Source organism: Streptomyces sp. YIM S03343 (assembly GCF_054729195.1).
Map to the genome: position 1 here is coordinate 288,358 of NZ_JBPUKX010000003.1, position 44,605 is coordinate 332,962.

At 72.4% G+C, this 44,605-nt stretch carries 34 protein-coding genes (1 of these 34 cut by a window edge); 21 read left to right on the forward strand and 13 right to left on the reverse strand.

Annotated elements, in window-relative coordinates; translation table 11 throughout:
* The 16 genes from ACSYGN_RS41435 to ACSYGN_RS41510 form a co-directional block, all read left to right on the forward strand.
* Positions 1–189: the 3' portion of an isochorismatase family protein gene (locus tag ACSYGN_RS41435; protein WP_460406180.1), read on the forward strand. It extends 435 nt beyond the left edge of the window; only the last 189 of its 624 coding nucleotides appear in the window; its start codon lies off the left edge, out of view; its stop codon occupies positions 187–189.
* Positions 186–2,126: an anthranilate synthase family protein gene (locus ACSYGN_RS41440; protein WP_460406182.1), complete on the forward strand. Its 1,941-nt coding sequence runs from the start codon at positions 186–188 to the stop codon at positions 2,124–2,126. The genes ACSYGN_RS41435 and ACSYGN_RS41440 overlap by 4 nt, the downstream gene beginning before the upstream one ends.
* Before the next feature lie 267 nt (positions 2,127–2,393).
* The gene (locus ACSYGN_RS41445; protein ID WP_460406184.1) at positions 2,394–3,446 is read left to right on the forward strand and encodes a 3-oxoacyl-ACP synthase III family protein; all 1,053 of its coding nucleotides are present in this window, start codon (positions 2,394–2,396) and stop codon (positions 3,444–3,446) included.
* Positions 3,447–3,534: 88 nt separating this feature from the next.
* Entirely contained in the window at positions 3,535–4,338 is an 804-nt protein-coding gene (locus tag ACSYGN_RS41450; RefSeq protein WP_460406186.1) for an arylamine N-acetyltransferase family protein, read from the forward strand.
* Between the two features lie 5 nt (positions 4,339–4,343).
* Complete coding sequence (locus tag ACSYGN_RS41455; RefSeq protein WP_460406188.1) at positions 4,344–5,957, forward strand: FAD-dependent oxidoreductase; 1,614 nt, start codon at positions 4,344–4,346, stop codon at positions 5,955–5,957.
* 50 nt (positions 5,958–6,007) lie between these two features.
* Positions 6,008–6,493, forward strand: coding sequence for an RrF2 family transcriptional regulator (locus ACSYGN_RS41460; protein WP_460406190.1), 486 nt, complete (start codon positions 6,008–6,010; stop codon positions 6,491–6,493).
* A 151-nt stretch (positions 6,494–6,644) separates the two neighbouring features.
* Entirely contained in the window at positions 6,645–8,123 is a 1,479-nt protein-coding gene (locus ACSYGN_RS41465) for an MFS transporter (RefSeq protein ID WP_460406192.1), read from the forward strand.
* A gap of 223 nt (positions 8,124–8,346) precedes the next feature.
* Positions 8,347–9,537 carry an MFS transporter gene (locus tag ACSYGN_RS41470; RefSeq protein WP_460406194.1) on the forward strand — a complete coding sequence of 397 codons (1,191 nt, stop codon included), beginning with the start codon at positions 8,347–8,349 and terminating at the stop codon, positions 9,535–9,537.
* A gap of 256 nt (positions 9,538–9,793) precedes the next feature.
* Entirely contained in the window at positions 9,794–10,408 is a 615-nt protein-coding gene (locus ACSYGN_RS41475; RefSeq protein ID WP_460406196.1) for an NAD(P)H-dependent oxidoreductase, read from the forward strand.
* A 62-nt stretch (positions 10,409–10,470) separates the two neighbouring features.
* Positions 10,471–10,851 carry a YybH family protein gene (locus tag ACSYGN_RS41480; RefSeq protein ID WP_460406198.1) on the forward strand — a complete coding sequence of 127 codons (381 nt, stop codon included), beginning with the start codon at positions 10,471–10,473 and terminating at the stop codon, positions 10,849–10,851.
* Between the two features lie 143 nt (positions 10,852–10,994).
* Positions 10,995–11,642 carry an NAD(P)H-dependent oxidoreductase gene (locus ACSYGN_RS41485; protein WP_460406200.1) on the forward strand — a complete coding sequence of 216 codons (648 nt, stop codon included), beginning with the start codon at positions 10,995–10,997 and terminating at the stop codon, positions 11,640–11,642.
* Positions 11,643–11,923: 281 nt separating this feature from the next.
* Entirely contained in the window at positions 11,924–13,519 is a 1,596-nt protein-coding gene (locus ACSYGN_RS41490; protein ID WP_460406202.1) for a class I adenylate-forming enzyme family protein, read from the forward strand.
* A 42-nt stretch (positions 13,520–13,561) separates the two neighbouring features.
* Entirely contained in the window at positions 13,562–13,753 is a 192-nt protein-coding gene (locus ACSYGN_RS41495) for a hypothetical protein (RefSeq protein ID WP_460406204.1), read from the forward strand.
* A gap of 692 nt (positions 13,754–14,445) precedes the next feature.
* A complete protein-coding gene (locus tag ACSYGN_RS41500) occupies positions 14,446–15,111 on the forward strand; it encodes an ABC transporter ATP-binding protein (RefSeq protein ID WP_460406250.1) in 666 nt (221 codons plus the stop codon).
* Positions 15,108–17,393, forward strand: coding sequence for an ABC transporter permease (locus tag ACSYGN_RS41505; RefSeq protein WP_460406206.1), 2,286 nt, complete (start codon positions 15,108–15,110; stop codon positions 17,391–17,393). The genes ACSYGN_RS41500 and ACSYGN_RS41505 overlap by 4 nt, the downstream gene beginning before the upstream one ends.
* Positions 17,394–17,641: 248 nt before the next feature.
* Entirely contained in the window at positions 17,642–18,226 is a 585-nt protein-coding gene (locus ACSYGN_RS41510) for an NADPH-dependent FMN reductase (protein ID WP_460406208.1), read from the forward strand.
* Between the two features lie 375 nt (positions 18,227–18,601).
* Here ACSYGN_RS41510 and ACSYGN_RS41515 read toward each other — a convergent pair whose 3' ends face one another.
* The 9 genes from ACSYGN_RS41515 to ACSYGN_RS41555 all read right to left on the reverse strand — a co-directional run bounded on the left by ACSYGN_RS41515 (position 18,602) and on the right by ACSYGN_RS41555 (position 32,441).
* Positions 18,602–19,813 carry an FAD-dependent oxidoreductase gene (locus tag ACSYGN_RS41515; protein ID WP_460406210.1) on the reverse strand — a complete coding sequence of 404 codons (1,212 nt, stop codon included), beginning with the start codon at positions 19,811–19,813 and terminating at the stop codon, positions 18,602–18,604.
* Positions 19,810–21,252 (reverse strand): FAD-dependent oxidoreductase, encoded by a 1,443-nt coding sequence (locus tag ACSYGN_RS41520; RefSeq protein WP_460406212.1) that lies wholly within the window; start codon positions 21,250–21,252, stop codon positions 19,810–19,812. Before ACSYGN_RS41520 ends, ACSYGN_RS41515 begins: the two co-directional genes overlap by 4 nt.
* Positions 21,249–23,594 (reverse strand): molybdopterin oxidoreductase family protein, encoded by a 2,346-nt coding sequence (locus ACSYGN_RS41525; RefSeq protein ID WP_460406214.1) that lies wholly within the window; start codon positions 23,592–23,594, stop codon positions 21,249–21,251. Before ACSYGN_RS41525 ends, ACSYGN_RS41520 begins: the two co-directional genes overlap by 4 nt.
* Positions 23,584–24,963, reverse strand: coding sequence for a nitrate/nitrite transporter (locus ACSYGN_RS41530; protein ID WP_460406216.1), 1,380 nt, complete (start codon positions 24,961–24,963; stop codon positions 23,584–23,586). The genes ACSYGN_RS41525 and ACSYGN_RS41530 overlap by 11 nt, the downstream gene beginning before the upstream one ends.
* A gap of 207 nt (positions 24,964–25,170) precedes the next feature.
* A complete protein-coding gene (locus ACSYGN_RS41535; RefSeq protein ID WP_460406218.1) occupies positions 25,171–26,592 on the reverse strand; it encodes a nitrosuccinate lyase in 1,422 nt (473 codons plus the stop codon).
* Positions 26,589–28,565 (reverse strand): FAD/NAD(P)-binding protein, encoded by a 1,977-nt coding sequence (locus ACSYGN_RS41540; RefSeq protein WP_460406220.1) that lies wholly within the window; start codon positions 28,563–28,565, stop codon positions 26,589–26,591. Before ACSYGN_RS41540 ends, ACSYGN_RS41535 begins: the two co-directional genes overlap by 4 nt.
* Before the next feature lie 331 nt (positions 28,566–28,896).
* Entirely contained in the window at positions 28,897–30,471 is a 1,575-nt protein-coding gene (locus ACSYGN_RS41545; protein ID WP_460406222.1) for a class I adenylate-forming enzyme family protein, read from the reverse strand.
* A 103-nt stretch (positions 30,472–30,574) separates the two neighbouring features.
* Positions 30,575–31,174, reverse strand: coding sequence for an SRPBCC family protein (locus tag ACSYGN_RS41550; protein ID WP_460406224.1), 600 nt, complete (start codon positions 31,172–31,174; stop codon positions 30,575–30,577).
* 289 nt (positions 31,175–31,463) lie between these two features.
* Positions 31,464–32,441, reverse strand: coding sequence for an NADPH:quinone reductase (locus ACSYGN_RS41555; RefSeq protein WP_460406226.1), 978 nt, complete (start codon positions 32,439–32,441; stop codon positions 31,464–31,466).
* Between the two features lie 249 nt (positions 32,442–32,690).
* Here ACSYGN_RS41555 and ACSYGN_RS41560 point away from each other — a divergent pair, with 249 nt between their 5' ends.
* Complete coding sequence (locus ACSYGN_RS41560; protein ID WP_460406228.1) at positions 32,691–33,326, forward strand: mycothiol-dependent nitroreductase Rv2466c family protein; 636 nt, start codon at positions 32,691–32,693, stop codon at positions 33,324–33,326.
* Positions 33,327–33,539: 213 nt separating this feature from the next.
* Here the strand turns inward: ACSYGN_RS41560 and ACSYGN_RS41565 are convergent, their stop codons facing one another.
* From ACSYGN_RS41565 to ACSYGN_RS41575, 3 genes are all read right to left on the reverse strand, one after another.
* The gene (locus ACSYGN_RS41565; protein WP_460406230.1) at positions 33,540–34,832 is read right to left on the reverse strand and encodes an ATP-grasp domain-containing protein; all 1,293 of its coding nucleotides are present in this window, start codon (positions 34,830–34,832) and stop codon (positions 33,540–33,542) included.
* A gap of 166 nt (positions 34,833–34,998) precedes the next feature.
* Entirely contained in the window at positions 34,999–35,298 is a 300-nt protein-coding gene (locus ACSYGN_RS41570; RefSeq protein ID WP_460406232.1) for a hypothetical protein, read from the reverse strand.
* Positions 35,295–38,837, reverse strand: coding sequence for a hypothetical protein (locus ACSYGN_RS41575; protein ID WP_460406234.1), 3,543 nt, complete (start codon positions 38,835–38,837; stop codon positions 35,295–35,297). Before ACSYGN_RS41575 ends, ACSYGN_RS41570 begins: the two co-directional genes overlap by 4 nt.
* 634 nt (positions 38,838–39,471) lie before the next feature.
* Here ACSYGN_RS41575 and ACSYGN_RS41580 point away from each other — a divergent pair.
* From ACSYGN_RS41580 to ACSYGN_RS41590, 3 genes are all read left to right on the forward strand, one after another.
* Positions 39,472–40,413, forward strand: a complete 942-nt coding sequence (locus ACSYGN_RS41580) for a 2-oxoglutarate and iron-dependent oxygenase domain-containing protein (protein WP_460406236.1) — start codon at positions 39,472–39,474, stop codon at positions 40,411–40,413.
* 259 nt (positions 40,414–40,672) lie between these two features.
* A complete protein-coding gene (locus tag ACSYGN_RS41585; RefSeq protein WP_460406238.1) occupies positions 40,673–42,196 on the forward strand; it encodes an FAD-binding oxidoreductase in 1,524 nt (507 codons plus the stop codon).
* A 144-nt stretch (positions 42,197–42,340) separates the two neighbouring features.
* Entirely contained in the window at positions 42,341–43,216 is an 876-nt protein-coding gene (locus ACSYGN_RS41590; RefSeq protein ID WP_460406240.1) for a PhzF family phenazine biosynthesis protein, read from the forward strand.
* Between the two features lie 19 nt (positions 43,217–43,235).
* Here the strand turns inward: ACSYGN_RS41590 and ACSYGN_RS41595 are convergent, their stop codons facing one another.
* A complete protein-coding gene (locus ACSYGN_RS41595) occupies positions 43,236–44,138 on the reverse strand; it encodes a LysR family transcriptional regulator (protein WP_460406242.1) in 903 nt (300 codons plus the stop codon).
* A gap of 102 nt (positions 44,139–44,240) precedes the next feature.
* On the opposite strand from ACSYGN_RS41595, the gene ACSYGN_RS41600 reads away from it, so the two are divergent.
* Positions 44,241–44,543: a YciI family protein gene (locus tag ACSYGN_RS41600; RefSeq protein ID WP_460404009.1), complete on the forward strand. Its 303-nt coding sequence runs from the start codon at positions 44,241–44,243 to the stop codon at positions 44,541–44,543.
* Positions 44,544–44,605 lie beyond the last annotated feature (62 nt).

Here is a 44,605-nt window from a genome sequence, read left to right on the forward strand (position 1 = left end):
ATCGTGTGCGGTGTCTACGCCCACGTCGGTGTGCTGATCACCGCTGTCGAGGCGTTCAGCCACGACATCGAGACGTTCCTGGTCGCCGACGCCGTCGCCGACTTCACCGCGGAACAGCACCGTATGGCCGTCGAGTACGCCGCCGCACGCTGTGCCGTGGTCACCACCGCCAAGGAGGTCCTCGCATGACCGGCACACCGCCCGGCCGACCCCGTGACGACGGAAGCCTGCTGGATCTGATCCTCAGCCCCGAACCCCCGCCGTTCGCCCTGCTGCACCGCCCCGAGGCGGCCGGACCGGGAGTGATCGACGTCCTGGTCGGCACGGCGGCCGAGGCCGGGACCCTGGCCGACATCCCGCTGCCCGCACCCGAAGGCGCCACCGGAGCCCCGCAGCACGAGGTGCTCGCCCTCGTCCCGTACCGCCAGGTCGCCGAGCGGGGCTACGCCGGCCACGACGACGGCACCCCGCTGATCGCGCTCACCGTCACCGCCCAGCAGACCCTCGACCTGGCCGGCGTACTCCAGCGGCTGCCCGAGGAACCGATCCGCACCCACGGCGCGCACTTCGACGTGGACGACGATGCCTACGCCGAGACCGTCCGGCGGATCATCGCCGACGAGATCGGCACCGGCGAGGGCGCCAACTTCGTCATCAAGCGCACCTTCACCGTCGACATAGGCGACTACGGCCCGCGCAGCGCCCTGACCTTCTTCAAGCGGCTCCTGGAACGGGAGAAGGGCGCGTACTGGACGTTCGTCGTGCACACCGGCGAGCGCACCCTGGTGGGCGCCACCCCCGAACGGCACATCAGCGTCCATGGCGGCAGGGCCGTGATGAACCCCATCAGCGGCACCTACCGCTACCCGGCCTCGGGCCCGACGCTGCCGGAGGTCATGGACTTCCTCGCCGACCGCAAGGAGGCCGACGAGCTCTACATGGTGGTGGACGAGGAACTGAAGATGATGGCCCGGATCTGCCCCGGCGGCGGCCGGGTGACGGGCCCCTTCCTCAAGGAGATGGCCCGCCTGGCCCACACCGAGTACTTCATCGAGGGCCGCACCGACCGAGACCCGCGCGAGGTGCTGCGCGAGACCCTGTTCGCACCGACCGTCACCGGATCCCCGCTCCAGAGCGCCTGCCGGGTCATCGAACGCTACGAGCAGGAGGGCCGCGGCTACTACAGCGGTGTGCTCGCCCTGATCGGCCGCGACGCACAGGGCGACACCGCGCTGGACTCCGCGATCTGCATCCGCACCGCCGAGATCGACCCCTGTGGCCGGGTGCGCATCGGGGTCGGCGCCACCCTGGTGCGCCATTCCGACCCGCTCTCGGAGGTGGCCGAGACCCGCGCCAAGGCCGCAGGGCTGCTGGCCGCGCTGGAGGGCGGCGGTACGACGCGGTTCGCCGCACATCCCGAGGTGCGCAGGGCGCTCGAGCGGCGCAACGAGACCATCGCCGGGTTCTGGCTCGCCGACGGCGCGGCACCCTCGGCCGGTGCCTTCGCGCCGGCCGGCCGCCGGGTCCTGGTGGTGGACGCCGAGGACACCTTCACCTCGATGATCGGGCACCAACTGCGCTGCCTGGGCCTGGAAGTGACGGTCCGGCGGTTCGACGAGCCGTACGACCTCGCCGACCACGATCTTGTCGTGATGGGCCCCGGCCCCGGCGATCCGCGCGACATGTCCCACCCCAAGATCGCCCACCTGGACGGCGCGATCGAAAGGCTGCTGCGCGAACGGCGGCCGTTCCTGGCGATCTGCCTGAGCCACCAGGTGCTCAGCCGCCGCCTCGGACTGGACCTCAGGCGCCGGGACGTGCCCAACCAGGGCGTGCAGCGCGACATCGACCTGTTCGGACGGCGGGAACGCGTCGGCTTCTACAACACGTTCGCCGCCGTCGCCGACGAGGAGAAGACGGAGGTGGACGGCATCGGCGTGGTCGAGGCCGCCCGGGACGCCGCCGGCGAGGTCCACGCCCTGCGCGGCCCGCGCTTCGCGTCGATGCAGTTCCACCCCGAGTCCGTGCTCACCCAGAACGGGGTGCGCATCACCGGCGACCTGGTCCGCGGCCTGCTCGAGGACGCCTCCCCGGCACTGGACGCCTCCCTGGCACTGGCGGAGTGACACCTGCCCGGCCGGGACCGACACCGGGACCGACTACCGGGACCGACACCGGGACCGACTACCGGGACCGACTACCGGGACCGGCACCGGGGCCACCAACCGGCACCAACACCTGTAAGGGCACCGGCCCCGACACCACCGCCGACCGCCATCTGACGTACTGCCCGCAGACCTGACGGGTTCACCGGCCGGGCTTTGCCGCCCGGCCGGGCCGCACTGGAGCATCGCTTGCGCGGAAGGCCCGAATCACCGAAGAAGGGTCACACAATGATCACCACGGGTACCGCCCGGTCCGGCCGCAGGGCTGCGGGCATCGCCATCCTGGGCACGGGATCCTGTCTGCCCTCCCACGTCGTCGGCAACGACGAGGTCGCCGCCGCAGCCGGGGTCACCGAGGAGTGGATCCACCGCAAGACCGGCATACGCACCAGGCGCCGGGCCAAACCGGACGAGGCCACCTCGGACCTGGCGGTCGCCGCGGGCCGGGCGGCGATGGAGGCCGCCGGGATCACCGCGGCGGACCTGTCGCTGATCGTCGTCGCCACCTCCACCCCCGACCAGCCGCAGCCCCCGACCGCCAGCGCGGTCGCCGACGGACTCGGCGCGGGCCGCGGCACCGCGGCCTTCGACGTCAACGCCGTCTGCAGCGGTTTCGTGTTCGCGCTGAACACCGCCGCGCATGTGCTCGCGGCGGCCGACTCGCCGTACGCCCTGGTCATCGGCGCGGACGTCTACTCCCGCATCCTCGACCCCGCCGACCGGCGCACCGCCATCCTCTTCGGGGACGGCGCCGGAGCGGTGGTCCTCGGCCCGGCCCGCCCCGGCCGCGGTCTGCTGGCGTCCCGGCTGGCCGGCTTCGGCGCCGACCGCGACCTGATCGAGGTGCCGGCCGGAGGCAGCCGCCTGCCGGCCAGCGAGCAGACCCTCGCCGACGGCCTGCACTTCTTCACCATGAACGGACGCGGGGTGCGCGACTTCGTCGACGCCACGGTCACCCCGGCCATCGGAGCCTTCGTACGGGACGCGGGCTACGACCCCGGCGCCGTCGACCACTTCGTGCCCCACCAGGCCAACGGACGGATGCTGGAGGACCTTCCGGCCCGGCTCGGCATCCCCGCCGGCCATATGCGCGTCACCTACGAGGACTTCGGCAACACCGGAGCCGCGTCGGTCCCCGTCACCCTCGACCGGGCCGCGCGCCGGGGCGAGCTCACCGACGGGGACCTCGTCCTGCTGACCGCCTTCGGCGGCGGCATGGCCATGGGCCTCTCGCTGCTGCGCTGGCAGCACCCCCACCCCGCACACCTCGACCCCGCATAACTCGACCTCGTACAGCCCGACCCCGCACACCCCGACCCCGCACAGCCCAATCCCGCACAGCCCACCACGCACGCCTAAGGAGACGGTGATGTCGGACGGCATCATGGAGGACTACCTGCGCCGCATCGAAGCGGTCCGGCCCGAACGACCGGACCTCGCGGGACTGCGCCATCTGATGGAGCGTCACCTGCTGTCGGTGCCCTTCGAGAACCTCGACTACCACCTGGACGAGGAGATCTTCATGGACGAACGCGTCCTGGAGAAGATCGTCCGCAAGAACCGCGGAGGCGGCTGCTACGAGGTCAACCCGGCCCTGTCGTTCCTGCTCACCTCGCTCGGCTACAAGGTGGACATCCTGCCGGGCTGGGTGCACCGCCCGGGCGGAGTCCTCGGCCCCTTCCTCGGCCACCTGGCGCTGCGCGTGACGGCCGACGGCGAGGACTGGCTGGTCGACGTCGGCTTCGGCCGCAACAGCCGCTTCCCGCTGCGACTGGCCTCGCGCGACGTCCAGCAGGACCCGCACGGTGAGTACCAGCTCCACGACGTGTCCGACGGCGTCGTCGACGTGTACCTCAACGGCAACCCGCTCTACCGGGTGGCGGACCGGCCGGTGACCGTCGAGGACTTCGCCCCGACCCTGTGGTGGTACCGCACCTCCCCCGACTCCTCGTTCCTGCAGGGCCTGTTCTGCTCCGTCCGCACGGCCGACGGCCTGGTCACGCTCAAGGGCAACACCCAGGTCAGCATGGTCGCCGGCGCGGAGCGCAGCAAACGGACGCTGGGCAGCGAGGCGGAGGCGTTCGAGGCGTACAAGACGTACTTCGGCGTGGACCTGGAGCGGCTGCCCAAGGAACCCGGCCTCGGCGTCACCGCCGGTGTGCGGACGGACTGACGGCGATGAGTGAGAACACCACCGGCACGGCACCCGACGTCGACGTGCTCGTAGTCGGGGCCGGCCCGACCGGCCTGCTGACGGCCGTCGAACTGCTGCGCCGCGGCATCCGGGTGCGCGTCATCGACCGCGCCGACGCTCCCTCGACCATGCCGAAGGCGCTGTCCGTATGGCCCCGGGCACTGGACATCCTCGAAGACGCCGGACTGGCCGAGGGCGTCTGGCGCGAGTCCGTCCACATCAGCCGGCTCAGCTACTTCTCCGAGCGCAGGCCGCTGGCCTCCTTCGCGCTGAACGAGGACACCGCCTGCCGGGTGCTGCCGCAGCACGTCACCGAGCGGCTGCTGGCCGAACGCCTCACCGAACTCGGCGGCAAGGTGGAGCGCGGGGTCCGGCTGCTTGCCCTCGAAGGGGTCGACCGCTCCGCGGACATCACCGCCTCCGACGGTGTCACCGCCGTGGTCGAACTGGCCGACGGCAGCGTCGACCGCATCCGGGCACCTTTCGTGGTCGGTGCCGACGGCGCCGGCAGCGCCGTACGCGGACAGCTCGGCATCGGCTTCGACGGAAGCACCTACGAGATGGCCTTCGCGCTCGTCGACGCGCGCTTCGAGGGCGAACTGCCGCCGGACGAGTGCCTGTTCTTCCAGACGCCGAGCGGTGCCGTGGTCATCGTGCCGATGCCCGACGGCGTGTACCGGTTCCTGTCCGTGATGCCCAAGGGGCGGCACGAGGTCTCCCTGGAGATGATGCAGGAGATCCTCGACGAACGCGGCCCGCGCGGGGTGCGGCTGACCGAGGCGGTGTGGCAGGCGGTGTTCCGCGTGCACGCCCGCCGCGCCACCGACTTCCGCGCCGGACGGGTGTTCCTCGCGGGCGACGCCGCGCATGTGCACAGCCCGGCCGGCGGCCAGGGCATGAACAACGGGCTGCAGGACGCCCAGAACCTGGCCTGGAAACTGGCCGCGGTCATCCAGGGCACCTCGCCCGCCTCGCTGCTCGACAGCTACGGCACCGAGCGCTCGGAGGCCACCCGCCAGATCCTGCGCGACACCGATCTGCAGACCCGTGCCTGGGTGGCGGACACCCGGACCAAGGTACTCGCCCGGGATGCCGCCTTCCGGTTCCTGGACCGCACCGGCGTCGTGTCCCGGTACTACACCCCGGTGATGGCCGGGCGGAGGCTGGCGTATCCGCCGGTGCGCGAGACCCAGCGGCCCTCGGGGCCGGCGGGCTGCAGGCTCCGGGGGAGGATCCCCGGCGGTCTGAAGGACGGCGCGGTCTTCCCGAGGCGCCACGCGCTCGCCCACGGCATCAGCGGCCCCGGTACCGACCCGCACGCCTGGACGCTGGTCCTCGCGCCGTCGTCGCAGGCGTGGCGCACCGAGGCCGGGCACGTGGCGGCCCGCCACCCGCAGCTGCGCACCGTCGTGCTGCGGCGGCGCGAGAGCGCCTTCGCCACCGGCTGCCACCGCGCCGGCTACTGGCTGGTGCGGCCGGACGGGCATGTGGCCGCACATGGTCACAAGACCGATCTCGCCCGTCTGGAGACCGAACTGAAGACGGTCCTGACCAGCACTGACCAGCCAGGACAGCACGCTCAGGGCTACCTGACATAAAAAACGGCCGGCCCTTCTGGTGGACATCGCCGATGCGTAATGTCCAGGACATGAAGCTGAGAGAGGGCGTGGAGTGGGCAGTGCACTGCTGCATCAACCTGTCGTGGATCTCCCACGACAGGGCGGTGCCGGCGGCGCGGCTGGCCGAGTTCCACGACCTGCCCACGGCTTATCTCAACAAGCAGTTGAACGCCCTGGGACGGGCAGGCATCGTCTCGTCCCGGTCCGGCCCCCGCGGCGGATTCCGTCTCGGCCGTGCGCCCGAGGAGATCAGCCTGATGGATGTGGCGGTCGCCGTCGACGGCTCGGCACGTGCCTTCCTGTGCACGGGCATCCGCCACCACGGCCCGGCCGGCCGGATGACCGGGCCGGACGGCCGCAACTCCACCTGCACCGTGGCGCAGGCCTTCTCCACCGCGGAACTGGCCTGGCGGCACCGGCTCGCGGAGCAGACGATCGCCGATCTGGCGGCCGCGGTGCGCCGGGCCGATCCCGCCGCACCCGACCGCGTACGCCGCTGGTTCGACCAGACCTGAAGCAGAACCTGGGCCAGACCTGAACCAGAACCGACAGCTCAGAACCGACAGCTCACCGCGCACCCCTGTAAACGCCGGGCCATCCCCCCCCGGCCCCCCGGCGGGACGCCCTCGCGCGCCCCGATCCCGACTCCGTAGGAAAGGCACAGTCATGCCGTCTTCGGCCACAGGCGCCGTCACCGAAGCACCGCGCCGGCGCCCTGGACTCCTCCTGGCGCTGCTGGCGTTCGCGCAGCTGATCATCTCCATCGACTACAACATCGTCTACGTGGCGCTCCCCGAGATCGGTTCCGGTCTCGGCTTCAGCTCCCAGACCCTGCAGTGGGTGATCAGCGCCTACGCGGTCGCCTTCGGCGGGTTCCTGCTCCTCGGCGGCCGTGCCTGCGACCTCTGGGGTCCGCGCCGCATCTTCATCCTCGGCCTCTCCCTGTACGGGGTGTCCTCGCTGCTCGGCGGCCTGGCCACCGAGCCGGGAGTGCTGATCGCCGCCCGTGCGGTGCAGGGCATCGGCGGTGCGTTCCTCTTCCCCGCCACGCTCACCCTGGTCTCCACCAAGTTCGCCGAGGGCAAGGAACGCAACCGTGCCTTCGCCGTGTGGGGCACGGCCGGCGGCTCGGGCATGATCCTCGGGTCCCTGCTCGGCGGTGTGCTCACCCAGGCGTTCGGCTGGGAGTCCGTCTTCTTCGTGAACGTCCCGCTGGCCGCGCTGGCCATTGTGTTCGCCATGCCGCTGATCGCCCGTGACCAGCTCGGCGGCTCGCGCCGCTCCTTCGACCTGGTCGGCGCGCTGACCGCCACCGTCGGCACCACCTCCGTCGTCTTCGCCCTGGTGCAGGGCCCGGAGTCGGGCTGGGGCTCGGACATCATCGTCGGCGCCCTGGTCCTGGGTGTGGCACTGCTGGCGTCCTTCCTGGTCATCGAGAAGCGCAGCAGCGACCCGCTGATGCCGCTGCGCCTGTTCCGCAACCGCAACCTGAGCACCGGCGCCGCAGTCACCTTCTTCTACATGGCGACCTTCGGCACCCTGCTCTACTTCCTGACCGTCTACTTCCAGGGCGTGCACGGCTACAGCGCGCTGGAGACCGGTCTGGCCTTCCTGGTCCCGATGGCCGCCATCTCCGTCGGCGCCCAGACGGCCGGCCGCCTGGCCACGAAGTTCGGCCTGCGCGCCATCATGATCGCCAGCCTCCTCGTGGGCCTGGTGGGCACCGTGATCGTGGGCCTGACGCTGACGACCGACGGCTCCTACCTCTCGCTGGTCCCCGGCATGATCGTCCTCGGCCTCGGCCAGGGCGCCGGCTACACCCTGATGTTCGGCGCCGCCACGGTCGGTGTGGACCCGATGGAGCAGGGCATCGCCTCTGGCTGGGCCTCGACCACGCAGCAGGTCGGCGGCGCCGTCGGCCTCGCCGTCCTGGTCGCCGTCGCCAACTCCGGCCTTGACGGACTGCACGGCGCGGCGCTGCGCTCGGCCACCAACGACGGTCTGCGCACCGCGGTGTTCATCGCCGCGGCCGGTATCGCGGTGACCGCGCTGGTCGCCCTCGGGCTGCAGAAGCCGGACCGGCAGCGAACCGTCGCCGAGGCCCCGGCGGCCTCCGCGGAGGAGCCGCAGGCCGTCCAGGTCTGACCCGAGACCCGGCGCACCCCGACAGGGTGCGCCGGACCCCGGACGCCGGACCCCCGTTGGTGACGTTCCCCCGCGACCCGCGGGGGTTCGGCCTTTTCCGGCGCTGTCCCCGCACCCGGTCCCGTCCCGCACTATGCGTCAAGTCCCCCGCCGCGGCAGGGGACTTGACGCATAGTGCGGGTGCGGATTGCCGGTCGGCGACGCCCGTCGCAACGATCGGTGCATGTCGAAAACAACGGTTGCCGAGGTGCCTTCGGCGACATCGCGTACGGCACCGATGGCGGCCACCGTGACGACCGTGTCCGTCATGGGCGTGCTCGTGGTGGGCCAGATGTACGTGACCATCCCGCTGATGCCGGACCTCGCCCGCGCCTGGGGCGTGCCGACCCAGTCGGCCGCGCTGTCGACCACCGCGTTCGCCTTCGCCCATGCGGCCGGCTCGCTGATCAGCGGCCCGCTGTCGAACCGGTTCGGGCGGCGCACGGTGATGGTCGCCAACGTCCTGGCCATGGCCGTGGTCACCGCCCTGCTGCCGCTGGCGGCCGGCCTGACGACAGGTGTGGTCCTGCGCGCCGTCCAGGGGCTCTTCGCGGGCTCGTTCATCCCCATGTCGTACGCCTACCTGCACGCACGTATCGCCCCGCACCGGGTGGCACCGGCGCTGACGGTGGTGTCCGCGTGCATGGGAGCCACCGTCGTCGTCGGGCAGTTGGAGGCCCAGCTGGTGGCATCGGCGGTCGGCTGGGTGTGGGTGTTCTGGGGGACGGTGCCGCTGCTGCTGGCCGGGGCCGCCGTGTCCTGGCGGGTCCTGCTGCCCGAGCCGCGGCAGACCCCGCCGCCCGGGGCCGACCGCCGCCGCCCGTCGGACCTGCGGGCCGCACTCGGCGGCCGACTCGTCCCGCTGTATCTGGTCATCCTCGTCGCCGCGGGCAGCCTGACCGCCGTCTACACCGGCGTCCAGCTCTACGGCCCCGAGGGCGTCGCCGACGAGGGCGCGCTGCTGGCACTGCGCGCCAGCGCCCTGCCGGCGCTGCTCGGCGCCGTACTGCTCGCCCCCGCCCTGGCCCGCGTCCCCGCACCGCGCAGGGCGGCCGGCGCGCTGGCGGTCACCGTGGCGGCCATGCTGGCCGCGGCCCTCGGCGGGAACGGCGCCGTGGCCCTGGGAGCCGCCTTGTTCGTCTTCATGGCGGGCTTCGCCACGCTCGGCCCCGCGCTCATCCAGTCCGTCGGCGCACGGGCCTCGGCGGCCCAGACCACGGCCATCGCGCTGTACGGCTTCACCCTCAACGTGGGGGCCGGCGCGGGAGCTCAACTGGCCGCTCTCTTCTCCCACTTCACAGCGCTGGCGCTGTTCCTGGCGCTAGCCCTGACACTGGCCGCCGCAGCCCTGCGGTACGCCGGCCGACCGACCTGACGCACTCGCCCGGCGGCCGTTGCCGCACCGGCGCCGCACGTCCCACGATGCGCACGTCCCACGATTGCGCGCGTCCCCAACGCGGAAGTCCCGTACGCGCATGTCCCCCGCCCGACACCACCACTCGTCCCCCCCCCCCGCCCGACACCCCCGCCCGACACCCCCGCCCGTCCCCCCGGCCCGACACCCCCGCCCGTCCCCCCGACCCGACACCACCACCCGACGCCACTACCCGCACGCCAGGGAGCGCACGACCATGACCAACGTCGCAGTCATCTACTACTCGTCGACCGGCTCCACCCATCAGCTCGCGCTGGCCGCCGCCGAGACCGCCACCGCGCTGGGCGCCGAGGTGCGGCTGCGCAGGGTGCCCGAGACCGCCGCCACCGGGCGCCCCGGTTCCGAGGAGCACGCCGCCACCGCCGCCGGCATCGCCGAGGCGACCAACGACGACCTGGACTGGGCGGACGCCGTCCTGCTCGGCACACCTGTCCACTTCGGGCTCGCCGCGCCGCAGCTCATGCAGTTCATCAATGGCACCTCGTCGCTGTCGATCAACGGCAGGCTGCTGCACAAGGCCGTCTCCGCCTTCGCCTCCGGCTCCGCCGAGCACGGCGGCCAGGTGACCGCGATCCTGGCCCTGCACAACGCCGTCTGCCACTGGGGTTCGGTCATCGTCGCCACCGGCTCCGCGGACCCGGTGCTGTACGAGAAGAACAACGGCAACCCCTACGGCGCCTCCACGGTCACCGGCCCCCGCGTCGGCTTCATGCACCCGGAGAACGCCGGGGCGATCGCCTACCAGACGCGCCGCACCATCGAGGTCGCCGCCGCGCTCAAGGCCGCCCAGACCGCCCAGGCCGCCGTCTGACCACTGGCCGCGGGGACCACCCGGCCTCTCCGCACGCCGAGGCACCGCAACGAGGAGAACCCATGGCAGTCAGCGACCCGGCCCGGTTGCCCGAGACGTTCGTCGAGGCCTTCAACGCCAAGGACCTCGCCGCCATCGACCGGCTCTTCGAGCCGGAGGCGGTACGGGTGCTGCGCCCCGGCGTGGTGGTGACCGGAGACGGACGCCGCCGGGCAACCAGCAGCTTCCTGGCGCTCGGCGTCCCCATCCGGATCACCGTGCGCCACACCTACGTCTACGACGACACGGCTCTGATCATCGGCGACTTCGTCATCGACGGCACCGCACAGGACGGCGAGCGCATCCATCTGACGGGCACCGCGACGGACGTGGCCCGGCGCGGCCCTGACGGGCTGTGGCGCTACATCATCGACAACCCGCCCGGCGTGGAGGCGGGCGACTGAGGCCGGCCCCTGGGGCCCGAACGGGTGCGACTTGACGGACTGTCGGGTGAACAGTGGCCGTCCCGGCACGGCCGGGACACCATGGGCGCGACCCAGCAGCCGGAAACGGCGAGCGCACCATTCACTGAGGGAGCAGTACGGCCATGACCAATGTCGCCATCATCTACTACTCGGCCACCGGGAACATCCACAAGCTGGCTGTCGCCGCCGCCGAGGCGGCGGAGAAGGCCGGCGCAGAGGTGCGGCTGCGCCGGGTCGCGGAGATCAGCGACGAGCCGCTCGCGCCCAACTACACGGAATGGACCGAGGCGAACAACGAGCACCTGACCACGAGCCGGGACGTACCGGTGGCCGCCATCGACGACCTCGACTGGGCCGACGCCGTCGTCTGGGGCACCCCGGGCCGCTACGGCCTGCTGGCCGGTCCGCTCAAGCACTTCATCGACCAGACCTTCGAACTGCACGCCCGGCGCGGTCTGATGAACAAGGCGATGTCCGCATTCACCTCGACGGGCACCCCGCACGGCGGGCAGGAGTCGACGATTCTCTCCCTGAGCAACGTCTTCTACCACTGGGGTGCCATCATCGTGCCGCCCGGCGTGACCGACGACATCCTGCTCACGCCGAGCAACGGAAATCCCTACGGGGTCAGCGCCACGTCCGGCCTGCAGGCCATCCCCGGGCACCTCGCGCAGAACGTCACCGACGACAACCTGGCCGCCGTCGGCTACCAGACCGTACGCACCCTCAAGATGGCCGAGGCCATCAAGAAGGGGCTGCAGCAGGCCTGAGACCGACCGTTCCCCATTGGCCGGACCGCGCACCACGCGGTCCGGCCTCCCGCATGTCAGCGGGCAATTCTCCGGCAGGTCGAAAGGCACGTCGAAAAGGCACATAGAAAAGGTACGTCGAAAACAATGAACTGACAATGAGCTGACAGTGAGATGACGTGAGATGACGTGAGATGACGCATTAAGAGGTCCCTTCTTCTCTCCCGGCGGCAATGTGTGGAACGGTTTTTCCACGGGATTTCTCTCATTCAGTTTGCCGGTTACCGTGAGGAAGAGGCCTGATGTACAAGGTTCCCAGAAGCAAGAAGATCCTCTACCTCGGGGTCGTCTCCGAGCGGGCCGCCGAGAAGTACGGCAGCACCCCGATCACACTGGACCACGACATGGAGGCCTTCCCCGAGGCGGGTCGGACGCTGACCGTGGCGGAGTTCGCCGGGTACGTGGCCGACACCGCTGACCGGCTGTGGGAGGCCGGTGTACGCCCGAGCGAGCACGTGGCCGTCCACAAGGCGTCGAACTTCGACATCACGGTGCTGGCCTGCGGCGTGGCGCGGATCGGCGCGGTGCCGGTGATGCTGTCGCCGCACCTGGACGGCGACAGCATCGGCAAGCTGCTGGAGCGGCTGCAGCGCCCCACCCTGCTGACCGACCAGGCGAAGCTGACCGGTTCGCTGGCCGAACTGCCGCTGTCCGAGCTGACCCAGCGGGTCGTCACGGCCACCGGATACCACCCGGGCGCGGTGTCCTTCGCTGACCTCGCCGGTGCTCCGCGGCGCCGCCCGGTGCTCCTGGGCCCCGACGAGCCGGCCCTGATGACGCACACCTCCGGCACCACGGGCATCCCCAAGCTGGTGGTGCACTCGGCGCGTTCCCTCGGCGCGCGGGGCAACTGGCAGGACAAGGTGGTGTCCTTCATCCGCAAGCGCGAGACGGTCGCCATGCACGTGTCGTACGTGCACTCACGGATGTACCTGGGCCTCGCAGTGCTGCAGACCCGCGGCATGCCGATGGTCTTCATGAACGACGGCAGCCCCGAGCACGTCGCGGACATGCTGGTCCGGCACCGCCCGGGCGTGCTGGAGACCCACCCCAATTCCTTCCTGGAGTGGGAGCAGATGCTGGACGACCCGCGCCGGCCGATCTCCAACGTCAAGTACTTCAACAGCACCTTCGACGCGATCCATCCGAGCACGATGCACAAGTTCCTGCACGCCACCGACCGCAGGAGCCCGGTGTTCCTCCAGGTGTACGGCCAGAGCGAGTGCGGTCCGCTGGCCGGCCGCACCTACCGGCGCCGCAACGCCCTGAGGGCGGACGGCCGCTGCCAGGGCTATCCCACGCCGTTCATGACCAAGTACCGGCTGGTCCCGCGCAACGGGCAGAAGCCGTCCAAGGAGACGCCCGGCTACATCGATGTGGCCACCGCCGGCCGTGCGCTGAGCTACCACGGTGAGCAGGACCGGTTCGACAAGCAGGTCATCGGCGAGTGGTGGCGGGGCGGCGACGTCGGCTACCGCACCAAGTGGGGCTGTCTGCACCTGCTGGACCGCGAGGTCGACGTCATCCCGGGCATCGAGTCCACCCTGGAGATCGAGGACGAGGTGCTCCACAAGCTCGAGGAGCTGACCGAACTGGTCATCGTGCCGGGCCCCGACAAGCAGCCGGTCCCGGTGGTCTGCACCCGGGGCGACCAGCCCCTCGACGCCCGGCGCTGGCAGGAGGCCGTAGCCGCCCACCCGGCTCTGGTGCAGCCCGTACAACGCCGCCTCGCCGACCTCCCGCGCACCGCCACGATGAAGATCCGCCGCCTGGAGCTGGCCCGGCAACTGGCCGAGGAACTTGCCCCGCAGCCCACCGAACCGGCCGCCGCCCGCTGACAGGTCCCGGCGAATAGCCGGCCGCAGGAGAGGAGAGCACGGTTGACAGCGCATCAGACGCCCGTACAGGCGCCGCCGCAGGCCCGCCAGAACGAGAGGGCCGAGAAGGCGGACTTCCTCGCGACGGCCGAGAACCCGGGCTTCCTGGACTTCTGGGCCCACTCCGCTCCGATCCGCCTGGCCGGCTACGAGGACGACCTCGCCGAACCGCACATCCTGCAGGGCATCGACTGACGGCCACGTCACCACGCTCCCACGCAGCCCCGCACAGGGCGGCGGAGCTGTGTGGGAGGCGGCGGGGCCGGCCGGGTCCTGAAGCCAGGCAGCTCCTGCTCCAGGGCGTGTTTCGAAAGTCCCGCCTGCCCTGCGACGCCTGGCACGCACTCCCCCAAGCTCTGACGAGCAGGGGGTGCCCCCGGCTGTGTTGTCGGGATCGCCCACGTACGCCCAGTACGAGGGCGACCCTCCGCCTTGCGATCGCACGCACCAGACGCCGCAGGGCCCGCCCTTCGGGCGGCCGGCGCTACTTTCGAAACACGCCCTAGGGCCTGTCCGGCGGATCATGCCGGAGACGCGGGGGCCGGCACGCACATCTGCGGCGTTGTCGTCGGTCGCCGACTCCCCCGAGTTCTCGGCTGCGCTCGAACAGGGGGGACCCCCGTCGCGTCGACTCCCTCCTCCGCCTTGCAGCTGCACGCACCAGCCCCCGCTCACCTGGCTCGGCGGGTGCCGTCGGTTTCCTCCGACTTGATCCGCCGGACAGGCCCTAGGGCATCCAAGCTCAGAAAAGGCTCAGGAGAGCGCAAATTCCTCACAAAGAGATCACGTTCGAAAGTGTGCGGAAGCTCCGAAACCCCCTGAAGCGCTCCGATCTTGCTTGTTAGCTTCACCAGTCGAATCCTGGGGGAGCCATCAGTACGTCAGAAATCCTTTCCGCCACGGGAGTCGACCTCTCCTACGGCAGCAACCGGGCCGTCTGCGACGCCCATCTCTCGGTCTCCCGAGGGGAGATCGTGGCCATCACCGGGCAGAGCGGTTCGGGCAAGTCCTCGCTGCTGTACTGCCTGGCCGGAGTGCTGCCCGCGACCCGTGGGCAGGTGCGGTTCGAGGGGCGGGCGCACAGCGACCTCGATGACGAGGAGATGAGCACGCTGCGCCGCGAACGCTTCGGATTCGTCTTCCAGTACGGCGAGCTGCTGCCCGAGCTGACCATCGAGGAGAACGCGGCGCTGCCGCTGCGGCTGGCCGGGCGGCGCAAGAAGCCCGCGCTGGCCGCCGCAGGCGAGGTGCTGGACCGGCTCGGGCTCGGGGAGCTGCGCGAGCGCCGGCCGTCGCAGGTGTCGGGCGGCCAGAGCCAGCGCGTCGCCGTCGCACGCGCCCTGGTGCACCGCCCGGCCGTCGTCTTCGCGGACGAACCGACCGGCTCCCTGGACAGCGCCAACGCCACCGCCGTGCTGAAGGAGTTCCTGGGCCTGGCCCGCTCCCAGGGCACCGCCGTCGTCCTGGTGACGCACGACCCGGCCGTCGCCGCGCAGGCAGACACCCGCTACACGATGTCCGACGGAGTCCTCGTCCCGCGGGGGGCGGCGTGAGGGAGTTCCTGCTCGGCCTGCGCCTGCTGTTCGGCGCCGGACGCGGCAACCGCATCCGTTTCTTCCTGATGGCGGCGGGCGGTTCGATCGGGGTGTGCTGTCTCGCCCTGGTCCTCGCCATCCCGCAGATCCTCGACGCGCACGACGGGCGCGCCGCCGCCCGGGAGCCGCGGACGACGTCCGCGACGGTGAGGGGCGCCACGCTGGTCCTTCAGCGTTCGGACCCGTACGGCTCAGTGCCGTTCACCCGGGTCTTCGTCGCCAAGGGCGCCAAGGGCACGAAGACGCCCCCACCCGGTCTGCGCGAACTACCGGAACCGGGCGAGGTGTTCGTCTCCCCCCGTATCCACGACCTGCTGCGCGAACAGCCCGCGGTCAAGGGACTGCTGCCGGGTCACGAGAAGGGGGTGATCAGCGCGGCGGGGCTCAGCCATCCCGACGAACTGTTCGCCTACGTGGGCACCACGCGTGACCGGATCGCGGACGAGGGGCGCACGCTGAAGGGCTTCGGCTACGGCTACGCTCCATTCCCGGCCGTCGAACCCTCCACCCTCACCTACCTCCGCTTCGCCCTGGGCTCGCTGGTTCTGCTCCCACTCGGCATCTTTCTGTCCATCTGCGCCCGGCTCTCCGCCGCCAGCCGAATGCGTCGCCTCGCGGCGCTGCGCCTGCTGGGGCTGAGCGTCAAGGGCATCCAGCGCGTCAACGCCGCCGAGACCGTCGTCGCGGCCCTGCTCGGTGCGCTCCTCGGGCTCGGCGAGTACTGGCTCCTCAACCAGGTGATGAGCAGAACCGGACTCCCCAGCCTGAGGTGGTACCCGGACGACGGCGCACTGTCCGCGACGACCATCGCCGTCTGCCTGATCGGTTGCCCGGTTCTCGCCTGGTTCGCCGGCCGGGCCGGCGCGCGCAGAGCGGCTGTCAATCCGCTGGACGTGCGGCGCACCGCCGTGCCCGAACCCCCTGCGAAGTGGGGCGGCCTGCTGCTGGTCACGGGACTCGGCATCATCGTCGGCTACTGCGCAACCGGCTTCACCGACCATCCCGCCAACAGCATCGGCCCGAACGCGATGCTGATTCCGGCGGGCATTCTCATGACAGGACTGGGGCTGGTGCTGACGCTGCCCCTCGTCTCCTATGCCCTTGCCCGCCGGGTGGCGCGGGCCACCGAATCCCTCACCCTGAATCTGGCCATGCGCCGCAACGAGGTCGAGCCCGGCAGCACCATGCGCGTGGTCACCGGCCTGGTGCTGCTCGTCTTCGCCGCCTCGCTGGCCCAGGGTGTACTCATCCAGATGGAGCAGGTCACCCGGCCGTCCGCGCCCGTGCAGGACTACTCCGTCACCCTGTCCACGATCACCACGCAGCAGGAGCATGCGCTCGCCGAAGTACCTGGCGTACGCGCGCACGCCCTGGCCATGGACTCCTGGACCGACCCCCATCACTCCGGCGCGGACGTCCAGACGCGCGCCTCCGCTCTCGTCGCGACCTGTGCCCAACTGGCGAAGATGGTGCAGCGCTCGGAAGGCTGCGTGGACGGCAAGGTACTGATCCTGAACAACCCGAACTCGAGCATGGATCCAGCCGTACGTCCGGGAGCCTCCTTCACCTACCACCTACGGCAGGGAACCCGGCTCAAAACCCTGCCCATCACCCTCTCCTCCGCTCATGTCACCTACGCCGCATACGACCCTTCCGCAGCCATTACCGCGTCCGTACTCATCCCGCCGTCCGCCCTGCCCGCCCATGCCCGCCCGGAGTCGGGACAGTACGTCCTCACCAGCGGCTCCGAACCCGGCGAGGTCCGTAAGGCCCTCGACGGCATCGCGGCCGTCGCCCCGATCGCCGAGATCGAACTGATCGGCGTGAACATCCAGGGCCTCGAGCAGATCGCCGTCATCGAGACATTGCTCGCGCTCGGCATGATCATGGGACTGGTCATCGGGACCGCGGCCTTCGTCGTCTCCGCGACCGACCGGGCGGTGGAGCGGCGGGCGCAGGTCACCGCCGTCACCCTGATCGGTGCCCGGGCGCGGACGATGCGGTCCGTGCAGTGTGTGCAGGTCGTGCTGCCGTTGGCCATCGGGCTCGGGCTGGCGCTCATGACGGGCAAGCTCGCCGAGTCCAGCTATCTGATCACCGGAGGCAGCGCGGTCTACTGGGATCTCTCCGGCATTCCTCTGCTCGTCCTCGCCGCGCTGGGTGTGGTGGCGGTGGCCGTCGTCGGCACACTCCCCCTGGTCGGTCGGCGCATCGACCCGGAGTTGATCCGCCGCGACTGACGGCGCACGTACGGCTGGACGCGGTTCACCGTCATGGCCCGGCTGCCCACGGGGACGGCCGGGCGGTGAACCCGGGCGCTCTCCGTAGCGGCGCGGGACTTTCACACCTGGCGGAAGTCGCCTCCGCCCTGGCCTCCTCCGCCCTGGTCTCCTCCGCGCACCCATCGGGTTTCTCGATACCGGTAGCAAACCCGCGTGCGGGTTTGTTTATCTGGTGGTGGAGGAATGACCGCCGTGAAAGGGCTGACATGCCGAATGACCGCATCCGCGTGGCCGTGATCCTGTCGAGCGTGCGCAAGGGCCGCTTCGGCCCGACCATCGCCGACTGGCTCGTCGACACCGCCGGCCAGCGCGACGACATCGACGTCGACCTGGTGGACCTGGCGGACTTCCCGCTGCCCACCGCCCTGACCGACGATCCGGCGCCTGAGGTGGCCGAGCTGCTGAGCGCGTTCTCGTCCCGGCTCTCCGACGCGGACGGCTTCGTCGTGGTGACCCCGGAGTACAACCACAGCTTCCCGGCCTCCCTGAAGGCGGCGCTGGACTGGACCCAGAGCGAGTGGCACGCCAAGCCGGTCGGTTTCGTCGGCTACGGCGGTCTGGCCGGCGGCCTGCGCGCGGTGCAGCAGTTGCGCCACATCTTCAACGAACTGCACGCGGTCACCGTGCGCGGCGCCGTCAGCTTCCACAACCCCTGGGACCAGTTCGACTCCGACGGCACGCTGAACGACCCCGCCGCGGCCGAGGCCGCCGCCAAGGGGCTCTGGGACAAGCTCAGCTGGTGGGCGCTGGCCACCAAGGAGGCGAAGGCCCGCCGCCCCTACGACAACTGAGCGCCCCTGCGACAACTGACCTCGCGCCGGAGACCATCCGGCCACGGGTGAGCACCCACCACCCCCGGGCGCGCACCCCGGTACGAGCACGCTCGGGCACCCGCTCTCCGCGCACCACCCCCGTGCGGACCGGGTGCCCCACCCCAGAACGCGGGGCCGCGGACACCCCCTGCCGCCGCCCCGCCCCACCCGGCACCCGGCCTCCCACAGGGCATCCGGGTCCCGGAAGGGTGAAGGACGATGCCCCGGCCTGGCAGCTTGGCATCGAAGGCGGGGCCCGGCAGTGAGGGAAGGGTTGCCGGGCCCCGCTTCCACACCGCGCACCACTCACCGCGCACCCGGCACACCGGGTGCGCGGCCTCGCCCGCTTTGGGCTCAGGACGCGGTGAGCAGGGCGTCGGGCGAGGCGGTCAGCTCGCGCCCGATCAGCGCCCGCAGCACCGGAAAGGCGCGGGTGTCACCGGCCAGCACACCGCCGAGCAGGGTCCGGCCGTCACGGTCCAGCACCACCTTGGCGTAGGTGCCCGCCCGCCGGTCCTCGCGCACATACTCGATCGCCCCACCCGTACGGGCATGGGCGTCGCCGAACCCGGCCACGTCGACGCCGAGCAGCTTCAGCCGGGCGGAGGTGTCCGCGCCGGTGAACGCGTCGCCCGCCACGCCGAGCAGCTGCCGTACCACCGTCTCGGCCATCCGGAAACCGGGTGCGGCCAGTCCGTGACAGCGGCCCTCCACGGCGGCGCACTCGCCTATCGCCCAGACACGCTCGTCCGCCGTACGGCACCAGCGGTCCACCAGGAAACCGCCCCGCTCGGCCCGCGGCAGGCCGGCCGGCCCGGCGAGCTCGTCACGGGGTCTGACCCCCGCGGAGAAGACGACGAGCGGGGCGTCGAGCACCGTGCCGTCGCCCAGGGCGACCCGGGCCGCGCGGCCGTCGGCCCCGGCCTCGATGCCGTTCAGAGCGGCGGCGCAGTGCACGCGCACCCCCAGCCCCTTGATCGCCTCGGCCAGCACCCGCCCGCCCCCGGCGTCGATCTGCTGCGCCATCAGCCACGGCGCCATCTCCACCACATGGGGCCGCATGCCCAGCCGCCGCAGCCCGCCGGCCGCCTCCAGGCCCAGCAGCCCGCCGCCGACCACGACCGCGTCCCGGCCGGGCCGGGCCGCCGCCCGGATCGCGTCGATGTCCTCCACCGTGCGGTACACGAAGCAGCCGGGCAGGGCCCGGCCCGGCACCGGTGGGACGAACGGCCGAGAACCGGTGGCCAGCACCAGCGCGTCGTAGCCGAACATGCTCCCGCCGGCGCAGGTCACCGTCCTTGCCGCCCGGTCGACGCCGGTGACCGGCGAGCGCAGGCGGATGTCGACGCGCGGGTCGCCGAGGACGTCGGGGCCCGCCAGCGTGAGCTCGTCGGAGCTCTTCCCGGCCAGCAGCGAGGAGAGGGCCACCCGGTCGTAGGCGGGCCGGGGTTCCTCGGCGAGGACGACGATGCGCCAGACGCCCTCCCGGTCACCGGCCAGCATCTCCTCCACCAGCCGGTGACCTGCCATGCCGTGGCCCGCCACCACCAGCGTGCGAGTACTCACGAAACGCCTCCTTGCGCGGTGTCCCGGGGCGGCGCCGAGCCGAGCGCCGCGCACAGGTCGCGCACCACGCCCGTACAGCTGCCGCACCCCGTCGTCGCCCGGGTCGCCCGCGCCAGGGCCGCCGTGTCGTGCGCGCCGGCGGCCCAGGCATGCCGCAGCGCCCCGCGCGTGACGTTGTTGCAGTGGCAGACCACGGCCTCGTCGGGCAGCGTGCCGTCCCCCGCGTAGGTGCCGTCGGCACCGGTCAGCAGGGCGAGCCGGTCCTCGGGCAGTACGGCTCCCGTCTCGTGCAGGAAACCGACCGCCGCGACCGCCCGCGGCGGACCGATGACGACACCGCGGTGGATCCGGCCCTCGCGCAGCACCAGCCGCGCGTACCGGCCACCCGCCCGGTCCGTCAGCGAGATCGTCTCGTCGGCGTTCCCGTCACTTTTCCCATCGGCGTTCCCGTCGGCCCGGAGGTCCTCCGTGGCCGGGCCGAGGACGACGGCGTCGAGGTCCGCGGTGCGCGGACGCAGTACCCGGGGCCGGGGCCTGTAGGGCAGGTGCGACCCGGTGAGGATCCGGGCGAGGGCCTCCGCCTGCTCCCAGGCCCCGGTCATGGTGCTGCCGACGGTGCCCAGGTGCTCGGCGCAGTCGCCGATCGCGTGGATGCGGGGGTCGCTGGTGCGCAGCGCATCGTCGACGACCACCCCCCGCCGCACCGTCAGCCCGCAGGCCCGGGCCAGCGCCGTCTCCGGCTCGGTCCCCGCGCACAGCAGCACGGTGCCCGCCGCCACCACCTGACCGTCGTCGAGGACGATCTTGCCCTGGACGTACTCGGCGGCGCGCCGGCCGAGATGGACCGCGACGCCCCGTTCGGCCATCACCCCGCCGAGCACGGCGGAGGCCTGCTCGTCGAGGTGACGCTCCATCAGCAGCGGCTCGCGGTGGACCAGCGCCACCTCGTGCCCGGCCCGGCGCAGCGCGAGAGCCGACTCGACCCCGAGGACTCCGCCGCCGAGCACCGTCACCGGCCCGGCCGACAGGGCCCGGCAGCCGGCCGCGGTGCGCACGGTGCGCACGCCCTCGGCCGGCCGGCCGCGCGCGGTGACCAGTCCGGGCACGTTCGGCACCCGCGGCCGGGCCCCGGTGGCCAGCACCAGCACGTCCCAGGCCACCTCCCGGCCCCCCTCGGTGCGCACCGTCCGACGTGCCCGGTCGATGCCGGTCACCCGGGTGCCCGTCAGCAGGGTCACCGCAGCGGGCAGGGCGGGCAGCCGCAGCCGTTCGGCGGGCAGCGTGCCGTCCAGGACCGAGCCGAGCAGGGCACGGTTGTACGGCGGGACCTCCTCGGCGCCTGCCACGGTCACCGTGCCCCGGTGCCCGTACCGCACCAGGCTCGCGGCCAGCCGGTGCGCGGCCGGTCCGCCTCCCACCACGACGATGCCGGTCTTCACGGGCCCTCACCTGCCGGAGCTGCCGGAGCGATGCGCACCGCGCTCACCTTGAACTCGGGCATACGGCTGCGCGGATCCAGGGCGTCGCCGGTGATCAGGTTGGCGCGGGCGGCGCCGGGATAGTGGAACGGCAGGAAGACGGTGTCGGCGCGCACATCCCGGGTGGTGCGCACCCGGGCCCGTACGACACCGTGCGCCGAGGTGACCTCGGCGAACTGTCCGTCGGCCAGCCGGAAGCGCCGGGCGGTGTCCGGGTGGACCTCCACCACGGCCTCCGGGGCCGCCGCCATGAGCTCGGGCACCCTGCGGGTCTGCGCGCCCGACTGGTACTGGGCGAGCACCCGGCCGGTCGTGCCGTACAGGGGGAACGCCGCGCCGGGCAGCTCGGCGGCCGGCCGGTGGTCCACCGGGGCGAACCGGGCCCGCCCGTCAGGATGCGCGAACCGGTCCAGGAAGACCCTGGGCGTGCCCGGATGGGCCGGGAGCGGCCGGTCCGACGTCGGCTGGTCCGGCGTCGGCCGGTCCATGCCCGGTCGCCTGATGCCGCATGCCCGGTCGGCTTCGCCCGCCTGGCCTGCCTCGCCCGTTCCGCCCGTTCCGCCCGTGCGCACCACCCGGTCTGCCGGACCCGGACACGGCCAGTGCAGCGCCTCGCCCGCGTCCAGCCGCTCGTAGCTGATGCCCGAATAGTCGGCGGGACCCCCGGCGGTGGCCTGCCGCAGTTCCTCGAACACCTCCCGGGGACGGGCCGGGAACCGGTCCGCACGCTGGCCGAGCCGTACGGCGAGGGCCCGCAGCACCTCCAGATCGGTGCGCACCCCGGGCGGCGGCCGCAGATGGGCGCGGCGGCGCAGCACCCGGCCCTCCAGACTGGTCATGGTGCCCTCCTCCTCGGCCCACTGGGCCACCGGCAGCACCACGTCGGCCAGGGCCGCGGTCTCCGAGGGCACGAAGTCCGCCACCACCAGCAGGTCCAGGGCGGACAGCCGGGAGGCGATGTGCGCCGCGCGGGGCGCCGACACCACCGGATTGGAACCGAACACCAGCAGCGCCCGCGGGCCCGGCCCGGTGCCCAGGGCGTCCAGCAACTCGTAGGCGCTGCGGCCCGGCCCCGGCAGCCGCTCCGCCTCGGCACCCCATACGCCGGCCACGTGGGCGCGGGCCATGGGGTCGGTGATCGACCGGTAGCCGGGCAACTGGTCGGCCTTCTGGCCCATTTCCCGGCCGCCCTGCCCGTTGCCCTGCCCGGTCAGCGTGCCGAAGCCGCTGCCCCCGCGCCCCGGCAGTCCGAGCGCCAGGGCCAGATTGATGAACGCGGCGACCGTGTCGGAACCCTTGCTGTGCTGCTCGGCGCCCCGGCCGGTCAGGACGTAGCCGCGCGCGGCCCGGGCGAGCATGCGCACCGCGGCCCGCTGGTCGGCCACCGGAACCCCGGTGACCTGCTCGACCCGCTCCGGCCACCAGGCCACGCACTGCTCCCAGGCGGCGTCGAAGCCGTTCGTGCGCGCGTCGACGTACTCCTTGTCGAGGAGACCCTCGGTGACCGTCAGATGCAGCAGACCGAGTGCGAGGGCCAGATCGGTGCCGGGGGCCGGCTGAAGGTGCAGTGCGGCCTGCCCGGCGGTGCGGGTGCGGCGCGGGTCGATGACGACGAGGTCCGCGCGCCGCAGGTGACGCAGCAGGGGCGGCATCGTCTCCGCCGGGTTGGAACCGGCCAGAAGCACCACGTCGGCGCCGTCCAGATCGGTCACCGGGAAGGGCAGCCCGCGGTCCAGGCCGAAGGCCGCCGTGATCGCGGCGGCGGCCGACGACATGCAGAACCGGCCGTTGTAGTCGATCTGCGAGGTCCCGAGGGCCAGCCGGGCGAACTTGCCGAGCGTGTACGCCTTCTCGTTGGTCAGCCCGCCCCCGCCGAACACCGCGACCGCGTCCGCGCCGTGCCGGTCGCGGATCTCCCGCAGCCGGCCGGCCACCAGGTCGAGAGCCTCCTCCCACCCGGCCGGGACGAGTTCGCCGTCCGGCCTGCGCACCAGCGGGGTCAGCAGCCGGTCCGGGGCGTTCAGCAAGCCGGGGGCGGTCCAGCCCTTCTGGCACAGGCCGCCGGCGTTCACGGGGAAGTCCGGGGTGGGCCGTACGGTCGTCTCCGCACGTCGGCCCGAGAGCACGGTGGAGCACTGCAGCGCGCAGTACGGGCAGTGCGTGGTGGTCTCCACCCCGCCTGTGCCGCCGCTCGCCGCCCCGCCCGTGCCGAGGCTGCCCGACCCGGTCGTGCCGAGGCTCCCTGCCGCGCCCGTGCCGCCGCCCGGTGCCCCGCCGGCGGCCGGCGCCCGCTCAGCCGACATGAGACGCCCCCACCCGCGGCGAAGGAGCCGGCGGACCGGCAGCGTGCTCGGCGCGCAGGTACACCGCCCGGATCAACGCCGCGCACAGCCCGTAGTAGACGAGGAAGGCGTAGAAGGCGGGCTCGCCGCTGCCCTGCGAACCGTAGGCCGTGCGGAAGGCCAGGTTGATGGCGACCCCGCCGAGCGCGCCCACGGCCCCCGCGATCCCGATGACGGCCCCCGACAGCCGGCGCGAGCGGGCGAACGCCTCGGCTGCGTCGTGGCCGGAGGTGACGGCCTGCTCGGCCTGCCGGGCGAAGACCGCCGGGATCATCTTGTACGTCGAGCCGTTGCCGAGGCCGCTCATCACGAACAGCGAGATGAACCCGGCCACGAACAGCGGGAGCGACCCGGTGCGGCTGGCCACCACCAGCACGCCGATGCCGGCCGCCATCCCCGCGAAGGCCCACAGCGTGACCCGGGCGCCGCCCCACCGGTCGGCGAACCTGCCGCCCGCGGGACGCGCCACCGAGCCGAGCAGCGGCCCGAGGAAGGTGAAGGCCGCCGCCTGCAGCGGCGTGCAGCCGAACTGACTCTGCAGCACCAGCCCGAAGGCGAACCCGAAGCCGATGAAGGAGCCGAAGGTACCGATGTACAGCAGCGAGATCCACCAGGTGTGGGCATCGCCGGCGGCCTCCCGCTGGGCGCCGCGCTCGGCGCGCACCACCGTCACGTTGTCCATGCGCAGCGCGGCCAGCACGGACACCAGCGCGATCAACGGCAGGTAGCAGGCGGCGACATAGGCAGGGTGGGTGTCCCCGGCGACGGAGATCACCAGCAGGCCCAGCAGTTGCACCACGGCGACGCCCAGGTTGCCGCCGCCCGCGTTGAGGCCGAGGGCCCAGCCCTGCTGCCGCTGCGGGAAGAAGGTGGTGATGTTCGTCATCGACGAGGCGAAGGTGCCGCCCCCGGCCCCGGCGGTCGCGCCGATGAGCAGGAAGACCCACAGCGGGGTGCCCGGCCGCTGGACGAAGTACGTCGTCAGCGACGCCGGCACCAGCAGCACCAGGGAGGCGAACACCGTCCAGTTGCGCCCCCCGAAGCGGGTCACCGCGTAGCTGTAGGGCAGCCGCAGCAGCGCCCCCGCCAGGGTGGGCACGACCACCAGCAGAAACTTCTCGTCCGGGGCGAAGCCCAGTCCGATCTCCGGCGACATGAACAGCACCAGGACCGACCACATGCTCCACACGGAGAAGCCGATGTGCTCGGACAGCACCGACAGCAGCAGATTGCGCCGGGCGACACGGCTGCCGCCGTTCGCCCACGCCTGCTCGTCCTCGGGGTCCCAGTTCTCGATCCAGCGCCCTCGGGCGGTGCGTGCGCGGGTCATGGTTCTCCTCGGCTTTCTAACGGGTCGAAGGAGTCGAAGGAGTCGGAGCAGTCGGAGCAGTCGGAGCAGTCGAAGAATCGGGGTCGCGGTCGCGGTCGCGATCCGGCCCGAGGGCCGGGCGCCGGGCGCCGGGTGAGGGATGAGGGACGAGGGGCCGGCCCCCGGCAAGGGACCAGGCCCCGGCAAGAGTCCGGACCCCGGGCACGGTCAGCGGGCCAGCGCCCGGTCCACCAGGGCGGCCGCGGCGCCGGTGTAGCCGGCCGGGTCGCACAGCGCGGCCAGATCGCCCGAGACGGCATCCGGCAGGCCGGGCAGAGCGGCGAGCACCTCGGGCAGCCGGCGTCCGGTGATGTCGGCCTGCCGCGCCGCCTCGGTCAGCAGCTCCTTGGCGCGCGCCTTGCCCAGGGCGGGGGCGAGACGGGCCGCCACCCGTTCCGAGACGATCTGGCTGCCCGTCAGTTCGAGGTTGGCGCGCATGCGTTCCGGCCGCGGCCGCAGTCCCTCGGCGAGTTCGGCCGCGGTGTGCGCCGCGCCGCCCACCAGCCGCAGACACTCCCGCAGGAGCTGCCACTCCGCGTGCCAGGCCCCAGCGGACCGCTCGTCCTCGCTGACCAGGCACTGCACCAGAGCCGTCGAGAGTGCCGGTACCTGCAGGGCCGCGCTGCGCAGCAGTGTGGCCAGCACCGGGTTGCGCTTGTGGGGCATGGCGGAGGAACTGCCACGGCCTGCCGCGCCGGGCTCGGCGACCTCGCCGACCTCGGTGCGGGCCAGCGACTGCACATCGACGGCGATCTTGCCGAGGGCGCCCGCGGTGAACGCCAGCGCGGACGCCAGGTCGGCGACGGGCGTGCGCAGTGTGTGCCAGGGCAGCACGGGCCGGGCCAGGCCGGTCTCAGCGGCGTAGGCGTCGACCAGGCTGTCCGCGAAGGCGCCCGGATCGGGCGGGCCGCCCGCGTCGAGGGCCGCGTACTCCAGATAGCCGGCCAGGGTGCCGGCCGCACCGCCCAGCGAGACGGGCAGCCCGCTCTCGTGCACGCGGGCCAGCCGTGTCTCGGCGTCCAGCACCAGCGCCCGCCATCCTGCCGCCTTCAGACCGAACGTCGTCGGTACGGCGTGCAGGGCGAGGGTGCGGCCGACGGCCGGGGTGTCACGGTGCGCCGCGGCCAGGTCCGCCAGCGCCGCGGCCGTCCGCGCCAGATCGGCGCGGACGAGTCCCAGCGTCCGGGCGGCCACCAGCATGGCGCCGGTGTCCAGGACGTCCTGGCTGGTGGAGCCGCGGTGGACGTACTCCGCCGCCGCCGGATCCTCCTCGGCCACCACCGCTGTGAACGCCTTCACCAGTCCGACGACCGGGTTGGCCGTCTCCCGTGCGGCGAGCGCCAGTGCCCGCACATCGAGCCGGTCGGCGCGCGCCGCGCGCGTGATGATCCCGGCCGCCCGGGCGGGCACGGTGCCCAGTGAGGCCTGGGCGCGGGCCAGGGCGGCCTCGGCGTCCAGCATGGCCTGCAGCCACGCCAGATCACCGGTGGCCGCCTCGGCGGGGGTACCGGCCCGCACCGGTGACAGCAGTCCCGCGTCCGGTGACAGCAGTCCCGCGTCCGGTGACGCCTCGGCGGGCGGCGCCGTCACACGATCACCCCGGTCAGATCGCCGTCCGCCTCCACCGGCCGTACGCCGTCCGGCACATGCGCCACCGGCGGCAGCGCCAGCACCGCGCGCGCGATGGCGTCGGAGTCGCCGAGGGTCACCGAGTCCACGCCGGGCCGGATGCCGGCCGCGGTCACCCAGTGGACCGACTCGGTGGGCACGCCGTAGGCGAAGCGCCGCGGGTGGGCGCGGCCCCGGCCGTCCAGGAGCCGGTAGGGGCGCTCGGTGACGGCGAGGCCACCGGTCTCGTAGTTCCCGCCGCCCGCGGCGGCGATGCGGTACGGCGTCGCCTGGTCGGTGTCCAGCAGGTGCTGCAGCAGCGGGTCGTCGGTACGGCGCAGGTCCGGCTCGGGCAGCCGGGCCTCGATGAGGGCGCTCGCCCGCACCGGCTCGCCCGGAACGGCCGTGGACTGTGCGACGTAGACCCTGGCGCCGGTGTCGATGCGCACCTGGGTGCCGGGACCGGTCACGGCGAGCACGCCCGCCTCGATCAGCGCGATCATCTCCTCGATACGGGAGGTGGGCGGGCCGATCGACAGGAACGCGTTGAGCGGCGTGTACCAGCCCTCGAGGTCGTCGCGGTGCGAGTCGCCGTCCAGACCGCCGTGGTCGACCGCGAGGCGGATCTCGTTGCGCAGATCACGCAGGACGTCCAGGGCCGCCTTGAGAGGTCCGCTGACGTTGCCCCGGCGGGCCTCCTGCACGTCCTGGCGCAGATGGCCGAGCAGCCAGGCGGTGAAGTCCCCGCGGCTGGTGAAGACCCGGTCGCCGTACGGCCGGGACAGACGGTCCCAGTCCCAGCGCTCCGCGGCCGGGATGCCGTGCGCGTCCAGCAGCGGCGAGGGGTCGGCGTCCGCCTCCAGGGCCAGGAACTGCTCGGTGAACCGCTCACGGGCGTGGTCCTGACCGCGGGCGCTCAGCAGGGTGCCGTAGTAGACGCTCTCCACCTCACGGGAGATCAGCGGCCACAGGTCGGCGGAGAAGCTGACGGGGCGGCCCTCGGCGGAGCGCCCGCGCAGTGCCGCGATGTACTCGGCGGTCAGCAGCCGCGGGAAGTAACGGCCGGTGGAACCCTTCTCGTTCTCGCCTCGCGCGTGGTACGGCACGCCGCGCCGGGAGAAGGCGTACAGCTTCGGCTCCTTGCCCGAGGGACGGTAGACGAGGCTGCCGTCGACGCGCTCGAACCGGCCTCCGCGGCCCAGCGTGAACAGGGCCATGTGGTCGAAGAAGTTCAGGCCGAGCCCGCGCAGCAGCACGTTCTGCCCGGGCGCGATGCCGCTCAGGTCGATGTCGGCGGGGTTGGCGGGGGTGACGTAGGTCAGGTGGTGGATGCGCGACAGGCTCGCAGTGCGGGCCTCGCGCGCCGACAGCCGGGCCGGGAGGTGGCCCTGCGCCATCACGATCGCGTCCAGCGAGTTGAGCCGGGTGCCGTTCTCCAGCCGGACGCCCTGCGGGCCGCCGGTCACGCCCTGGGTGTCGGCCGCGGCCACCGCCCGCGAGCGGTGCACCCGGACGTCGACATGGGCGGGAGCGGCGGCGACGATGCGCAGGAAGCAGTCGTGCAGATAGCGGCCGTAGAAGGCACGCGTGGGGTAGGAGTCGGGGCCGAGCCGCCGGGCCTCCGCCAGGACGGCGGGGTCCGTGTCGGCCGGATCGCCCAGCAGAGCCAGGCTCTTGGCCCACTCGTACAGGCTGGGGCCCGGCTCGATGGGCCCGTCGATACGGGCGCTGTCGTCGGTGAAGACCGTGATCTGCGAGGCCACCGTGTTCATCAGCAGGTGCTGCGACTGCTCGGTGCGCCACACCGTTCCGGCGCCGGGGGCCGCTGGGTCGACCACGTGCACGGTGACCGACTTGTGCGCCCGCTGGTGGCGCTCGCCGGCCAGCAGTCGTTCCAGCACCGACAACCCGCGGGGGCCGGCACCGATGATGCAGACCTCGATGGTGCTGCGCATGCGGTTACTCCGTTTCTGGGCAGGGGCCGTCCGGCGGTCGGCGGGGGGAACCGGCCGCCGGACGCGCAGGGGGAGATGGACTGCACGGGGCAGGGGACGGTACGAGGGGCAGGGGGAGGGTACGGGGAGGCAGGGGAGTGCTCCGGGAACGCCGGTGCGGGCGGCGCGGACCGGACGGAAGGGCCGGGGGCCAGGGGGCGGGGGGAGCTAGCCGGGGCGGGGTCGGCCCGGCACTGCCGGGCGGCTTGCTGAGGGGATCGCCGAGGGACCGCCGAGGGACCGCCGAGGGGGCCCACGGCTGGCTGCTGCGGCCGACTGCTGCGGCCGGTTGCTACGACTGGCTGCCGGGGGCGGAGGCCAGCAGACGGGCCAGCTCCAGGCGCTTGATCTTGGTGGTGGCGGTCTGCGGAAGGTCCTCCAGCCGCCACTGCACCGGCGCGGCCAGGGCCGGCAGGTCGACCACGGCCGTCTTCCAGGCCATCTCGTCCAGCGGCGCGTCGTCGCGGGTGCACACCACCGGCACCGCACGGCCCGCCGGGCCGGGGATGATGATGACCTCCACCAGTTCGGGCAGGCGGGTGAACAGCTTGTCCTCGATCTCCAGGGTGGACTCGATGCCCGGGATCTCGTCGACCTCGCGGTCCAGCAGGTGCAGACAGCCCCACTTGGTGCGGTAGCCGAGGTCACCCATCCGCCACCAGCCGTCGTTGACCTGCTTCTCCCAGCGCTGGTGCTCGTCGAGGTAGGTGACGATCCGGCCGTCGCTGCGGACCTCGATGAAGCCGGGGTTCTCCTTCGTCACCGGCTGCCCGTTGCGGCTGACCACCCGCACCCCGGTCATGCCCGGGAAGGGCACGCCGACGCAGCGGCCGTTGAAGTCGGCGCCGTCCTTGAGCGAGTAGGTGCGCGCGGCGATCGGTCCGACCTCGCTCTGCCCGTAGGCCTGGGCGAAGCGACGGCCCGCACGGCGTGAGGCCTTCAGCAGGGTGTTGACGGTGCGCGGATGGATGGCGTCGAAGGTGCTGGAGAAGTACTTCACGTTCGCCAGCGGCCCGCGCGGGTCGTCGGCCAGCACCTCCCAGCGCAGGAACGTGTTGGGGTGGGCCTCGATGAAGCCCGGCGGGATCCGGCTGAACAGCTCACCCACCGTCTCCGGGTCGTCGTCCCTGAGGATGATCAGCGGATGGCCCTGGAGGATCGAGATGGGCATCGCCGTGAACATGCGCGAGTGCACGAACGACACATGGATCGCGATCGGTTCGCTGCGCCGTACCGCGCCGGCGACCACGGTGGCCTGCGGACGGTAGCGGGCCTGGAAGCTCAGGCCGGTGTGCACGGCCAGTTTGGGCGTGCCGGTGGTGCCGGACGTGTGCGTGATGAGGGTCGGATGGTCGATCGGCATGGAGACCGCCGGCACTCGCTCCACCCCGGCCAGGGAGGCGAAGGAGACGGCGCCGTCGTGCTCGCCGGAAGCCAGCAGCACCGTGCGGGACAGGTCGAAGACCTCGGCGGGCAGGTGCTGTTCGAGCTTGTCCTGGTCGGTGACGAGGAAGGGCCGGCCGACCCGGCGCAGCAGCTCGGCGACCGTCGCCCCGTCCAGCTTCGGCGACAGCAGTACCGGTATGGCGCCGGTGCGCGCGATGGCGCAGGCCAGCAGGGAGATGTCGAAACCGTCGCTCTTGTGCACCACGACGTGGTCGCCGGGACGCACCCTGACGGACCACAGCCGCGAGGCCAGGTCGTCCACCAGATCGGCCAGTTCGGTCAGGGTGGCGCGCCGGCCGAGTTCCGGGGCGATGTCCAGATCGTGGTCGAGGATCACGAAGTTCGCCGGATGCCGGGCCGCCGCTCGGTCGAAGAGCGTGCCGAGCCGAATTCCCTTGCTGCCTATTCGCTGGAGAAACATATAATCGATCTCTCGTCCGTGGCTGCGGATTCCTGAAGGGGTTGCAGAATGCGGAACCGGCGGTCCGCCGTGCGTGGCGAATACGGGGGCAGCGCGGTCGGCGTCAGTCCTTCTCGATGACGGCTTTGATACGCGTGAGCGTCGCGTCGAGGTCCTGCACGAGTTTCGAGGTCCATTCCTCGACGAAACGGACGCGGTCCGCCTCGTCGAGATCAGCTACGATCTTGTGGATTCCCGCGGTGGCCCGGCCCATCCGGAAGTGGTGGACGAGCCAGGAGGCGCCGTCGCCCGCGTCGTCGATGTCGAAACCCCAGATCGACTCCTGATCCTCCTGGGCGTGGGTGAGCATCATCCAGCGGAAGGTCCGGCCGGGCTCGGCGGCGACCACCCGCGCCTCGGTGTACCAGGTCCCGCGCACCAGCGGGGCCCAGCCGACGACGTCCTCGCTGCGCAGGTTCTCGCCGCGGAAGACGGAGCCGACCGCGGACGGCTCACCCGTGATCCACTCGCCGCCCATGCACTCCGGGCTCCACTCCTTGCTGCGGCCCAGGTCGCTGACCACGGCGTAGATCTCCGCTGGAGTTGCGGACACGAGAATTCGGGCGTCGAGCTCGAACAGCGGGGATTTCTCGATGATGGTTCCGGTTGTTCCAGTTGTTCCGATGGTTCCGGTGGTTGCGGTAGTTCCGGCGGAAGCTGTCATGGCGGCAATCCTGCCGACGGCCGCGGAAGGGCAGCAATCAAGCCGCCCGGGGTCCGTCAAGTCCCATTCCGGCCCAGGACGGTGTAATGCGACGGCTGCATTTCCGGTGGGGAGATCAATGCGGCGGGGAGATCAATGAGGCGGTGCGCAGAACAATGGGGCGGTGGGGAGAACAATGCGGCGGCGCCACGACTTCGTGTCGGGCGGCGCGCGGCTGAAAGCACATGGCGTGCCGCTCCGGGCCGAGGCACAGGCCTGCGGCGGGGGCGGTTTCCGGTGCGGGAGCCGTTCAGGCGCGTACGTCGAGGACGAGCTTGCCGCGTACCTTCCCTTCCTCCAGACGGCGGTGGGCCTCGCCTGCCGCATCGAGCGGCAGGACCTCGGTGGCCCGCGGACGCAGCCGACCGGCCGCCAGCAACCCGTTGATGCCACGGGCCGCGTCGGCGAGCTGGGCGGTGTCGGCGTGCGAGATGGCGAAACCGTGCACCGAGCGGTCCATCAGATACAGCGGTCCGACCGGCAGCACGGGCCGGGTGCGCAGTCCGGCCATCACCACGATGCGGCCACGGCCGGCCAGCAGGTCAACGGCCGTCTCGAGGTCGTTGCGGCCGTGTGCGTCGACGTGCAGGTCCACCCCGTGGGGCGCGGCGGCGCGGATGTGCCCGGCGATGTCGTCGCAGCGGTAGTCGACGACGTGGGCGGCGCCCAGGGACCGTAGGTGGTCCTCGTCGCGTCCGGAGGCGACGGCGATCACCCGGGCCCCCGCAGCGGCGGCCATCACCACCATGGCGCTGCCCACGTTCCCGGCCGCGCCGAGCACGGCGACCGTCTCGCCCGCCCGCAGCCGTCCGTGCGTGAACAGCGCCAGATGGGCGGTGGCGGCGGGATGGGCCAGCGCCACGGCGTCCTGCGCGGGCACGCCCTGGGGCAGGTGGTAGAGACGGTCCACAGGCACCACCGCCTGCTCGGCGGCGGCGCCCTGGCGGCCGTCATGGCCCAGGCTGTTGCACCAGACCCGGTCGCCGGTACGGAAACCGACGGCGCCGGGGCCGACCGCGGCGACCTTGCCGACCAGATCACGGCCTATGACGAAGGGAAACGTGACGGGGGTGCGCCAGGCTCCCGAACGGACGAATGTGTCCACGTGGTTGACGGCGGTCACCTCCACGTCGACCAGGACGTCGTGGGGACCGGGGACGGGCGGTGGCAGCTCGCCGTGACGGATGACGTCGGGGGAGCCCAACTGGGTGATGTAAGCGGCACGCATGCTGGCCGAGTCTGGCACCGAGCCGCCGCCCCCGGACATGGTGCGCGGCAATACCGCCCGGGGTCCGTCAGGTCGCCTCGCGCAACGGCCGCCGGGCACACCCTTGGCGCCCCCGGCCGCCCCCGGCCGCCCTCGGCCGTCTCTCAGCCGGGCGTTGGCCGTCCCTCGACCGGGCCTTGGCCCGCTCCTGGCCACCCGAGCCCAGCCTGAAGGCACGTCCTGCCGTCCGCAGCCGAGGAGACCACGACCGTGCCCGCTGCCGAACCCACCCCCGTCGACTTCTGGTTCGACCCCGTCTGCCCCTGGGCATGGATGACCTCCCGCTGGCTGCTGGACGTCGCAGAGCAGCGCCCTCTCGACATCAGCTGGCACGTCATGAGCCTGGCGGTGCTGAACGAGGGCAGGGGCGACGAACTGCCGGAGCGGTACCGCAAACTGCTCACCGAGGGATGGGGGCCGGTGCGGGTGGTGACGGCCGCCCAGGAGAAATACGGCGCCGCCGTCACCGGACCGCTCTACACCGCGCTGGGCGAGCGCATCCACCGCCAGGGCCTCGGCCCGCGCCGGGAGGCGATCGAGAGTGCGCTGAAGGAGACCGGCCTGCCCGTGGACCTGGCCGACTGCGCCGATCAGGACACCCATGACGGTGCCCTGCGCGCTTCCCACCAGGAGGGAATCGACCGGGTCGGTCAGGAGGTCGGCACCCCGGTGATCGCGCTGCCGGGCCCCGACGGCACGACGACGGCGTTCTTCGGCCCGGTGCTCACCCCCGCGCCCAAGGGCGAGGCGGCCGCGCGCCTCTTCGACGGTCTGCTCCTACTGTCCTCCACCCCGGGCTTCTACGAACTCAAACGCTCCCGCACCCAGGGCCCCGTCCTCGACTGAAGGCGATGCGCTGGTGGCGACGCTGTGGGCGGGGCCACCCACCGGCCGGCCGACCTCGGGCGCATCGCTGCCCCACGGTGCCGAACCGGCGTGCCGCGCGGGCAGCGCCCTGAAGGGGCGCGGGGCTGTGCCTATATGCGGCTCCGCCGCGGGGCGCGACCAGCCACGACGGTGCCGCAGATGACAGATGATCGCGCACTCCCAGCGGAGCGCTCACTCGCGGTCCCCCGGCGGCGAGCCGAACGCCGGCTCCAGCCGGATGCCCAGCGCCTGTTCCACCCGCGCCGACAGCGTACGGGCGGCGGTCGCGTCGGGCGCGGTCACCAGGAAGTCGGCGAGGTGCAGGGCCTGCTGCCGGCTCACCCGCTGGCCCGGGGTGAAACGCGGGGAGATGCAGACCAGTTGGGGGAAGGCGGACAGCACCTCCTGGGCGGGGGTCTGCGAGGCCACCCGCCAGGAGCCCACCGGAACGGGCAGGCAACGCAGCAGCGCCGTCCGGCGGAAGTCGGGCAGGACGATGGGCGGCAGGCCCAGCGCGCTGCGGCCGATCTGGGCGGCGTAGTCGTATCCGGCCGCCGCCTCGAACATGGCGGGCAGCGGTCCGCCCGCGCATGCGTTGACCTCGATCACGCGGGGGCCGTCCTGGGCCAGGGCGATCTCGGTGTGGACCGCTCCGCAGGTCAGGCCGATCGCCCGGATGGCTCGGTCGGCGAGGCCGACGACGGCCGCCGCCGTCGCCGCGTCCAGCCGGGTCGGAAGGATCAGCCCCTCCTCGGCGTAGCCGTGCCCCAGCGGCAGCCGGTCGCAGACGGCCAGATGGCGGACGGTGCCGTCGGCAAGCAGCGACTCCACGCTGCAGTACGCGGCGTATCCGCTGTCGCCGTCGGCCTCCAGGTCCATCCGCTCCTCGAGCAGGTAGGCGTCATCGGCCTGCAGGAACGCGGTCTTCTCCGCGCGCGCGACGGTGAAGGCGTGGATCAGTTCCGCGTACGTGGACACCAGGCGCACGCTCTGGCTTTCCAAGCCCAGCGACGGCTTGAAAACCCCGGGCAGCCCCACGCGGGCGGCAGCCGCGGCGAGGTCCCGCTCACTGGTGATGATTTCGAAGCCGGGCGAGGGAATTCCGTGCTCGGCGAAGAGCAGCCGCTGGCGCGCTTTGGACTGGGCGACGGCAACCGCGGCGGGCGGATTGCCCGGGAGGCCGAGCCCCTCGGCGATCTCTGCCTGGGGACGCAGCAGCAGCTCCGAGTAGGTCACCACGCCGTCCACCGGGCGGCGTTCGTGGAGGTGCAGAGCGGCCTCGACGGCGGCGTCCAGGTCCGTGGCCGTCAGGAACTCGCCGTCGAGTCCGCGCCGGCGGTAGTCGGCGCGCACCTTCTCGGGCCCGCACCAGGCCGTGACGAACACGACGCTGATGGTGCTGGTCACGGTGGACAGCGAGTCGAGCGCCTCGTCCGGGGGATGGCCGCCGATTCCGGCGAGAAGCAGGAGGTGGGGGGAGCCCATGGCGACAAGCCTTTCGACTGGGGACGGATCGGGGACGGGGAAGGAGCGGGGGCGCAGGGGCGGAGAAGGGGCGGGGAAAGCGTCGTACGTGGCGCGGGAAAGGCCGCAGTCCGGCGACGAGGCCGCCGAGCCGCCCGCCGAGCAAGCGCGGGCGGTTCTCCCGGCGTCAGGTCCGGGGCGGTCGGGGACGCGGGCCGCCCGCCGAGCGCCCCAACGGGGGTGCATGGTCGGCCCGGCCCGCGAAGTTCTCGCCGGTGAGGTGGACCGGCGCGTTCCTCAGCAGCGCACCGCAGGCGCCGTAGCCGGTAAGGCCGGGAAACCCGGGCAAGCCCGGAGAACCGGGGGAGCCACGGACGGCGAGCAACCCGGCGCCGCGGTCGGCGTCACCGTCGGCGGCACGGGCGTGCCGCCCGGTGGCCCGGCCCCCGCAGCCCTCCGCCGCGTCGCCGCGCACGCCGGGGATCATCGCGTCGCCTCCGCGCGGCCGGCCGGGCCGGTGACGATGCGTACCTCGTGCTCGGTCCGGGCCAGCAGCCGGACGAGTTCCGCGTGCGAGTCGTGGGCGAAGACGTGGGTGCTGACCCCGCTGCCGGAGAACCGGGAGACGGGCAGTACGTCCCCGACCCGGGCCGGTACGGACCGGAACCAGGCGAGCGGGGCGACGGCCGAGTCGTCGAACTCCAGCAGCCTGCCCCCGGTGCTGTGGTGCACGGTCCAGCCGGCGTGTGCGGCGACGGGGTCACGGCGGTCGGAGCGGGGATCCACACCCGCGTCGGCGAGGATCTTGGCGTGGCCGAGGTCGATGCCGGTGGTGGCGCGGAACGCCTCGCCGGCCCCGGCGCCACCGGGCCGGGCGGCGACTTCGCAGAATGTCATGTGCTCCCTGGTGAGGAACGCCTCCAGGTGCAGCACTCCGGAGCCGACCTGCCAGGCCTCCACGACCTGTTCCAGCAGTTGTCCCGCGAAGGTGCGCAGCGCGGGGTCGGCGACCGTCGCCGACGACAGCGGCTGCCCGCGCCGCGGCGCCATGGTGTCGCGTTCGTAGAGGGAGACGTTCCACACCGTCTCGTCCCGGTGTACGACGGCGTCGATGTGGCACATCGGGGCGTCGACGAACTCCTCGCACAGATACGCGCCCGGCACGAACTCCTCCCGCAGCCAGGCCTGTACGCCGTACCAGCCGGACAGCACCACCGCCCCCCGCGAGCCCGTGCCGCCCGAGCCCGAGCCCGGGCCCGAGCCCGCCCGCGGTTTGACGACGATCTTGCCATGCCGGTCGAACAGCGCGGTGACGTCCTCGGGGCTGTGCGCGAGCAGTCCGTCGGCGCAGCGGATGCCGTACCGCCGGGCGATGCGCCTCATGGCCGCCCTGTCCACGAAGCGGCGTATCTGCTCGGGCCCTTCGCCCGCCGTACCGAGAAGCGCCCGCAGCCGGGCGGCGGGTTCCTGGAGATGTTCCGACAAGGCGGCCACCCGGTGCACCGGATGAGCCGTGTGGACGGCCTTGGCCAGCTCCCGCAGCGCGAGATCGTCGGTGAGATCGGTAGATACGGTGAGAGCTGCGGGGCCGGGCAGTTCCTCGGCCGCCGACAGCACCGACAGACGGAAGCCGTCGGCGGGAAGCAGCGGTGAGCCGTCCGGCCGGGTCCAGGCCGCCTGCCCGAGGTGGTCCAGCAGCAGGACGTGGGTGCGCCGCAGCGGGGTGGTGCGCAGCACCAGTGAGCGTTCCAGCCGTGCGGCGGCCTGCCGCGCCTGCTCCCGGCCGTCCGCGACGACCGTGTGCCGCAGCCATACGGCGGGTTCCGCCGCCTGCTGCACATGACCGGCCCGCAATCGCACCTCGGCCCGGAACAGTCCCGGCCAGGTGTGCAGTTGGTCCGCGGTGGTGGCCTCCACCACCCGCAGCGGTCCGGCGGGGGTACGCACCACCCGCTGGACCGCGACAGCGGACCGCTGCCGGCCGCGCGGGCGACGGCCGAGCGTGGCCCCGGCGGCCTCGGCGACGAGACCGCGGGTGTGCACCGCGTCGTACAGGTCGAGCGTCGCGTCGTCCAGGCCGGGCCGCAGCAACGGCGGCGCGGTGGCCGCCCGCCCGGTCTGCCCGATCTGCCCGGCCTGCCCGGCCTGCCCGGCCGGGAAGAAGCAGCGCACCACGCCCGACAGCCCTGCCGAGCGGACGGCGCGCACGGCCCGCTCGGCGAGACCGGCACGCCGGTCCGCGGCCAGGCCGGACGGGCACAGACGGGCATCCGGTTCCTCGTCGATCACGGTCAGAGCCCGTACCTCGTCGCGGTGCGCGAGCACCAGCACGGTGTGCCCGGGCGGCAGATCATCGATGGCGGACGGCACCGCCGTGACATCCCGGTCCTCGCGCAGTTGCCGGGCCACCGGCATCGCGGAGAAGGAGAGCGCGGCGCGCACCCGCCGCCCGGCGTGGATACGGCGCGCGGCGGCCCGTACCTCCCGTGCCGTCGCCGCGCCCAGCCACAGCCCTTGGCAGTGCCGACGCCACAGTGCCCGTGCCGCCTCCTCGCCGCCGGGGCTGCCCGTCCACACCACGCTCACCCGCGTGGTCACCGCCCCCACGGCTGTCAGAATCCGCCCGGCCGGCTCCTCGTCCCCGAGCAGCAACAGCAGGTGCTCCCCACAGGGAACCGCGGTCCCGTCACCGCGCACCGGGAGCCGGTCGCCTGCCGGTTCTCCGGCTCCGACCGCCCTTCCCGCCCCGACCGGCTGCAGCCGCAGTGAGTGCAGGGCGTGCCGGGCGGCCTGTGCGGCGGTGTGTGCGGCCTCCTCGCCGTCACGACCGCAGGCGATCACGTGGCCGAACCGGTCGTCGTCGGTACGCAGCGCACGCACCCGGTCCCCGAGCCCGACCGCGACATGCGTCTCGATCACCTCGGGAGTGAGCCCGTCCACCGGCCTGGTGCCGCGCACCACGGCGTCCACCGCAGAGAACAACCGGTGCACGGCCACCACCGACTCGGCCGGCTCGGCCTCCCGCACCCGTTCCCCGACGGCCAGCGCCACCAGGTCCCGGGTGAGGGAGCGCCCCAGGCCCAGCGACATCTGACGGGCCGCCACCTGCCCGGCGAGGCGCCGGCCGATCCCGATCAGCTCGGGGCCGGTCGGGGTGAGCAGCAACTCGGCATGCACGGCGGAACAGCGGATGCCCAGAGCTCGTACGGCGTCCAGGACCAGCGCACGTACCGCCTCTTCCTGCTCGACACGGGCCGGGAAAAGGCTGCCGAGTTCAGCCCCCAGGCCGGGCGGCGCCGCCGACCGCTCGGCGAACCCGAGCAGCACGGTGCGGTCACCCTGGACCAGCAGCTCCGCATCGACGTGCCGGCCCACCGCGTACTCCTCGATGAGGGCGCGCGGCGGCCTGCCCCCGTCGCCGGTCGGCGCCCCGAGCACCTCGGCGAGGGCACGCGCCGCGTCCTCACGGCTCCATACGACACCGGCCCCGGCCGACCGGCCGACCGTGGCCGGCCTGACCACGACGGGCAGTCCGATCTCGTCCACCGCGGCCAGCCCCTCGGCCTCGCCGGCCGCCACACCCCAGCGCAGCGACCCGATATCGTGCTCGGCCAGCCGCGCCCGTACGGCGGCCTTGTCACCGAGCAACCGGGCCGTCTCCAGGGACTCGTGAGGCAGCCCGAGGTCCCGGGCCAGCCCGGCCGCAGCCTCCCGATGCCCGTCGTCGAGGCAGATCACCCCGTCGGGCGGTACGGGGCCGAGCCTGCCGTGCAGCCGGTCCACGAGGGGGCTGTCGCGGGTGCTGCCGGGGGTGCCGTCGGGGGTGAGGGACACCTCCACCAGACGTGCGGTCTGCGCGCAGAGGCCGAAGCCCGGATCTTCCCGCCGGGCATCGAGGTCCGCGGTGACGAAAGTGACCTCGATTCCTGCGCCGGCCATCTCCGCGACCATGTCGAACCCGCGGGCGGATGCCGTTCCCACCAGCACTATGTGCACGACACTCAGCTCCCCGGTCAGGTCCTGCATTTCGGGAAAGACTCCGTCCGCCCGACGCGGGCCCTCAAGCGGACCGGGCGGAATCGGTCAGGTGGGCGCCGGGCGGCGCGGTCAACGCCGGGGCGGCGAATACCTGAAGTTGCCAGATTGAGGGCCGCTGGCTCGCCGACAGCCATGCGCATGCCTAGTTTCGTTCTCCGGGCTCGCGGCACCGGGAAATCAGTACCTGATCGCGGCACCGGGATCGCGGCACCGGGATCGCGGCACCGGGATCGCGGCACCGGGATCGCGGCACCGGGATCGCCGGGAGACCGGCTGCCCCGGAGACCCCTCAGAGACCCCCGGAGACCCCTCAGAGATTCCTCCGACCACCGGATTCCCGAAAGCACCTGAGCACAGGGAGCCCCGAGAGCATGAGAGAAGGACGAGACGGCGTGCGCACCATCGACCTCCCACCCGCTGGAGCGGGCCACCGCGCTCACCCCCGTGGTGTTCGGACCCACCGGGAAGCGCCTGGCCGCGTGGCCGCCCGACCGCCCGGCCGTACGAGGACACGGTGAACGCCCGGCAGACAGGCGCCCCGCCCGTCCCGCAGCCCTGGCAGCCCCGGCCCGGCCGTGCCGTCGCCGGCGGGTGACACCGTCTCGCCGTGAAGGGACGACACATGCTCAAGGAAATCGACCTGGACCAGCCCGGCAGCCGCGACCACGTGCGCGGCGCCCTGCACGACGGCTTCTTCCTGGTGCGCAGCACAGTTCCGGAAAGCCTCCTGGACGAGGCCGACTCCTTCCTCCGGGCCTTCTTCGCGCTGCCCGCCGAGGACAAGGCCGCCTGCCGCGTCGCCGGAACCGACGGCCAGTCCGGCTACACCCAGCCGCCGGTGGAACACACCGGGAAGGACGCCGCGCCCGCCCGGAAGGAACTGTTCCACTGGTGCGCGCGGCTTCCCGCGGCCCACCCCCTGCGCAGACGCTTCCCCGACCGCTACCCCGACCCGTACTTCCCCGACCACCTGGTGCCAGGTATCGGCTCGGCACTGTGTGAACTGCATACGCGCACGCTGGGATTCCAGTACGAGGTCGTACGCACCGTGGCCGACGCGCTCGGCGCCCACCCCGACTACTTCGCCGACCTGCTCGAGGACGGCCCCGTCGTCAACCGGGCCACCTGGTACCCGCCGATGGACCGGGCCCCCACCCACCGTCACGTCCGGGTGGCCGATCACCAGGACTCCGGCCTGCTCACGGCGCTGCCGCTGGCGGCCGAGGCGGGCCTCGAGGTCCTCGTCGACGGCGAGTGGCTGCCCGTGGACGCCCCCCGCGGCTACGCCGTCGTCCAAGTCGGCATGGCCTTGGACCGGCTCACCAACGGCCTGGCCCGCGCCGCCGTCCACCGGGTGGTGGCCGGCCGAGGCCGACCGGAGGGCAGCCTGTCCGTCGTGCAGTTCTGTCACCCCGCCCCGTGGACCACTCTCACCCCGCTGCGCATCCCGGGAGCCGAGGACCGCCCCCTGCGCTTCGCCCCTCTGACCGCCGACGAACTGTTCCGGCGCACCCTGTACCGCGCCGGCAGCCCGGACGCCCCACCCCTGGCATCAACCGGCTGACACCCGCCCCACCTCCCACCCCACCCCATCCCCCGCCCCCCGGCCCGGAGGCACAGCCCTGAGCCACCGCATCCGAACTCCTCGCCAGGTCATCCGAACTCCTCGGCACCGGTACCGCATCCGAACTCCTCGGCACAGCGGCAGAGATGACGGACTCCGACGGGATCGCGCCATCCGCGCACCGCCGTCACAGATGCTGCACGTGTCCCGCTCCCGGGACATCCACGTCCTGCCATGGACGGAACGGGGAGTGATCCACATGATCAGCAGACGTACCCTGCTACGCGCCTCGGCAGGCGCCACCGCGGCCGCGGCGCTCACCGCCGGCAGCGGTGGCCTTGTCCTCGCAGCCGACGACTCCGTGCCGTGGAGCAGCCTGAGCGGCCGTCTGACCGGCCGTCTGGTGCTGCCCGGCGACCAGGACTACGGCACCGCCCGTCAGCTCCAGCTCGCCCAGTTCGACGCCGTCCACCCGCGGGCCGTCGCCTACTGCGCCACCGAGGCCGACGTCGCCGCCTGTATCCGCTTCACCCAGGACAACCACTTGGCGTTCGCCGTCCGCAGCGGTGGTCACAGTGCCGCCGGTTACTCGACCAGTCCTGGCCTTGTCATCGATGTCTCCCGCCTGAACGCCGTCCGTACCAGCGGTTCCACCGTCCGTCTCGGCCCCGGCGTCCAGGGGGCCGACGCCGTCAGCGCACTCGCCCCGCTCGGTCTGCAGGTCGCCGGTGGTACCTGCCCGACCGTGGCGATGGGCGGCTGGATCCAGGGCGGCGGCCTCGGCTACGCCTCCCGCAAGTACGGCATGGGCGCCGACCGTCTGCTGTCCGCCCGCGTCGTCCTCGCCGACGGCAGTGCGGTCCGTGCCTGCGCGAAGGAACACCCGGACCTGTTCTGGGCCCTGCGTGGGGGAGGCGGCGGCAATTTCGGCGTGGTCACCGACTACGAGGTACTGCCCGTGCAGATACCGGCGCTGACGCTGTTCAACCTCAACTTCCGCTACAGCGACGCCGTACAGGTCGTCCTCGCCTGGCAGGACTGGATGACTGGCGGGCCCCGCGAGCTCGCTTCGGAGCTGATGTTCCTCCACTCCACCGACGCTCCCGCCGGCACCGAGCCCGACGTCGTCGTCACCGGTGCCTTCCACGGTCCCGAGGCCGACTGCGACCGGCTCCTGGACCGTCTCACCACCGCTGTCGGCCACCCCGGCACCCACCGCTCGAGCACCGAACTGCCCTACGCGCAGGCGATGATGCAGGTGTACGGCTGCGGCGACAAGACCGTCTCCCAATGCCACCGCATCGGCTTCACCCCCGAGGCCCTGCTGCCGCGCGACAACTACACCGCCCAGCGCAACCAGTACTTCGCCCGGCCCTGGACCGCCACGGCCGCCCAGGAGGCCCTGGCCGCACTCACCGCCGACACCAGGCCCGGTCAGTTCCGCTTCCTGGGACTGTTCCCCTACGGCGGCAGGATCAACGACGTCTCGCCGACGGCCACCGCCTTCGTCCACCGCGACGCCGTCCTCAACGCCGGGTTCGCAGTTTCCCTGTTCACTCCCGACCCCGCCCAGGAGGACCGCGACCGCGCACAGAACTGGGTCGACAGCGCCCACACCACGATGAGCACCTACTCAAATCACGAGTCGTACCAGAACTACATGGACCCGGCCCTGACGACGTGGCGCACGGCGTACTACGGCCCCAACTACACCCGCCTGCAGACCGTCAAGCACACGTACGACCCCTACCGCTTCTTCCGCTTCCCCCAGGCCATCGACTGAGCTGAGGTGTCAATTGCTGCTCGGGGCCAGGCGGCCCCCGAATGCGATCTGGAAGGCCTTGAGCGGGCCTTCCAGCGCATGGACTGCGGACGCGGATGCGGACCTACTTGGAACAGCGTCGGTCCCGCCCGCGTTGCCGCAGGCATGACGACGAATGCGCCGCTGCCCGAGGTACTGCGATACACCGCCTTCTCCAGTGCCCCCGACGGCGGAAACCCCGCCGGCGTTGTTCTGGATGCCACCGGCCTGGACGACAGCGACATGCTGGCTGTCGCCGCCGGCCTCGGATACTCGGAGTCCGCGTTCCTGACCGCGCTCCCGGAGGGCCTCCGCGGACAGGAGGGACGGGCGTACCGCATCCGCTACTTCAGCCCCAAGGCCGAGGTGCCGTTCTGCGGGCACGCCACCGTCGCGGCCGCCATCGCGCTCGCCGAGCGGACAGGCCCCGGGGAACTGGTGTTCGCGACGCACGCCGGCACCGTGCCGGTGGAGGTGGCCGAGGAAGGCGGGACGGTCAGGGCCACACTCACCAGTGTCGAGCCGCACATCGAGGAGATGGCCGACGCCGACCTCACGGAGGCGCTCGCCGCGCTCGGCTGGCCGACTGCCGATCTCGACCCGGCCTTCCCGCCCCGTGTCGCGTTCGCCGGTGCCCGCCATCTCGTTCTCGCGGCGGCGACACGCGCGCGTCTCGCAGATCTTGCGTACGACTTCCCGCGCCTCGAGGCCCTGATGCACCGTTTGGACCTGACCACGGTCCAGTTGGTGTGGCGAGCGTCGGCCACCGTCTTCCATGTCCGTGACCCGTTCCCCGTCGGCGGCGTCGTCGAGGACCCGGCAACCGGCGCCGCGGCCGCCGCGTTCGGTGCGTACGCCCGTGAGTTCGGCCTGGTCCCCGAGGACGCCGTCCTCACCCTGCATCAGGGCGAGGACCTGGGCCGCCCCGGCGAGCTCACCGTGACGCTGCGCGCGGGTGACCCGCGCGTCCGTGTCAGCGGCACGGGAGCTCGCATCGGCTGACCTCGCGATCTCCGGGGGTTCAGGGCGTACCGGCAGGTTCGGGGCCGGTGCCGCCCTTGCTGTCGGTGGTCAGTTGGCGGCTCCAGGAGGTACGGGCTGCTGCGGCCAGCACCAGCTGTTCATGAGGCGGTTCTGGTCCGACCGGGCGCCAGAGGAGGTCTGGATCACCGACCGAACTGCTCCGCGCCCGTAGCGCGACCAGATCGTCGTTGCCGATGAGCCGGTGACGGAACAGCGTGTGGCTGCTGTGATCCTCGGGGACCGTGTCAGGTGTCCAGCCGTGGTCGCGCAGGCGCGTGAGGACAGCGGCCGCATAACCGGGGGCGCGTTCCGGCGGGAACCAGAGCAGCCGCTGACCGCGCAGCTCGGACCAGGTGAGATCCGGGTGGTTGGCGAGGGGATGCGTGCGGTGCAGCACTATGCCGAGCGGCTCCTCGTTGACCGTGCGCAGCTCCAGGCCCGAGGTGTCCACGGGCATGCGCAGGATGCCGAAGGCCAGTGTGCCCGTGCGCAGCAGGTCGCCTTGGAGACCGGATTCGACCTGCTGGTAGGCGAGCCGTAGCCGCCGACCGCGCGTCATGATCTCCTCTGCTCGGGCGAGAACCGATTGTGCTGCTCCGCGGCACAGCCCGACAGTCGCTGTCGGTGCTACGGCGCGCGCCGCAGATATCGACGAACTCAGCTCGCCGAGTGCCCGGTTGACGCCGTCCAGCAGGAGCTGTCCCTGCTCGGTCAGCTCCATTCCCTGCGGCTTGCGTCGGAACAGCGGTGTGCCGATGCGTCGTTCCAGCAGCCGGATCTGCTGGCTGAGGCTGGGCTGGGCGATGTGCAGGCGCCGGGCCGCCTCGGTGACGGTGCCGGTTTCGGCAACAGCGGCGAAGTACCGCAGCTGCCGCAGCTCCACACCCGAGAGCTCGTCCATTCCCGGCTCACCCACTCTGATCAGCGCCCATAGGCGCCGGCCTATGGACGGGTCGCAGACTGCTCTTGGCGCTGCAGCGGCTGCCTGTTCTTTGCTGGGGGCATGTACGTGATTGTGCTCAGGTACGGCGCGCCGCTGGACACCATCGATGCGCTCAGGGACGCCCATTACACCAACCCTCACGGGGTGTTCGCCAAGGGAATGGCGCGCTGTGCAGGTCCTCTGGAGCCCCGCACGGGCGGGTTGATCATCGCGGAGGGCGACGTGTCGGCGATCGGGGCCGCCGTTGCTTCCGACCCGTTCGTCACCACGGGTGCCGCGACCGCCGAGATTCTCCGCTTCGAGCCGGTCTGGCCGCCGGCGCGCGCCGCCGCGGTGCCCCCGGGTCCCCGGGCGGCACCTTGACGGCGGCGCATACCTGCATCCGGCTTCCTTTCGTGGTGGGGTATCGGGGATACGACCGCTGC

Coding starts and splice junctions, on each gene's coding strand:
- ACSYGN_RS41475 (WP_460406196.1), top strand. CDS start 9,794: ATGACCAACGTCGCAGTCATCTACTACTCGTCGACCGGCTCCACCCAT.
- ACSYGN_RS41490 (WP_460406202.1), top strand. CDS start 11,924: ATGTACAAGGTTCCCAGAAGCAAGAAGATCCTCTACCTCGGGGTCGTC.
- ACSYGN_RS41440 (WP_460406182.1), top strand. CDS start 186: ATGACCGGCACACCGCCCGGCCGACCCCGTGACGACGGAAGCCTGCTG.
- ACSYGN_RS41600 (WP_460404009.1), top strand. CDS start 44,241: ATGTACGTGATTGTGCTCAGGTACGGCGCGCCGCTGGACACCATCGAT.
- ACSYGN_RS41455 (WP_460406188.1), top strand. CDS start 4,344: ATGAGTGAGAACACCACCGGCACGGCACCCGACGTCGACGTGCTCGTA.
- ACSYGN_RS41580 (WP_460406236.1), top strand. CDS start 39,472: ATGCTCAAGGAAATCGACCTGGACCAGCCCGGCAGCCGCGACCACGTG.
- ACSYGN_RS41470 (WP_460406194.1), top strand. CDS start 8,347: ATGTCGAAAACAACGGTTGCCGAGGTGCCTTCGGCGACATCGCGTACG.
- ACSYGN_RS41530 (WP_460406216.1), bottom strand. CDS start 24,963: ATGACCCGCGCACGCACCGCCCGAGGGCGCTGGATCGAGAACTGGGAC.
- ACSYGN_RS41485 (WP_460406200.1), top strand. CDS start 10,995: ATGACCAATGTCGCCATCATCTACTACTCGGCCACCGGGAACATCCAC.
- ACSYGN_RS41595 (WP_460406242.1), bottom strand. CDS start 44,138: ATGGACGAGCTCTCGGGTGTGGAGCTGCGGCAGCTGCGGTACTTCGCC.
- ACSYGN_RS41565 (WP_460406230.1), bottom strand. CDS start 34,832: ATGGGCTCCCCCCACCTCCTGCTTCTCGCCGGAATCGGCGGCCATCCC.
- ACSYGN_RS41550 (WP_460406224.1), bottom strand. CDS start 31,174: ATGACAGCTTCCGCCGGAACTACCGCAACCACCGGAACCATCGGAACA.
- ACSYGN_RS41570 (WP_460406232.1), bottom strand. CDS start 35,298: ATGATCCCCGGCGTGCGCGGCGACGCGGCGGAGGGCTGCGGGGGCCGG.
- ACSYGN_RS41450 (WP_460406186.1), top strand. CDS start 3,535: ATGTCGGACGGCATCATGGAGGACTACCTGCGCCGCATCGAAGCGGTC.
- ACSYGN_RS41540 (WP_460406220.1), bottom strand. CDS start 28,565: ATGCGCAGCACCATCGAGGTCTGCATCATCGGTGCCGGCCCCCGCGGG.
- ACSYGN_RS41575 (WP_460406234.1), bottom strand. CDS start 38,837: ATGCAGGACCTGACCGGGGAGCTGAGTGTCGTGCACATAGTGCTGGTG.
- ACSYGN_RS41585 (WP_460406238.1), top strand. CDS start 40,673: ATGATCAGCAGACGTACCCTGCTACGCGCCTCGGCAGGCGCCACCGCG.
- ACSYGN_RS41465 (WP_460406192.1), top strand. CDS start 6,645: ATGCCGTCTTCGGCCACAGGCGCCGTCACCGAAGCACCGCGCCGGCGC.
- ACSYGN_RS41590 (WP_460406240.1), top strand. CDS start 42,341: ATGACGACGAATGCGCCGCTGCCCGAGGTACTGCGATACACCGCCTTC.
- ACSYGN_RS41445 (WP_460406184.1), top strand. CDS start 2,394: ATGATCACCACGGGTACCGCCCGGTCCGGCCGCAGGGCTGCGGGCATC.
- ACSYGN_RS41525 (WP_460406214.1), bottom strand. CDS start 23,594: ATGTCGGCTGAGCGGGCGCCGGCCGCCGGCGGGGCACCGGGCGGCGGC.
- ACSYGN_RS41480 (WP_460406198.1), top strand. CDS start 10,471: ATGGCAGTCAGCGACCCGGCCCGGTTGCCCGAGACGTTCGTCGAGGCC.
- ACSYGN_RS41510 (WP_460406208.1), top strand. CDS start 17,642: ATGCCGAATGACCGCATCCGCGTGGCCGTGATCCTGTCGAGCGTGCGC.
- ACSYGN_RS41545 (WP_460406222.1), bottom strand. CDS start 30,471: ATGTTTCTCCAGCGAATAGGCAGCAAGGGAATTCGGCTCGGCACGCTC.
- ACSYGN_RS41460 (WP_460406190.1), top strand. CDS start 6,008: ATGAAGCTGAGAGAGGGCGTGGAGTGGGCAGTGCACTGCTGCATCAAC.
- ACSYGN_RS41555 (WP_460406226.1), bottom strand. CDS start 32,441: ATGCGTGCCGCTTACATCACCCAGTTGGGCTCCCCCGACGTCATCCGT.